General features: G+C 66.1%; 57 protein-coding genes, 1 rRNA gene and 1 other RNA gene (2 of these 59 only partly in view). 27 read left to right on the forward strand and 32 right to left on the reverse strand.

The features are described from left to right. A protein-coding gene (locus ABFG95_RS18560; protein WP_049071294.1) for a glycosyltransferase family 39 protein crosses the window boundary here: on the forward strand, window positions 1–1136 show its 3' portion. It extends 454 nt beyond the left edge of the window; only the last 1136 of its 1590 coding nucleotides appear in the window; its start codon lies beyond the left edge, outside the window; the stop codon is at window positions 1134–1136. Here the strand turns inward: ABFG95_RS18560 and ABFG95_RS18565 are convergent. Beyond that, window positions 1093–1488 (reverse strand): GtrA family protein, encoded by a 396-nt coding sequence (locus ABFG95_RS18565; RefSeq protein ID WP_175145883.1) that lies wholly within the window; start codon window positions 1486–1488, stop codon window positions 1093–1095. The genes ABFG95_RS18560 and ABFG95_RS18565 overlap by 44 nt on opposite strands. Window positions 1489–1524: 36 nt before the next feature. Here ABFG95_RS18565 and ABFG95_RS18570 point away from each other — a divergent pair, with 36 nt between their 5' ends. Further along, window positions 1525–2343: a ChbG/HpnK family deacetylase gene (locus ABFG95_RS18570; RefSeq protein WP_348994831.1), complete on the forward strand. Its 819-nt coding sequence runs from the start codon at window positions 1525–1527 to the stop codon at window positions 2341–2343. 38 nt (window positions 2344–2381) lie between these two features. On the opposite strand, the gene ABFG95_RS18575 is transcribed toward ABFG95_RS18570, so the two are convergent. Further along, entirely contained in the window at window positions 2382–3245 is an 864-nt protein-coding gene (locus ABFG95_RS18575; RefSeq protein ID WP_348994832.1) for a LysR family transcriptional regulator, read from the reverse strand. 105 nt (window positions 3246–3350) lie between these two features. Between ABFG95_RS18575 and ABFG95_RS18580 the strand changes: the two genes are divergently transcribed. Beyond that, window positions 3351–3842, forward strand: a complete 492-nt coding sequence (locus ABFG95_RS18580) for a multidrug/biocide efflux PACE transporter (RefSeq protein WP_047993461.1) — start codon at window positions 3351–3353, stop codon at window positions 3840–3842. Here ABFG95_RS18580 and ABFG95_RS18585 read toward each other — a convergent pair. From ABFG95_RS18585 to ABFG95_RS18625, 9 genes are all read right to left on the reverse strand, one after another. After that, window positions 3817–4467 carry a GntR family transcriptional regulator gene (locus ABFG95_RS18585; RefSeq protein WP_006392889.1) on the reverse strand — a complete coding sequence of 217 codons (651 nt, stop codon included), beginning with the start codon at window positions 4465–4467 and terminating at the stop codon, window positions 3817–3819. The genes ABFG95_RS18580 and ABFG95_RS18585 overlap by 26 nt on opposite strands. Continuing rightward, window positions 4467–5432 (reverse strand): branched-chain amino acid ABC transporter permease, encoded by a 966-nt coding sequence (locus ABFG95_RS18590; protein ID WP_049071298.1) that lies wholly within the window; start codon window positions 5430–5432, stop codon window positions 4467–4469. Before ABFG95_RS18590 ends, ABFG95_RS18585 begins: the two co-directional genes overlap by 1 nt. Before the next feature lies 1 nt (window position 5433). Next, on the reverse strand, window positions 5434–6336 hold the full coding sequence (locus tag ABFG95_RS18595; RefSeq protein ID WP_006388713.1) for a branched-chain amino acid ABC transporter permease: 903 nt from the start codon (window positions 6334–6336) through the stop codon (window positions 5434–5436). A 112-nt stretch (window positions 6337–6448) separates the two neighbouring features. Further along, window positions 6449–7654 carry an ABC transporter substrate-binding protein gene (locus tag ABFG95_RS18600; RefSeq protein WP_049071300.1) on the reverse strand — a complete coding sequence of 402 codons (1206 nt, stop codon included), beginning with the start codon at window positions 7652–7654 and terminating at the stop codon, window positions 6449–6451. A gap of 86 nt (window positions 7655–7740) precedes the next feature. Beyond that, on the reverse strand, window positions 7741–8460 hold the full coding sequence (locus ABFG95_RS18605; RefSeq protein ID WP_054503508.1) for an ABC transporter ATP-binding protein: 720 nt from the start codon (window positions 8458–8460) through the stop codon (window positions 7741–7743). Continuing rightward, complete coding sequence (locus tag ABFG95_RS18610; RefSeq protein ID WP_049077448.1) at window positions 8453–9208, reverse strand: ABC transporter ATP-binding protein; 756 nt, start codon at window positions 9206–9208, stop codon at window positions 8453–8455. Before ABFG95_RS18610 ends, ABFG95_RS18605 begins: the two co-directional genes overlap by 8 nt. Before the next feature lie 76 nt (window positions 9209–9284). Then, window positions 9285–10196, reverse strand: a complete 912-nt coding sequence (locus tag ABFG95_RS18615) for a dihydrodipicolinate synthase family protein (protein ID WP_348994833.1) — start codon at window positions 10194–10196, stop codon at window positions 9285–9287. A gap of 256 nt (window positions 10197–10452) precedes the next feature. Beyond that, window positions 10453–11340 (reverse strand): alpha/beta fold hydrolase, encoded by an 888-nt coding sequence (locus ABFG95_RS18620; protein WP_049077449.1) that lies wholly within the window; start codon window positions 11338–11340, stop codon window positions 10453–10455. A 71-nt stretch (window positions 11341–11411) separates the two neighbouring features. Further along, entirely contained in the window at window positions 11412–12299 is an 888-nt protein-coding gene (locus ABFG95_RS18625; RefSeq protein ID WP_175145885.1) for a LysR family transcriptional regulator, read from the reverse strand. Between the two features lie 94 nt (window positions 12300–12393). Between ABFG95_RS18625 and ABFG95_RS18630 the strand changes: the two genes are divergently transcribed. After that, complete coding sequence (locus ABFG95_RS18630; protein WP_063583247.1) at window positions 12394–12798, forward strand: CidA/LrgA family protein; 405 nt, start codon at window positions 12394–12396, stop codon at window positions 12796–12798. Continuing rightward, complete coding sequence (locus tag ABFG95_RS18635; protein WP_063583246.1) at window positions 12788–13480, forward strand: LrgB family protein; 693 nt, start codon at window positions 12788–12790, stop codon at window positions 13478–13480. Before ABFG95_RS18630 ends, ABFG95_RS18635 begins: the two co-directional genes overlap by 11 nt. Before the next feature lie 52 nt (window positions 13481–13532). Here the strand turns inward: ABFG95_RS18635 and ABFG95_RS18640 are convergent, their stop codons facing one another. Beyond that, entirely contained in the window at window positions 13533–14177 is a 645-nt protein-coding gene (locus tag ABFG95_RS18640) for a LysE family translocator (RefSeq protein WP_238909535.1), read from the reverse strand. Continuing rightward, the gene (locus tag ABFG95_RS18645) at window positions 14174–15100 is read right to left on the reverse strand and encodes a DMT family transporter (protein ID WP_100508681.1); all 927 of its coding nucleotides are present in this window, start codon (window positions 15098–15100) and stop codon (window positions 14174–14176) included. Before ABFG95_RS18645 ends, ABFG95_RS18640 begins: the two co-directional genes overlap by 4 nt. A gap of 137 nt (window positions 15101–15237) precedes the next feature. On the opposite strand from ABFG95_RS18645, the gene ABFG95_RS18650 reads away from it, so the two are divergent. From ABFG95_RS18650 to fusA, 4 genes are all read left to right on the forward strand, one after another. Continuing rightward, entirely contained in the window at window positions 15238–16677 is a 1440-nt protein-coding gene (locus tag ABFG95_RS18650) for a PLP-dependent aminotransferase family protein (protein WP_059269305.1), read from the forward strand. Between the two features lie 46 nt (window positions 16678–16723). Then, window positions 16724–17068 (forward strand): TIGR01244 family sulfur transferase, encoded by a 345-nt coding sequence (locus ABFG95_RS18655; RefSeq protein WP_025137488.1) that lies wholly within the window; start codon window positions 16724–16726, stop codon window positions 17066–17068. An 87-nt stretch (window positions 17069–17155) separates the two neighbouring features. Beyond that, window positions 17156–17620, forward strand: coding sequence for a universal stress protein (locus ABFG95_RS18660; protein ID WP_006388728.1), 465 nt, complete (start codon window positions 17156–17158; stop codon window positions 17618–17620). 280 nt (window positions 17621–17900) lie between these two features. After that, complete coding sequence (gene fusA / locus ABFG95_RS18665; protein WP_049071316.1) at window positions 17901–20012, forward strand: elongation factor G; 2112 nt, start codon at window positions 17901–17903, stop codon at window positions 20010–20012. Between the two features lie 70 nt (window positions 20013–20082). Here the strand turns inward: fusA and ABFG95_RS18670 are convergent, their stop codons facing one another. Continuing rightward, the gene (locus tag ABFG95_RS18670; protein ID WP_348994834.1) at window positions 20083–21039 is read right to left on the reverse strand and encodes a DMT family transporter; all 957 of its coding nucleotides are present in this window, start codon (window positions 21037–21039) and stop codon (window positions 20083–20085) included. Window positions 21040–21283: 244 nt separating this feature from the next. Here ABFG95_RS18670 and ABFG95_RS18675 point away from each other — a divergent pair, with 244 nt between their 5' ends. Continuing rightward, on the forward strand, window positions 21284–21754 hold the full coding sequence (locus tag ABFG95_RS18675) for an Lrp/AsnC family transcriptional regulator (protein ID WP_054416331.1): 471 nt from the start codon (window positions 21284–21286) through the stop codon (window positions 21752–21754). A gap of 13 nt (window positions 21755–21767) precedes the next feature. Here the strand turns inward: ABFG95_RS18675 and ABFG95_RS18680 are convergent, their stop codons facing one another. Further along, window positions 21768–22577 (reverse strand): alpha/beta hydrolase, encoded by an 810-nt coding sequence (locus ABFG95_RS18680; protein WP_049071321.1) that lies wholly within the window; start codon window positions 22575–22577, stop codon window positions 21768–21770. A gap of 141 nt (window positions 22578–22718) precedes the next feature. Between ABFG95_RS18680 and ABFG95_RS18685 the strand changes: the two genes are divergently transcribed. Further along, entirely contained in the window at window positions 22719–23216 is a 498-nt protein-coding gene (locus ABFG95_RS18685) for a YbaK/EbsC family protein (RefSeq protein WP_049071322.1), read from the forward strand. 54 nt (window positions 23217–23270) lie between these two features. Here ABFG95_RS18685 and ABFG95_RS18690 read toward each other — a convergent pair whose 3' ends face one another. The 10 genes from ABFG95_RS18690 to ABFG95_RS18735 all read right to left on the reverse strand — a co-directional run bounded on the left by ABFG95_RS18690 (window position 23271) and on the right by ABFG95_RS18735 (window position 32285). Beyond that, window positions 23271–24074 (reverse strand): ABC transporter ATP-binding protein, encoded by an 804-nt coding sequence (locus ABFG95_RS18690; protein WP_175147078.1) that lies wholly within the window; start codon window positions 24072–24074, stop codon window positions 23271–23273. Beyond that, window positions 24071–25114, reverse strand: a complete 1044-nt coding sequence (locus ABFG95_RS18695; RefSeq protein ID WP_238909540.1) for an iron ABC transporter permease — start codon at window positions 25112–25114, stop codon at window positions 24071–24073. The genes ABFG95_RS18690 and ABFG95_RS18695 overlap by 4 nt, the downstream gene beginning before the upstream one ends. Further along, complete coding sequence (gene ybgF, locus ABFG95_RS18700) at window positions 25114–25806, reverse strand: tol-pal system protein YbgF (protein WP_049071329.1); 693 nt, start codon at window positions 25804–25806, stop codon at window positions 25114–25116. The genes ABFG95_RS18695 and ybgF overlap by 1 nt, the downstream gene beginning before the upstream one ends. Window positions 25807–25892: 86 nt before the next feature. Next, window positions 25893–26393, reverse strand: a complete 501-nt coding sequence (gene pal / locus ABFG95_RS18705; protein ID WP_006388738.1) for a peptidoglycan-associated lipoprotein Pal — start codon at window positions 26391–26393, stop codon at window positions 25893–25895. A gap of 31 nt (window positions 26394–26424) precedes the next feature. Next, window positions 26425–27747 (reverse strand): Tol-Pal system beta propeller repeat protein TolB, encoded by a 1323-nt coding sequence (tolB, locus tag ABFG95_RS18710; protein WP_049071331.1) that lies wholly within the window; start codon window positions 27745–27747, stop codon window positions 26425–26427. Between the two features lie 16 nt (window positions 27748–27763). Beyond that, window positions 27764–28894: a cell envelope integrity protein TolA gene (gene tolA / locus ABFG95_RS18715; protein WP_348994835.1), complete on the reverse strand. Its 1131-nt coding sequence runs from the start codon at window positions 28892–28894 to the stop codon at window positions 27764–27766. A 39-nt stretch (window positions 28895–28933) separates the two neighbouring features. Next, window positions 28934–29392 (reverse strand): ExbD/TolR family protein, encoded by a 459-nt coding sequence (locus ABFG95_RS18720; RefSeq protein WP_006392914.1) that lies wholly within the window; start codon window positions 29390–29392, stop codon window positions 28934–28936. After that, window positions 29392–30072, reverse strand: coding sequence for a protein TolQ (tolQ, locus tag ABFG95_RS18725; RefSeq protein WP_049071335.1), 681 nt, complete (start codon window positions 30070–30072; stop codon window positions 29392–29394). Before tolQ ends, ABFG95_RS18720 begins: the two co-directional genes overlap by 1 nt. Window positions 30073–30074: 2 nt before the next feature. Next, window positions 30075–30497 carry a tol-pal system-associated acyl-CoA thioesterase gene (ybgC, locus tag ABFG95_RS18730; protein ID WP_049071336.1) on the reverse strand — a complete coding sequence of 141 codons (423 nt, stop codon included), beginning with the start codon at window positions 30495–30497 and terminating at the stop codon, window positions 30075–30077. Window positions 30498–30554: 57 nt separating this feature from the next. Beyond that, window positions 30555–32285: a proline--tRNA ligase gene (locus ABFG95_RS18735; RefSeq protein ID WP_049071338.1), complete on the reverse strand. Its 1731-nt coding sequence runs from the start codon at window positions 32283–32285 to the stop codon at window positions 30555–30557. Window positions 32286–32350: 65 nt separating this feature from the next. Between ABFG95_RS18735 and ABFG95_RS18740 the strand changes: the two genes are divergently transcribed. From ABFG95_RS18740 to ABFG95_RS18765, 6 genes are all read left to right on the forward strand, one after another. Continuing rightward, a complete protein-coding gene (locus tag ABFG95_RS18740; protein ID WP_049071340.1) occupies window positions 32351–32923 on the forward strand; it encodes an RNA pyrophosphohydrolase in 573 nt (190 codons plus the stop codon). Further along, a complete protein-coding gene (locus ABFG95_RS18745) occupies window positions 32904–33590 on the forward strand; it encodes a response regulator (protein WP_020925157.1) in 687 nt (228 codons plus the stop codon). Before ABFG95_RS18740 ends, ABFG95_RS18745 begins: the two co-directional genes overlap by 20 nt. Window positions 33591–33597: 7 nt before the next feature. Further along, window positions 33598–35130, forward strand: coding sequence for a sensor histidine kinase (locus ABFG95_RS18750; protein WP_278992734.1), 1533 nt, complete (start codon window positions 33598–33600; stop codon window positions 35128–35130). 212 nt (window positions 35131–35342) lie between these two features. Beyond that, window positions 35343–35822, forward strand: a complete 480-nt coding sequence (locus ABFG95_RS18755) for a tripartite tricarboxylate transporter TctB family protein (RefSeq protein WP_049071344.1) — start codon at window positions 35343–35345, stop codon at window positions 35820–35822. A 6-nt stretch (window positions 35823–35828) separates the two neighbouring features. Beyond that, window positions 35829–37352 carry a tripartite tricarboxylate transporter permease gene (locus ABFG95_RS18760; RefSeq protein WP_049071345.1) on the forward strand — a complete coding sequence of 508 codons (1524 nt, stop codon included), beginning with the start codon at window positions 35829–35831 and terminating at the stop codon, window positions 37350–37352. 111 nt (window positions 37353–37463) lie between these two features. Further along, window positions 37464–38393 (forward strand): glyoxylate/hydroxypyruvate reductase A, encoded by a 930-nt coding sequence (locus tag ABFG95_RS18765; protein WP_068953034.1) that lies wholly within the window; start codon window positions 37464–37466, stop codon window positions 38391–38393. Here ABFG95_RS18765 and ABFG95_RS18770 read toward each other — a convergent pair. After that, on the reverse strand, window positions 38387–39328 hold the full coding sequence (locus ABFG95_RS18770; RefSeq protein ID WP_054416338.1) for a LysR family transcriptional regulator: 942 nt from the start codon (window positions 39326–39328) through the stop codon (window positions 38387–38389). The genes ABFG95_RS18765 and ABFG95_RS18770 overlap by 7 nt on opposite strands. Before the next feature lie 124 nt (window positions 39329–39452). Here ABFG95_RS18770 and ABFG95_RS18775 point away from each other — a divergent pair, with 124 nt between their 5' ends. Further along, window positions 39453–40085: an NAD(P)H-dependent oxidoreductase gene (locus ABFG95_RS18775; RefSeq protein WP_278992735.1), complete on the forward strand. Its 633-nt coding sequence runs from the start codon at window positions 39453–39455 to the stop codon at window positions 40083–40085. A 51-nt stretch (window positions 40086–40136) separates the two neighbouring features. Here the strand turns inward: ABFG95_RS18775 and ABFG95_RS18780 are convergent, their stop codons facing one another. The 4 genes from ABFG95_RS18780 to ABFG95_RS18795 form a co-directional block, all read right to left on the reverse strand. Further along, the gene (locus tag ABFG95_RS18780; protein ID WP_049071353.1) at window positions 40137–41042 is read right to left on the reverse strand and encodes an NAD(P)-dependent oxidoreductase; all 906 of its coding nucleotides are present in this window, start codon (window positions 41040–41042) and stop codon (window positions 40137–40139) included. Between the two features lie 52 nt (window positions 41043–41094). Continuing rightward, on the reverse strand, window positions 41095–42699 hold the full coding sequence (locus tag ABFG95_RS18785) for a gamma-glutamyltransferase family protein (protein WP_059269315.1): 1605 nt from the start codon (window positions 42697–42699) through the stop codon (window positions 41095–41097). Window positions 42700–42901: 202 nt separating this feature from the next. Further along, window positions 42902–44407, reverse strand: coding sequence for a tripartite tricarboxylate transporter permease (locus ABFG95_RS18790; RefSeq protein WP_100504542.1), 1506 nt, complete (start codon window positions 44405–44407; stop codon window positions 42902–42904). A 13-nt stretch (window positions 44408–44420) separates the two neighbouring features. Continuing rightward, on the reverse strand, window positions 44421–44885 hold the full coding sequence (locus ABFG95_RS18795) for a tripartite tricarboxylate transporter TctB family protein (protein ID WP_049071356.1): 465 nt from the start codon (window positions 44883–44885) through the stop codon (window positions 44421–44423). A 398-nt stretch (window positions 44886–45283) separates the two neighbouring features. On the opposite strand from ABFG95_RS18795, the gene ABFG95_RS18800 reads away from it, so the two are divergent. From ABFG95_RS18800 to ABFG95_RS18815, 4 genes are all read left to right on the forward strand, one after another. Continuing rightward, window positions 45284–45814 (forward strand): hypothetical protein, encoded by a 531-nt coding sequence (locus ABFG95_RS18800; RefSeq protein WP_100504555.1) that lies wholly within the window; start codon window positions 45284–45286, stop codon window positions 45812–45814. Further along, window positions 45814–46125, forward strand: a complete 312-nt coding sequence (locus tag ABFG95_RS18805; RefSeq protein ID WP_006388757.1) for a cell division protein ZapA — start codon at window positions 45814–45816, stop codon at window positions 46123–46125. The genes ABFG95_RS18800 and ABFG95_RS18805 overlap by 1 nt, the downstream gene beginning before the upstream one ends. Window positions 46126–46169: 44 nt before the next feature. After that, a non-coding RNA gene (gene ssrS / locus ABFG95_RS18810) (6S RNA) lies at window positions 46170–46354 on the forward strand. 75 nt (window positions 46355–46429) lie between these two features. Beyond that, window positions 46430–47200: an SIMPL domain-containing protein gene (locus ABFG95_RS18815; protein WP_049071359.1), complete on the forward strand. Its 771-nt coding sequence runs from the start codon at window positions 46430–46432 to the stop codon at window positions 47198–47200. Here the strand turns inward: ABFG95_RS18815 and lgt are convergent. Next, window positions 47175–47963 carry a prolipoprotein diacylglyceryl transferase gene (lgt, locus tag ABFG95_RS18820; protein WP_049071361.1) on the reverse strand — a complete coding sequence of 263 codons (789 nt, stop codon included), beginning with the start codon at window positions 47961–47963 and terminating at the stop codon, window positions 47175–47177. The genes ABFG95_RS18815 and lgt overlap by 26 nt on opposite strands. Before the next feature lie 174 nt (window positions 47964–48137). On the opposite strand from lgt, the gene ilvD reads away from it, so the two are divergent. From ilvD to msrA, 3 genes are read left to right on the forward strand one after another with little or no spacing between them, the layout of a single operon-like run. After that, window positions 48138–49823 carry a dihydroxy-acid dehydratase gene (gene ilvD / locus ABFG95_RS18825; protein WP_049071362.1) on the forward strand — a complete coding sequence of 562 codons (1686 nt, stop codon included), beginning with the start codon at window positions 48138–48140 and terminating at the stop codon, window positions 49821–49823. Continuing rightward, window positions 49807–50142 carry a c-type cytochrome gene (locus tag ABFG95_RS18830; RefSeq protein WP_054503554.1) on the forward strand — a complete coding sequence of 112 codons (336 nt, stop codon included), beginning with the start codon at window positions 49807–49809 and terminating at the stop codon, window positions 50140–50142. The genes ilvD and ABFG95_RS18830 overlap by 17 nt, the downstream gene beginning before the upstream one ends. A 38-nt stretch (window positions 50143–50180) precedes the next feature. Continuing rightward, a complete protein-coding gene (gene msrA, locus ABFG95_RS18835; protein WP_059269319.1) occupies window positions 50181–50735 on the forward strand; it encodes a peptide-methionine (S)-S-oxide reductase MsrA in 555 nt (184 codons plus the stop codon). A gap of 84 nt (window positions 50736–50819) precedes the next feature. Here msrA and hppD read toward each other — a convergent pair whose 3' ends face one another. Next, window positions 50820–51932: a 4-hydroxyphenylpyruvate dioxygenase gene (gene hppD, locus ABFG95_RS18840; protein ID WP_049071368.1), complete on the reverse strand. Its 1113-nt coding sequence runs from the start codon at window positions 51930–51932 to the stop codon at window positions 50820–50822. Between the two features lie 156 nt (window positions 51933–52088). Here hppD and ABFG95_RS18845 point away from each other — a divergent pair, with 156 nt between their 5' ends. Beyond that, window positions 52089–52565, forward strand: a complete 477-nt coding sequence (locus ABFG95_RS18845) for an Lrp/AsnC family transcriptional regulator (RefSeq protein WP_006392938.1) — start codon at window positions 52089–52091, stop codon at window positions 52563–52565. Between the two features lie 1348 nt (window positions 52566–53913). After that, window positions 53914–55165, forward strand: a 16S ribosomal RNA gene (locus ABFG95_RS18850); it runs 279 nt beyond the window's last position.

Below are 55165 nucleotides of genomic sequence, written 5' to 3' on the forward strand. Positions count from 1 at the left end.
CGCTGTGCGTGCTGGCCGCGGCCGATACCGTGCTGCGCCTGGAGCGCGGCCAGGCCTATCGCTGGATGTCGCTGGCCGCCGCGGCGCTGGCGGGCCTGGCGGTGCTGGCCAAGGGGCTTATCGGGCTGGTGCTGCCCGGCGCCATCCTGTTCATCTGGCTGGTGTGGGGGCGCCGCTGGCGCGCGCTGGCCGCGTTGCTGTGGCCGCCGGCGCTGCTGGTGTTCGCGGCGGTCGCCGTGCCGTGGTTCGTGCTGATGCAGATCCGCTATCCCGGCTTTTACGACTATTTCTTCGTCTACCAGCACTTCCAGCGCTTTGCCGCCTCCGGCTTCAACAACGCCCAGCCGTTCTGGTTCTACCTGCCGGTGGTGGTGGGCCTGAGCCTGCCGTGGTCCCTGTGGGGCGGCGGCGTGCTGCGCAAGGCCTTCTGGGCCGACGGCCCGCAGCGCGACCTGCGGCGCCTGGCCTTGATCTGGTTCGTCGTGATCGTGGGCTTTTTCTCGCTGCCCAATTCCAAGCTGGTCGGCTACGTGCTGCCGGCGCTTGCGCCGCTGGCCTTCCTGCTGGCCGAAGTGATCGTCGCCGCGGGGCGCCAGAAGTCGGACGAGCTGACACCGCGCCTGGTGCGGATCTGCGTTGGCGTCGGCGCGGGCATCTGCGTGGTGGCCATCGGCATCGCCGCCCACAGTGCCCGGGGCAGCGCGGGACCGCTGGCCGCCGTGGTCCGGCCGCTGGCGCAGCCTGGCGATACCTATGTGTCGCTGCACACCTATCCGTTCGACCTGGCGTTGTACGCCCAGGCGCCCAAGCCGAGCTGGGTGGTGGACGACTGGCTCAATCCGGAAGTGCCGGTGCGCGACAACTGGCGCAAGGAACTCTACGACGCGGCCAAATTCGAACCCGAGGTGGGCAAGCAGGTGCTGATCAGTCCGCAGGAATTCCAGGCCCGCCTGTGCGCGGCGCCCGATGGGGCGCGCTACTGGGTCTGGGGCACCAAATCGGATTCGGGCGCTTACCCCGTGCTGGCGGGGCTGGAGCCGGTGGCGAACAGCGTGAAATACGTGATCTGGCAGGTGGTGTCGGACGCCGCCTTCAAGCAGCGGGTTTGTGGCGGAATGCCCAAAGCCGGCTCGTGATGAAGGTGGCGATCGCCAGGCCGATCAGGATGAACGCCAGCAGGATGTCGTAGCGGACGGCGGTTACCCGCAGCAACCAGGCGTAAGCGGATTCATTGATGACGAAGCCCGCGGCTGAAATGAAGAAGAAACGACGTACTGCTATGGTCCAGGGTGTTCTCGAATGTCTGAACGTGAGCCGATAGTGTCCGCTGAAGGACACCACGAACGCCACCAGCCAGCCGAGCAGGTTGGCCAGGAGCGGCGCGGCGCCCAGGCCTTCGACGCAGGCGACGGCGACGCCCCAGTGGGTGGCGGCCGCTGCGCATCCGACAATGATGAACAGGGTGACTTGCTGGACCAGGGCGCGCATGTGGGGCGTGTCGATGAAAAAAAGCGGGGTGAGAGCTTGACCAAACGCATAGTGGTTTGCGGTGATGATTTTGGCATGAATGCCGACATTGATGAAGGCATGATCACGCTGGCCGGCATGGGCCGGTTGAGCGCGGTCAGCTGCCTGTCGCTGGGCCCGACCTTCAACGCCAACGCCGCGCGGCTGGCCGCGCAGGATGCCGATCTCGGCCTGCATGTGAACTTCACCGAGCCCTTGGGCAATGCGTTCGATGCCGACCTGCCGTCGCTGTCGCAACTGATCCTGCGCGCCTACACCCGCCGCCTGGACATGGCCTGGATCGACCAGCATCTGGCGCGCCAGTTCGACGCTTTCGAGGCGGCCTTCGGCCGCGCGCCCGACTATGTCGACGGGCATCAGCACGTGCACCAACTGCCGATGATCCGCGAGCGCCTGCTGGCCATGCTCAAGCAGCGCTACGGCGCGCGCATGCCGTGGTTGCGCCAGACCGCGCCTGGCATGCTTTCCGGTATTCCGCTGAAGGAATCGATCAAGGCCCGCATCATCGGCGCGCTGGGCGCAGCCGAACTGGGCCGCCGCGCCAGCCGCGAAGGCCTGCGCACCAACCGGCGCCTGCTGGGCGTGTACGGTTTCGAAGGCGGCAAGCGGCGTTACGCCGACCTGCTGCAGAACTGGCTGTTCAATGCCCGGGATTGCGACCTTCTGATGTGCCACCCGGCCAAGGACTGCCAGGACGACAGCGCCATGGCGCGCCAGCGCCGCGCGGAATATGACGTGCTGGCCTGCCCCAAGCTCGGCGACTGGCTGGCCGCCAACGGCGTGCGCATTTCACGCCTGCCGCTCAACGCGCGCTAGGCGCGCCGGGGACGCCAGGGCGTCCGCGTTTTCCGTCATCAGGCCCGCGTCAGGCTCTGCAGCAGCCAGGCGCCGGCGGGCCCCAGCGGGCGGCGGGTCGACCACACCGCGTCCACCCGGATCTGGCGCGGCCAGCCCGGCACCGCCAGTTCCACCAGCTGCCCGCGGCCGAAGCGCTGCAACATCCAGCGCGGCAGTTCGGTCCAGCCGAATCCCAGCGTGGCCATTTCCAGCAGCATCAGGTAGCCCGGCGCCGACCAGGTCGACTGCGACGGCGCGGAGTCCTTGTCGTCCAGCTCATAGGTGCTCAGGCGCAGCTCGCGCTCGGTCTTCAGGTGGTCCCGGGTGACCCCCGACAGCGTCGCCAGCGGATGGCCGCGGCCCACGCACAGCACGATCTCCGACGCTTCGCGCAGCGTCGCGTGGGCCATGTCGGGCGGATAGCTTTCCTGCGCCGCCATCAGCCCCAGGTGGGCGCGGCCCTGCTGCACCAGCGCCACCACGTCCTCGTATTCCGCGATCAGGCATTCGAAGCGCAGCGCCGGATAGCGCTGGTCGATCTGGCTGAGCATGTTCTCAAAGGTTTCGGACTGAAACGTATCCGACAGCACCACGGTCAGGCGCGGCTCCAGGCCGGCCGACAGCTGGCTGGCGCTGCGGTTCAGGCGGTCGTTGGCCCCCAGCACCTGCAACGCCTGGCCCAGCAGCACCTGGCCGGCCTCGGTCAGGGATGGCTGGCGCTGGCTGCGGTCGAACAGCGTCACGTTCAGGTCGACCTCGAGGTTGGCGATGGTCTCGCTGACGGTGGACTGGCTCTTGCCCAGCTTGCGGGCCGCCGCTGAAAAGGTGCCCTCGGCGGCCACCTGGGCGAAGGTGGCCAGGGATTCCAGGGAATGGCGCATGGTGGGGTGTTGTATCGGAATTTCCGATGGATTCTATCTTTATCGTACCGGAAATATCGTCGAAAATCCTCCGGTCACTGAAACAAACGACCTCAGAGGTGGGTCATGACGCAAGCCAAGAAAACCATCAAAGAGCGCTTCATCCACGCTTTCCTGTTCGAAATCCTCGCCATCGGCCTGTGCGCGCCGGTGGCCGCCTGGGCCATGGGCAAGTCGCTGTTCGAAATGGGCGTGTTGACCGCCGTGATCGCCTGGATCGCGCTGGTCTGGAACATGATCTACAACGCCGGCTTCGACCGCCTCGAAAATCGCCTGGGCATCACCCGCAACCTGCGCGTGCGCGTGATCCACGCGTTCGGCTTCGAGCTCGGGCTGATCCTGATCGTGATCCCGCTGGCCGCCTGGTGGCTGAACATCAGCCTGTGGCAGGCCTTCGTGCTGGACATCGCGCTGGTGCTGTTCTACCTGCCGTACGCCTTCTTCTACAACCTGGGCTACGACCGCGCCCGCCCGCGCGTCATGGCCTGGCTGGCGCGCGGCGCCAAGGACGCCGCCGCCCCGGCCGCGAGCGCTACGCGTCAATCACCTTGCGCGTAAACATCTCCAGGTAGTCCATCAGCGAATCCGCGCCCTGGATGGCCGCCGCTTCGTCGCCCGTGGCGATGCCGGCGGCCATGGCCATGTGGCGGCGCGCGCCCTCGGCGATGTCGCCCTCGTGCTGGTAGGCGTACCAGAAGCGCCGGCACTGGATGATCAGCGGTTCCACCGCGTTCACCGCCGACACGTTGCGGCAGGCGCTGTGGCAGACGTGGTCGAGCAACTGGTCGGCCTGCATGTAGTCGTCCAGGTTGCCGCCCTCGGCCGCGCGCACCATCTGCGTCGCGCATTCGACGATCTGGGCGCGTTGCGCCGGCGTGGCGCGGCGCGCGGCGCTGGCGGCGATCAACTGCTCCAGCGCCCGGCGGGTCTGGATCAGGTCCATGTGGTCGGCCAGCTGGATCATCGAGACCCGCAGGCCGCGCCGCGGTTCCTGGCGGATCAGGCCGGCCGCCACCATGCGCAGCAAAGCTTCGCGCAGCGGGGTGCGGCCCAGGCCGGTCTTTTCGACCAGATCGGCTTCCACCACCGCGCTGCCCGGCTGCAATTGCAGGGTGGCGATCATGCTTTCGATCTGGTCATAGGCGACGTCTGCCGCGCGCCTTTTGGGTTCTGCTCCTGCCATCAACGGTTGTTTTCCTTCGTTTTGCGCCACTGCGTGTAGGCCAGCCATTCGCCGACGAACCCGCGCCGGAAGAACGACACGCACAACACGAAAATCAACCCGATGACGATGGTGACGACATCGCCCAGGGTGGCCAGGTAGTTCTGCAGGCTGACGACCAGCGTGGCGCCCACCACGGGGCCCCACACGGTGCCGATCCCGCCCAGCAGCGTCATCAGCAGGACTTCGGTGGAGGTGGCCAGCGACACGTCGTTCAGCGCCACCAGCTGCAGCACCAGCGCCTTGAGCGAACCCGCCAGGCCGGCCACCGAGGCCGACAGCACGAACGCCAGCAGCTTGCACCGATCCGTATCGTACCCCAGCGAAATCGCCCGCGGCGCGTTGTCGCGGATGGTCTTGAGCACCTGCCCGAAGGGCGAATGGATGACCCGGTAGACGAACAGGAACCCCAGCACGAACACGCCTAGCGTGAAGTAATACATGTTGGTGTCGGCGCTCAGGTCGACCAGGCCCAGGAACTTGCCGCGCGGAATGCCCTGCATGCCGTCCTCGCCGCGCGTCCAGCGCACCTGCACCGCCATGAAATAGGCCACCTGCGACAGCGCCAGCGTGATCATGGCGAAATAGATGCCGGTGCGGCGGATCGCCAGCCAGCCGATGGCATAGCCGATGGCGGCGGCCATGGCCACGCCGCACAGCATCGCCAGCTCGGGCGGCAGGCCGGCCGCTCCGTACAGGATCATCATTTCGCCGGCGGCATAGCCGGCCCAGCCGAAGAAGGCGGCATGGCCGAACGACACCAGGCCGGTGAAGCCGGTCAGCAGGTTGAAGGCCAGCGCGAACAGCGCGAAGCACAGCACCTTCATCACGAATACCGGATAGACCACTTGCGGGAACCACGGAACCAGCAGCGCGGGCACCAGCAGCAGCGCCAGGATGCGGAGGGAAAGAGGAAAGCGCGACACCTTATTTCTCCTTGCCGAACAGGCCCGCGGGGCGCGTCAGCAGCACCACCGCCATCACGATGAACACGACCACGGTGGACGCTTCGGGGTAGAACACCTTGGCCAGGCCCTCCAGCAGGCCCAGCGCCAGGCCGGTGACGATGGCGCCCATGATCGAGCCGAGGCCACCGATCACCACCACCGCGAACACGATATTGAGCAGGTTGGAGCCCATCAGCGGGTTGATCTGCATGACGGGCGCGGCCAGCACGCCCGCCACGCCGGCCAGCGCCACGCCGAAGCCGTAGGTCAGGGTGATCATCACCGGCACGTTGACGCCGAAGGCCTGCAGCAGCCGGGCGTTCTCGGTGCCGGCGCGCAGCAGCGCGCCCAGGCGGGTGCGCTCGAACAGGTACCAGGTCAGCAGGCACAGCAGCAGCGACGCCACCACCACGAAGGCGCGGTACGCCGGCAGGAACATGAAGCCCAGGTCGAAGCCGCCCTGCAGGATCTCGGGCGGCTCGTAGCCCACGCCGGAAATGCCGTAGAAGTAGCGGAACCCGCCTTCCATCATCAGCGCGATGCCGAAGGTCAGCAGCAGGCCGTACAGGTGGTCCAGATGGTAGAGTCGCTTGAGCAGCGTCTTCTCGATGACCACCCCGACCGCGCCGACAATCAGCGGCGCCAGCACCAGCGCCGCCCAGAAATTGATCTGCGCGCCCGGGCCCAGCAGCTGCGGCAGCTGGGTGAAGCCGATCCACGCCAGGAACGCCGCCATCATGAACTGGGCGCCGTGGGTGAAATTGACGATGTTGAGCAGGCCGAAGATGATGGCCAGTCCCATGCTGAGGATGGCGTAGAAGCAGCCGTTGATCAGCCCCACCAGCAGTTGGGCGAGCAGGGCGGGAAGCGAGATGTCGAACATAGTGGGCGGCGGTCGGACACGGGACGCGTCGGGTTGCGGGAGGCGCGCGCCAGCGCGCGCCACGGGCGGATCGCTCCGGCGCCGGGCGGGGGCCGCCCGGCGCCGGGCGCCGTCATGACTTGTTCAACGCGCAGGCGGCCTGCGGCTTGGGGAAGACCTCGTCGCCCTTGAGCACGGCCTTGACGTGGTAGTAGTCCCACGGCGCCTTGGACTCGGCCGGCGCCTTCACCTGCAACAGCAGCATGTCATGCACCAGCGCGCCGTCCGCGCGCAGCTTGCCGTTGCGGATCACGGCGTCGTTGATGGTCATCTCGCGCAGCTTGGCCATGACCGCCGGCGCCTCGTCGGTGCCGGCCGCCTCGATCGCCTTCAGGTACGACAGCGTGGCCGAGTAGACGCCGGCCTGCGAGGCCGTCGGCATTTTCTTGGCCTTCTCGAAGAACTTCCTGGCCCAGGCGCGCGAGGCGTCGTCGTAATCCCAATAGAACGCCTCGGTCAGGTACATGCCCTGCGCCTTGGCCAGGCCCATGCTGTGCACGTCCGAGATATAGGTCAGTAGCGGCGCCACGATCTGCTTCTTGGTGATGCCGAACTCGTTGGCCTGCTTGACCGCGTTGACGGTGTCGTTGCCGGCGTTGGCCAGGGCGATCACGTCGGCCTTGGAGGCCTGCGCCTTCAGCAGGAACGACGAGAAATCGTTGCCGGGGAAGGGATGGCGCGACACGCCGACGACGCTGCCGCCGTTCTCCTGGATGACTTCGGTCGCGTCCTTCTCCAGCGAGTGGCCGAAGGTATAGTCGGCGGTGATGAAGTACCAGGTCTTCTTGCCTTCCTTGACCAGCGCGCGCGCCGTGCCCGCCGCCAGCGCGTAGGTGTTGGTGGTCCACTGCGCGTTCAGCGGCGAGCATTTTTCGCCCAGGATCGCGGTCGACAGGCCCGCGGACGGCATGGTCACGCGGTTCTTCTGGCGCGCGATCTCCATCACGGCCAGCGCGGTCGAGGCGGTGGGAAAGTCGGTGATCATGTCGACCTTGCCCTGGTCGAACCATTCGCGCGCCAGGTTGGCGGCGACGTCGGGCTTGTTCTGGTGGTCGGCGGCCACCACTTCGACCGGCTTGCCCAGCACTTTGTTGCCCATCTCTTCGGCCGCCATGCGCGCCGCGATCACCGAGCCGTTGCCGGCCAGGTCGGAATAGACGCCGGACAGGTCGGTCAGCACGCCGACCTTGACGATGCCGTCGCTGATGCCGGCCTCGGCGTGGGCGACGCCCGCCAGGCCGATGGCGCACAGCGCCGCTGCGATTCGATTCAATTTCATCTGACTACGCTCCGTAGGGGAATGGGGGGACTGCGGTCGGAAGCACCACGGGAACTGCAACGACGGGGAACTGCGCGCGACGGCCTTCAGATGCCGAGCAGGGTGTTGAGCCGGTCCTGCGACCGCTCGACCTCGGCCCGCTCGATCACGGCGGCCACCTGGCCATGCTCGATGACGTAATGGCGGTCGGCCAGGTGCCGGGCGAAGCGGAAGTTCTGCTCGACCAGCACGGTGGTGTAGCCGCGCTCCTGCAATTGCCGGATCACCCGGCCCAGCGCCTGCACGATGACAGGCGCCAGCCCTTCGGTGATTTCATCGAGCAGCAGCAGGCGGGCGCCGGTGCGCAGGATGCGCGCCATCGCCAGCATCTGCTGCTCGCCGCCCGACAGCCGGGTGCCGGGGCTGTGGGCGCGTTCCTTCAGGTTGGGGAACATCGTGTAGATCTCTTCCACCGACATGCCGTCCGGCCCCACCGAGGGCAACAGCATGAGGTTCTCCTCGGCGGTCAGCGAGGCGTAGATGCCGCGCTCTTCGGGGCAATAGCCGATGCCCCGGCGCGCGATCTTGTGCGGCGGCAGGCCGATGGTTTCCTGGCCTTGCACCTTGATGGAGCCGCTGCGCCGGCCCACCAGGCCCAGCACCGACTTCAGGGTCGAACTGCGTCCGGCGCCGTTGCGGCCCAGCAGCGTGATGCACTCGCCCGCCTTCACGTCCAGGTCGATGCCGTGCAGGATGTGCGATTCGCCATACCAGGCGTGCAGATCGCGGATCTCCAGCATGGACCGCGCCGGGGTCTTGTCATTCATCTTCCGCTCCCATGTACGCTTCGCGCACCGCGGGGTTCGCGGACACCTCGGCGTACGGACCCTCGGCCAGGATCTCGCCGCGTTGCAGGACGGTGATGGTGTCGCAGATGTCGGCCACCACCTTCATGTTGTGTTCCACCATCAGGATGCTGCGGCCGGCCGAGACCTGCTTGATCAGGTGCTTGACGCGGTCCACGTCCTCGTGGCCCATGCCCTGCGTCGGCTCATCCAGCAACAGCAGCTCGGGCTCCAGCGCCAGCGTGGTGGCGATCTCCAGCGTGCGCTTGCGGCCGTAGGGCAGGTCGCCGGCGGCCACGTCCAGCTGCGCGCGCAGGCCGACCTGGTCGAGCAATTCCTCGACCCGCGCATGCAGCCGCTCCAGCGAGCGCTCCGAACGCCAGAAGCAGTAGTCCACGCCCAGCTTGCGCTGTAAGGCCACGCGCACGTTCTCGCGCACCGACAGCTGCGCAAACACCGCCGAGATCTGGAACGAGCGCACGATGCCGCGCCGCGCCGTCTGCGCCGGCCGTTCGCCGGTGATGTCGACGCCGTCGTAGACGATCTGGCCGCGGGTCGGGATGTGGAACTTGGTGAGCAGGTTGAAGACCGTGGTCTTGCCGGCCCCGTTGGGACCGATCAGCGCATGGATCGCGCCGCGCCTGACGCTCAGGTTGACGTCGTTGACCGCCACGAAGCCGCGGAATTCCTTGGTGAGGCCCCGGGTCTGAAGGATGATGTCGCTGTGCATGGTGTCCGAGAGGCTGGCGCAAGGACGGCGCGCCACGGCCATGCGGGCGCGCCGGTCCTGCTTCGGGCTGGGTCGTTTACTTCGACTGGTATTGCCGCGGCCGCTTGGCCAGCGCCGCTTCGATGATGCCGGCGCAGCGCTCGCGCTCGGCGCCCACCAGCGGCAGGCGCGGACGACGCACGTGCTCGTTGCCGACGCCGGCCAGGGTCTCGGCCAGCTTGATGTTCTGCACCAGCTTGGTCGACACATCCAGGTGCAGCAGCGGCGTGAACCACTGGTACAGCGCCAGCGCTTCCTGCCACTTGCCGGCCTTCATCAGGTCGTACAGCGCCACGGTCTCGCGCGGGAAGGCGGTCACCAGGCCGGCCAGCAGGCCGTCGGCGCCCAGCGCCAGGGCTTCGAACGACAGGTCGTCGACGCCGATGAACAGCTGATAGCGGTCGCCCAGCTTGTTGCGCAGGTCGGTCACGCGGCGGATGTCGTCGCTGCTTTCCTTGATCGCCACCAGCCAGGGGCAGTCGGCCAGCTCGACCATGTGCTCGGGCTTGAGGTCGACGCGGTAGGCGACCGGGTTGTTGTAGATCATGCAGGGCTTGGCGGCGGCCTCGGCCATGGTGCGGATGCTCTGCATCGCCTCGCGCGCATCGGCCACGTAGATGAGCGAGGGCATCAGCATGAAGCCGTCCACGCCCAGGTCCACCGCCGCCTTGATGAAGCGCAGCGCCTCGCGGGTGCTGGTCTCCGACACGTTGGCCAGCACCGGGATGCGGCCGCCGCTGACTTCCACGGCGCAACGCGTCACGGCCAGCTTTTCCTCCAGCGTCAGGGTGCTGGCTTCGCCCAGCGAACCGCAGGTGACGAGGCCATGCACGCCGTTGTCGATCAGGAAGCCGAAGTGCTTGCGCATCGCTTCGAAGTCGAGGGTTTCGTCGGCATGGAACTTACTGGTTACGGCAGGAAAGACGCCCTGCCAACGCACGTTACTCAACTGGATTCTCCTCGGATGGCCGGCGCCGCGAAGGAAGGGCGGCGGGTGGGAGAAAGTCTAATATCTGCTAAATATATTTAGAAGATATTTTGATATGGGAGTTTCCCGAGAGCGGGTTTCCCCGGGGAGGACGGCGCGGGCGCCTGATAAAAGGCGCAGGTAAATGGGCGGCAAGGGAGCCAGCGAATGCCGGGCGCGCACGCCCGATCTCGCCGGCGCAACGGATGGCTCGACCCGTGGTTGCGCGGCGCGAGGGTCAGCCGGCCTTGCGTTGATAGGCGCGGCTGGCGTCGCGCATGAAAGTCTTCACGGCGTCGTCGTATTGCTCGCCGCTGCGGAACGCGCCCGAATGCGTCGCGCCCTCGATCTTGACCAGCCGCTTCAGCTCGGGCGCCACGCCTCGGGCGGCGGCGTAGAGCTCATCGCTCATCGTGTGCGGCACCACCCGATCGGCGGTGCCATGCATGAACAGCATCGGGGTATGGAGCTGCGCCAGCGTCTGCACCGAGTCGAACGGTTGCGTGACCAGCAGGCTGGCGCCGGGCACGCGGCCCCACTTCATGGTGGCCAGCATCGCGCTGATGCTGGTGAAACTGGACTCCACGATCAGCCCGGCGAAGTCCGGTTGTTCCGGGCGCGCCGCCAGGTTGATGGCGATGGCGCCGCCCAGGCTGTGGCCATAGACGAAGCGGCGCGCCGGGTCCGGTTGCAACCGGGCCAGTTCCTTCAAGCCGGCCATGGCGTCCTCCAGCGCGCTGGCCTCGGACGGCAGGCGCGGCGTCGACGCGCCGAAGCCCCGGTAGTCGATGGCGAGCACGGAATAGCCCTTGCGGGTCCAGCCGTCGATGCGGAACGCGCTGCCGTTCAGGTTCCAGCGCGCGCCGTGCAGATACAGCACGGTGGGCGCGTCGGCTTGCGGGCTTTGCCAATACCAGGCCCGCACCTTGTCGCCATTGGCCAGCGCCAGGTCGTAGACCTGCGTGCCCTTGGCCGGCTCTCGCCACCAGGTCTGCGGCTCGGACTGCGGGGAGAAGATGGTCTGGCGTTGCCAGGAGTCGAGTTGCGAGCACCCGACCACGCTGGCGGCGGCGAGCACGGCGGCGCCGATCAGGCGGCGGACGGTGAATCGGGGCAGGGCGGGCATGATGGATGAGACCCACGCCGACGAGCGTGGTTGCGCCGCCAGCATACAACGCGGATCGTTGGCGGATCGCTTCAAGCCGTGTCCGGATGCATCTCGCGCGCCAGGGCCAGCCAGGCCTGCGCCGCCGGCGACAGATACCCGCCACGCCGCCACACCAGGCCCATCTCCCAGTCGGTCCGGGCATCGCGCAGCGGCACCAGCGCCACGCCCGCGTGCCGTTCTTCCTCGGCCTTCACGCGGGGCAGGAAGGCCACGCCCAGTCCGGCGCTGACCAGCGCCACGATGAAGTCGATCTGGCCGCTGCGCGCCGCGATGGCCGGCGCGAAACCGGCCCGTTGGCAGGCTTCCTGGATGATGCGGTTGAGGGCGAACCCGGTCTCGAACAGGATGAAAGGCGAATCGCGCAACTGTTCCAGGCCGACGGTGGCGGCGCGGGCACGCGCATGATCGGCTGGCAGCAGCGCCATCAGCGGCTCGCGCGCCACCGGCTGCCAGTCGAAATCCTCGGAGACCGGTCGCAGCGACGCCGCCAGCTCGATCTCGCCGGCCATGACCATTTCCTCCAGCCGGTGGCCGCCGTGTTCCAGCAGGCTGATCTCGACCTGCGGATAGCGGCTGCGAAAGCGCGCGAACATGGGCGCGAACAGTGTGCTGCTGCCCAGCGGCGGCAGGCCCAGCCGCAGCACGCCGCGCTTGAGGCCGCGCAACTCGTCCAGCTCGGCGTACAGATCGTCGCGTTCGGCCAACATCTTTACGGCCCGCCGGTACACGATTTCGCCGGCGTCTGTCAGCCGGGGCGGCTGCGCCTGGCGGTCCAGCAGCGGCATCCCGATTTCATCCTCCAGCTGGCGCACCGCCTTGCTGACCGTGGGCTGAGTGGCGAAAACGACTTTGGCGGCCTGGGAGAAGCCACCCTGGCGGACCACCTCCACCAGCGCGCGCAGCGGGCGCAGATCCATGGTTATGCCTGATTTGAATAGGGGGAATTCAACAAATTCATTTTATCTATGGCCATGCCCGGCGTAAAACGTTCCCTGTCCGCTGGAAATTTCCATGTCTCGCCCTCGCTACCCCATCGTCCTGCGCAGCCTGCTGCGCCGCAGCCGCGTGCTGCAGATCGTTCTCCTCATCCTGTTCTCCCTGCTGGGCCAGGCGCTGGCCAATGTCGCCGGCCTGCCGATCCCCGGCGGCGTCATCGGCATGGCGCTGGTGCTGGCGTTGCTGGCTTCGGGCCTGCTGCGGGTGCGCAACGTGCACCGGGGTGCGAGCTGGCTGCTGGGCGAGATGCTGTTGTTCTTCGTGCCCGCCGTGATGTCGCTGCTGGACCACCGTGAATTCCTGGGCGTGCTGGGCGCCAAGCTGCTGGCCGTGATCCTGCTGGGCACGGCCCTGGTCATGGTCGGCACGGCGCTGACGATCGACCTCTGCTACCGCTGGATGAACCGCCATGCGCGCTGAATTCAACCTGCTTTTCTGGCCGCTGGCCACGGTACTGGCCTATGCCTGCGCGCGCCTGTTCTACCGCCGCTATGCCTATTGGTGGACCTCCACGCTGGTGGTGGCTCCGGCTTTATTGCTGATGCTGGCGCTGCTGCTGCATACCGGCTACCGCGACTACATGTCGGGTTCGCACTGGCTGATGATGATGCTGGGCCCGGTGATCGTCGCGTTCGCGCTGCCGCTGTACGAGCAGCGCGCGTTGATCCGGCGCTACTGGCCGGTGCTGGTGGCGGGCGTGGCGGTCGGTAGCGCCATTGCCGGCGCCAGCGCCTGGCTGCTGGGCAGCCTGCTGGACCTGCCGCCAGACCTGCGGCTGAGCCTGCTGCCGCGTTCGGTGGCCACGCCGTTCGCGGTGGCGGTTTCCTCGCACGTCGGCGGCGCGCCGGACCTGACGGCGGTGTTCGTGATCGTCACCGGGGTGTTCGGCGCGGCCATCGGCCAGTTCATGCGGCGCTGGCTGCCGCTGCGCTCGGCCCTGGCGCGCGGCGCGCTGTTCGGCATGGGCGCGCATGGCGCCGGCACGGCCAAGGCGCGCGAACTGGCGGCCGAGGAGGGCGCGGTCGCAGGCCTGGTGATGGTGATGGCGGGCCTGTTCAACGTGCTCGTCACGCCGGCCGTGGTAGTGGCCCTGCTGGCCTGACGGCGTGGTGGACACGGCGGCCGGCCGACGCTTGCAGGCGCCGGCGGCGCGTTCAGCGCAGCGCTTCCAGCACCACCGGATACAGCGAGGCCACCAGCAACAGGGCCATGGTGATGTTGAAAGCCCGGATCGCCCACGGCTTGTGCAATACCCGGCGCAGCGCGGTGCCGAAGGTGACCCAGATGCCGATGCTGGGCAGGTTGACGAGGCCGCAGACCAGCGTGGCGATCACCAGGTTGGCGAAGAAACCCGCTTGCGGCGTGTAGGTCGCGATAATGCCCACCGCCATCACCCAGGCCTTGGGATTGACCCATTGGAAGGCTGCCGCCTGCAGGAAAGTCATCGGCTTGCCGCGGGCATGGCCTTCTTCCACCCCGCCCGAATTGGCGATCTTCCAGGCCAGGTACAGCAGGTAGGCGGCGCCGCCGTACTTCAGCACGGTGTACAGCACCGGCAACTCCTGGAACACGGAACCCAGGCCGATGCCCACCAGGAAGATCATCAGCGTGAAGCCCAGGTTCACGCCCAGCAGGTGCGGCATACTGCGGCGGAAGCCGAAGTTCAGGCCGGATGCGGCCAGCATGACGTTGTTGGGCCCGGGCGTGATCGAGCTGACCAGCGCGAACAGGGCCAGGGGCCCCAGCAAGGACAGGGAAGTGAGCGGCACGTCGGCCAGACTGGAAGGGAACAGCGTCATTTCTTGACTCCAACGATCGCGCGGCGGCCGCCGGCGATGACCACGATGACGGCGAGGGCGAACAGGAACGTGGTCAGGTCCACGGCCTCGCCGAAAAACAGGGCCGCGGCCAGGACCGTCAGGAACGGCTGCAGCAACTGGATCTGCCCGACGCGGGCAATGCCGCCCGCCGCCAGGCCGCGATACCAGGCAAAAAATCCCAGGAACATCGAGCCGAACGCCAGATAGGCGCAGGCCCAGATGACGTCGACGGCGGGCCAGCCGGCCTGCCGCGAGGCCATCCAGCCGACCGGCACCGCCAGCACCGGCGCGCTGATGGCCAGCGCCCAGCAGATGGTGCGCCAGCCCCCCAGCGTGCGCGAGGCGCGCGCACCCTCGGCATAGCCCATCCCGCCCAGCAGCACCGCCAGCAACAGCCAGAAATCGCCCATCGCCAGCGCGCCCTGCCCCTCGCGCAGCGCGAATGCGCACACCAGGGCGGCGCCCACCATGGCCCAGCCCCAGAATGCCGGCGAGGGACGTTCGCCGCTGCGCCAGGCCGCGAAGACGGCCGTGGACAGCGGCAGCAGGCCGTTGAACACCGCGCCGTGCGACGATGCGACGGTCTGCATCGCCAGCGTCGAGGCCAGCGGCCACCCCACCACGATGCCAAGCGCGGCCAGGATGACGCCGGGCCATTCGCGGCGATCGGGCCGCCGGCTGCGGGTCAGCCACAGCAGGGCCAGTGCCGGCACAGCCGCCAGCAAGGCCCGTCCCAGGCCCACCAGCAGCGGCGGCAATTCGGCCACCGCGAGCCGTGTCATCGGCAGTGTCAGCGAGAACACCAGCACGCCCAGCAGGCCGTAGCCATAGCCCTCCCAGGGCGAGGGGCGGGACGCAACGGGGGCGGCCTGGGGCGAGGGATACAACGCGGTGCGGCGCATCGGTGGGCGTCCAGAAAAAAGGGGCGGTCCACAGGGCTTGCGGGTTGACGCCATTGCTGTCACTCTACGCATAGTCATCGGTACAGTACCGGTACACCTTTGCATGTCACTTTAACCACTGGCCTGGTGAAATTCCCATGACAGTTGCTTCGCCTTCCATGCCCTGGCAGCCCGTGCGCCAGGCCGACGCCACGCTGGTGGCGCAACTGGCCGACGGCCTGGCCCGGCGCATCGACGAACAGGGCCTGCGGCCTGGCACCCGCCTGCCGTCGATCCGCAAGATGGCCGAGCAATCCGGCGTCAGCCGCTTCACGGTGGTGGAGGCCTATGACCGGCTGGTGGCGCGCGGCCTGGTGCAGTCGCGCCGTGGCGCCGGATTCTTCGTGCGCGCCCGCAGCGGTCCGCTGGCTCCCGCGGCCAGCGTGCCCGCGCCTGCCGGCCAGGCCTTTGTCCCGCCCGCGCGGGTCGACATCGCCTGGCTGTTGCGCAGCATGTTCCGCGAGGGGGGCGGTCCCGGCATGCCGGGCGGCGCCGGCCTGCTGCCGGCGGAATGGCTCGATCCGGAAATGGTGGCGGGCGCGGTGCGCGCCGTCGGCCGCTCGGTGCGCGGCCATCTGGTGTCCTATGGCCACCCGCAGGGGTTTTCGCCGCTGCGCCAGCAGATCGCGGCGTCGCTGCAGAGCGACGGCGTGCCGGCCCATCCCGAACGCAATCTGCTCACCACCAATGGCGTCACCCACGGGCTCGACCTGATCGCCCGCCTGCTGGTGCAGCCGGGCGATACCGTGCTGGTCGAGGACCCGGCCTGGTTCGTCATCTTCGGCCGCCTGGCGGCCTTCGGCGCGCGCCTGATCGGGGTGCCGCGCGGCCCCGACGGCCCCGATATCGCCCTGCTGGAGCAACTGGCGGCGCAGCACAAGCCCAAGCTGTTCATCATCAACAGCGCGGTGCACAACCCAACCGGCCATACCCTGTCGGCGGGCGCCGCCTACGACATCCTGCGCATCGCCGAGCGCCACGATTTCCTGGTGGTGGAAGACGACACCTACGGCGAGCTGCACCCCGGCGGCGCCATGAAGCTGGCGGTGCTGGACCGGCTCAACCGCGTTATCCTGGTCAGCGGTTATTCCAAGATGCTGGCGGCCAGCCTGCGGGTCGGCTACCTGGCCGCCAATCCCGATATCCTGCAGAAGCTGGCCGACCTGAAAATGCTGGCCGGGCTGACCTCGCCCGAACTGGGCGAGCGGGTGGTGCACCGGGTGCTGATGGAAGGCCAGTACCGACGCCACATCGAGCGTGTGCGCCAGCGCGTGGACGAGGCCCGCCAGCGCTGCCTGAAAGGGTTGCTCAAGCTGGGCTTGACCATCCGGCATGAGCCGCAGGCCGGCATGTTCGTCTGGGCCGATTGCGGCCGCGATAGCGAGGTGCTGGCTCGCGCCGCCGCCGACCGCGGCATGTTGCTGGCGCCCGGCACGCTGTTCTCGCCCTCGCAGGGGCCGTCGACGATGTTGCGCTTTTCCGTTTCCATGGCCGATGATCGCGGCGTCTGGAACGTGCTGGAAAAGCTTTTCGCCTGAAACGGCTCCTACAATAATACGCAGTCACCCCCATCAAGGAATCGCCATGTCCGCACCCATCAAGCCCCTCACCGAGAACTTCGCCGTCGCCCCGCAACTGGGTCCCGACGACATGGCCGACGTGGCCGCCGCCGGCTACAAGAGCGTCATCATCAACCGTCCCGACTTCGAGGGCGGCCCCGACCAGCCGACCGCCGCCGACGTGTCCAAGGCCGCCGCCGCCGCCGGCCTGAAAATCGAATACCAGCCGGTCGTCGGCAGCGCCATGACCGCGGCCGACGTGGTCCGCTTCGCCGAACTGCTGCGCACCCTGCCGGGCCCGGTGCTGGCGTACTGCCGTACCGGCACCCGCTGCACCAACCTGTTCGCCGCCGCCCAGCAACTGGGTTGATGCGTATCAATGGCGCCGGGTTCGCTTGATGTGAACCTGGCGGGTTTCCGGTAGCATGGAGCTTCCTCTCAAACAGGAGCAGGCAAGATGTTCAAGAAGATCCTGATTCCCACCGACGGCTCGCCGCTGTCGGCCCAAGCCGCCAACGCCGGCATTTCCTTCGCGCGCTCGGTGGGCGCTGACGTCGTCGCCCTCTACGTGACGCAGCCGTTCGCCGCCACCATCGGTTTCGACGGCATGGCCGCGGCCTACGCCATCACCGACGAAGACTACGAAAAGGCCTCGGCCGAGCAGGCCGACAAGTACCTCAAGCAGATCACCGACCGCGCCGACACCGCCGGCGTGAAGTCCGAGGCGCGCGCCGTGTCCAACTTCAACGTGGCCGACGGCATCGTCCAGGCCGCCGCCGACGCCGGTTGCGACCTGATCTTCATCGGCAGCCACGGCCGCAGCGGCCTGTCGCGCCTGCTGCTGGGCAGCGTCACCGCCAAGGTGCTGTCGCTGGCCAGCACCGCCGTGCTGGTGTATCGCGTCAAGGAAGAAAAGAAGTAATCCCGGCCCGCCTCGCCGGCGTCAGGCCGCTGTCAGGCCCGCCGGCGGCGCCGCCCGCCCAGCCCCTTCCCGCCGAGGGGCTTTTTCTTGCCCGCGCCATCCCCTATGGCGCTTATGGCTAAAGCTTGTAAACCGGCTCGCGGCGCGTAATATTCAAGGATAGTGCGGGCGCGGTTTCGCAACACCCGAGCACACCTCTCAACGCGGCATGGCGCCCGCCGCGGCAGTATCCGGTCGGACCTGCCGCCCATTCCTGGTGATTACTGCAAGGAACGAGGCCATGACTCGCAAGACGCCTATCGAGCTATACCGGAACATCGGCATCAGCGCCCACATCGACGCGGGCAAGACGACGACCACCGAGCGCATCCTCTTCTATACCGGTATCACCCACAAGATCGGCGAAGTGCATAACGGCGCCGCCGTGATGGACTGGATGGAGCAGGAACAGGAACGCGGCATCACCATCACGTCCGCCGCCACCACCGCCTTCTGGAAGGGCATGGGCGGCAATTACCCCGAACACCGCATCAACATCATCGACACGCCGGGCCACGTCGACTTCACCATCGAGGTCGAACGCTCCATGCGCGTGCTGGACGGCGCCGTCATGGTCTATGACGCGGTCGGCGGCGTGCAGCCGCAATCCGAGACCGTCTGGCGCCAGGCCAACAAGTACCGCGTGCCGCGGCTGGCCTTCGTCAACAAGATGGACCGCGTCGGCGCCGACTTCCTGCGCGTGCAGCGCCAGATCAGCGAACGCCTGAAGGGCGATGCCGTGCCGGTGCAACTGCCGGTGGGCGCCGAGGACGGCTTCGAGGGCGTCATCGACCTGGTCAAGATGAAGGCCATCATCTGGGACGACGCCAGCCAGGGCGTGCGTTTCGAGTACCGCGATATTCCGCCGGCGCTGCAGGCGCAGGCGCAGGAATGGCACGACAAGATGGTCGAGAAGGCCGCCGAGGCCAATGAAACGCTGCTGGAGAAATACCTGGGTGGCGAGGCGCTGACCGAGGCCGAGATCAAGCAGGGCCTGCGCCAGCGCACGGTCGCCAACGAGATCGTGCCCATGCTGTGCGGCAGCGCCTTCAAGAACAAGGGCGTGCAGGCCATGCTGGACGCGGTCATCGACTACCTGCCGTCGCCGGTCGACGTGCCCGCCATCAAGGGCCACGACGAGCGCGACCACGAAATCGAGCGCCATCCCACCGACAAGGAACCGTTCTCGGCGCTGGCCTTCAAGATCATGACCGACCCGTTCGTCGGCCAGCTGGTGTTCTTCCGCGTCTACTCCGGCGTGGTCAAGTCCGGCGACTCGGTCTACAACCCGGTCAAGGAAAAGAAGGAACGCCTGGGCCGCATCCTGCAGATGCACGCCAACGAGCGGCGCGAGATCACCGAGGTCTATGCCGGCGACATCGCCGCGGCGGTGGGCGTCAAGGATGTCACCACCGGCGACACGCTGACCGATCCGGCGCACGTCATCGTGCTCGAACGCATGGTGTTCCCCGAGCCGGTCATCTCGCAGGCGGTCGAGCCCAAGACCAAGGCCGACCAGGAAAAGATGGGCATCGCCCTGGGCCGGCTGGCGCAGGAAGATCCCTCGTTCCGCGTGCGCACCGACGAGGAATCCGGCCAGACCATCATCTCCGGCATGGGCGAGCTGCACCTGGAAATCCTGGTCGACCGCATGAAGCGCGAGTTCGGCGTCGAGGCCACGGTGGGCAAGCCGCAGGTGGCCTACCGCGAGACCATCCGCAAGACCTGTGACGAAGTCGAAGGCAAGTTCGTCAAGCAGTCGGGCGGCCGCGGCCAGTACGGCCACGTGGTGCTCAAGATCGAGCCGCAGGAACCGGGCAAGGGTTACGAGTTCGTCGACGCCATCAAGGGCGGCGTGGTGCCGCGCGAGTTCATCCCGGCGGTGGACAAGGGCATCCGCGAATCGCTCAACGCCGGCGTGCTGGCGGGCTATCCGGTGGTCGACGTCAAGGTGACGCTGTTCTTCGGTTCGTATCACGACGTGGACTCGAACGAAAACGCCTTCAAGATGGCCGGCTCGATGGCCTTCAAGGAAGGCATGCGGCGCGCCGATCCGGTGCTGCTGGAACCGATGATGCAGGTCGAGGTGGAAACGCCCGAGGACTTCACCGGCAACGTCATGGGCGACCTGTCGTCGCGTCGCGGCATGGTGCAGGGCATGGAAGACATCGCCGGGGGCGGCGGCAAGGTGGTGCGGGCCGAGGTGCCGCTGGCCGAGATGTTCGGCTACTCCACCTCGCTGCGCTCGCTGACGCAGGGCCGCGCCACTTACACAATGGAGTTCAAGCACTACGCCGAAGCGCCGCGCCAGGTGGCGCAGGAAGTGATCGCGGCCCAGGGTTCGGGCCGCTGAATTCCGATCGGCTCGGAACAAGGGCCACCCGTGCGGGTGGCCCTTTTTTCATGTCGGCGCTACGTGTGCCTCATGCCGGCGCGGCGGCCCCGGCCGTCGTCGCCCGCACGCGCGAGGACGCCAGCTTCACGCCCAGCAGGATCATCACGAAGCCGTAGGCATGGAACAGTTGCGGCGCCTCGCCCAGCAGCGGCCAGGCCAGCAGCGCGGCATACACCGGCACCAGGAACATCGACAGGCCCGCGGTGGCGGGGCCGGCGCGGCTGATCAGGCGGCCGTAGACGTAATACGCGCCCAGGCTGGGCACCACCGCCAGGAACAGCAGCACCGCCGCCAGCCGTGGATCGCTCCAGGGCGGGGTGGCGCCGGTGGCGGCTTCGATGCCGGCGAACGGCGCCAGCGCGATCGCGCCGCCCAGCATCATCGCCGCCAGCCGCGCGCCATCCGGCACCGCCGGCTGCGCCAGGCGCTTCTGCAGCACCGTATAGAGCGCCCAGCCGGTGGCGGCCAGCAGCACCCACAGGTCGCCCTGGCCGAACGCCAGCCGCGCCAGCGCCCAGGCGTCGCCGCGCGTCAGCACCACCAGCACGCCGCCCAGCGCCAGCGCCAGCCCGGCGGCGCGCAGGGGCGAAAGGGGCTTGCGCCAGATGACTGCCTCCAGCAGCGCCACCAGGATCGGGCTGCATGAGAAGATCAGGGCGATGTTGGTGGCGCTGGTGCTTTGGGCGCCGATGTACTGCGGCGCCACCGCCACGCCCATGCCCAGCACCGCCAGCGGCAGCAGCGTGGGCAGGCCGCGCCACAGCGCCCGGCGATGCCGCAGCAAGGTCGGCGCGGCCAGCGGCAACAGGATCAGGAAGGCGATCAGCCAGCGGCCGAAGGCCAGGAAAACGGGGGGAAGGGCGGCGTCGTGGGCCCAGCGGGCGGCCACCATGTTGGAGGCGAAGAGCGCCGGCGCGGCCAGGAGCATGGCGGTGCCGGACAGGCCCAGGCCGGTTCTTGCGGGGACTGCTGCTGCGTGAGACATGATTTCCCGCCGCGCGGATCGGCGCGCGGCACACTGCGGTGGACTACACCGGCGTCAGCGCCGGGTTGTGCCACGGCGCGGGCGCTGGATCCGACGGGCGGGGTAATGCCCGTCTTGATGGAGAGTCTACGGCCGGGTCGGGAAAATAGGTTTCCTGATTCCCGCCAATTTGTCGGTATTGAAGGAATATATATCCTCTAGAATCAGGTTTTGCAGGGATAGTCTCTTCTACGGATTTTCCGCCGTGTCCACCCCACCCAAAATCGACGAAACCGACCGCAAGATCCTGCGCGCCCTGCGCGCCGACGGCCGCCTCACCAACCTGAAACTGGCCGAGCAGGTCGGCCTGTCGCCCACGCCCTGCTGGAACCGGGTCAAGGCGCTGGAGGACGCGGGCGTCATCGAGGGCTACGCGGCCCTGTTGAACCAGAAGGCGCTGGGCCTGCCGGACACGGTCATGATCGAGGTCACGCTCGAGCACCACGACGACGACACGCTGGCGCGCTTCGGCGAGGCGATCACCCGCCTGCCGCAAGTGGTGGAAGCGTTCCTGGTGACGGGCGAATACGACTACCTGATCAAGGTCGCGGTGGCCGGCACCGAAGGTTATGAAGAGTTCCTGCGCAAGCGGCTCTACAAGCTGCCCGGTGTGCGGCACAGCCGCTCGACCTTCGTGCTCAAGCGCCTCAAGCACACGCCGTCGGTCGAGCCCTGACGGCGCGCGCCGCTCAACCGCGCAGGAACGATTCGATGGCGCCGTTGAAGGCGCGCGGATTGCCCAGGTTCATGCCGTGCGACGAGCCGGCAATGTCCACCCGCCGCGATTGCGGCAGCCAGCTCTCCAGCGCGTCGAGCACGGCGGGGTAGGGATCGGGGCTCAACGCGCCGCCGATGAGCAGCGTCGGGAGTGTCAGCGAGGCGATCTCCTGCGGACTCAGCGAGGCCGGCGTCTCGCGAGCCTGGCCGAACAGCGTGCCGGCGTTGTCGCGCACCATTTCCTTGAACCAGGGCACCATGCGTTGCCAGGTGTCCGGTCCGGTCACTGTGTCCACGAACAGCGCCAGGCCTTCTTCCACGGCGCCGTCGCGGATGAGTTCGAGCGCCCGCTGGCGAAAGCCGCCCCGGGCGTCGTCGCCGCCAGGCAGCGGCAGGCCGGGATCGGCCAGCGTCAGGCTGCGCAGTGCGTCGGGGCGGGTCAGCGCGGCTTCCAGGGCCACGCGGCCGCCGCGCGAATGGCCCACCAGATGGGCGGGACCGCCCGCCACCTTGTCGATGAACGCCAGCACGTCGGCGCCGTGCTGCGCCACCGAGAAACCGTCGCCTTCGCCATCCCAGCTTTCGGGCCAATAGCGGCGCAGGCACACCGCCAGCACCCGGAACGAACGGCCCAGCGGCGCCATCTGCGATTTCCAGTAGCGACAGTCCGACAGCGAGCCGTGCACCAGCACCAGGGGCGCCCCTTCGCCGTACTCGGTGTAGGACATGGCATAGCCGCCGATATCGGCGCTTTGCAGGGGCAGGACGGGTTCGGAACGCATCGGATCGGGGTCGGGAAAGCCAGCCGGGCATTCTAGCCGTTTCACTCCCGCGGCAGCGGCACGCCCGCGTCCGCGGCGGGGGCATTCGCCGGGCTGATAAACTCGATTCCCGATCTTTTTGTCCTGAACGGAGTTCGCCAGATGTCCCTCGCCACCCCCGCCGATCTTCCCGAGTCCGCCCAACGCGTCGCCCGCCTGCTGGCCGAGATGGGCCATGACAAGCCGGTGGTGGTGCTACCGCAGACGGGCAAGACCTCGGCCGAGGCGGCGGCGGGGCTGGGGTGCGAGGTGGCACAGATCGCCAAGTCGATCATCTTCCGCCGGGCCGCCGATGACGCGCCGGTGCTGGTCATCGCCAGCGGTATCAACCGCGTCGATGAGTCCAAGGTCGCCGAGCAGGTCGGCGCGCTGGCCAAGGCCGATGCCAAGTTCGTGCGCGAGATGACCGGTTACGCCATCGGCGGCGTCTGCCCGATCGGTCACGCGGTCAAGCCCGTGATGCTGCTCGACCAGGACCTGTTCCAGTACGACAGCCTGTGGGCGGCGGCGGGGCACCCGCACGCGGTCTTCAACCTGACGCCGCGGCAATTGGCCGCCATGACCGGCGCGCCGGTCGCCGACGTGGCGCAGCGCGCCTAGCGCAGCCTGGAAAGCCCCGCGCCATGGCGCGGGCAGGCGGACGCCGCCGCGGGGTCAGTGCGGATCGGCCTCCAGATCGTCGATCAGCACCTGCAGCCGTCCCCGCGAGCAGGCCTCGACCCGGCCTCGCACGCCATACACGGCGGCCAGCGAGGCCGGCGTGATGACGTCGGCCGGCGCGCCTGCGGCGACCAGCCTGCCGCCATGGATCATCACCGCCCGGTCGGCGTGCTGCAGCGCCACGTTCAGGTCATGCAGCACGATCACCGTGATCAGCCCGTGGTCGGCGGTTTCCTGTTTCAGCAGCCGCATCACATGGAACTGGTAATTCAGGTCCAGCGCCGACAGCGGTTCGTCCAGCAGCAGCACGCGCGGCCGCCGCACCAGCGCCTGCGCCAGCCCCACCAGCTGCTTCTGGCCGCCGGACAGCGCGTCCAGGTAGGACAGCGCCAGATGGCCGATGCCCAGCCTTTCCAGCAGCCGGTCGATCCCGTGCAGGTCCGTCGGCGGACCCTCGGCCTCACTGGCGCGGGCCGCCACCAGCACCGATTCGAACACGCGCAGGTGCACGGCGGCTGGCAGGCTTTGCGGCAGATAGACCAGATGGCGCGCGCGGGTGGCGAAATCCATCCGCGCCAGCTCCAGGTCGTTTAGTCGCGCCTGTCCGGCGCGCACCTTCACCAGTCCCGCCAGCGCCTTGAGCAGCGTCGATTTGCCGCTGCCATTCGGGCCCAGCAGGGCCGTGACCTCGCCAGCGCCCAGGCGCGGCAAGGACAGGTCGTGCAGCACGTCCGTGCCGCCATAGCCGGCGCTGATGCCGTCGATCGCCAGCGCCGGCGCACGCGTGGCGCCCGTCATGGCAGCCTCCGGCGCAGCACCACCGCGACGAAGAATGGAATGCCGATCAGCGAGGTAACGATCCCGACCGGCACGATGACGCCAGGCGCGAGGTTCTTGGACGCCACCGAGGCCAGCGACAGGATGACGCCGCCGACCAACGCGCTGCCCGGCAGGAAAAAGCGGTGATCCTCGCCCACCAGCCGGCGGGCGATATGGGGCGCGATCAGGCCGATGAAACCGATGGTGCCGACGAACGCCACCGCCAGCGCCGACAGCAGGCTGACGCGCGCCAGCGCCGTCACGCGCACACGGCGCACGTCCACGCCGAAACTGGCGGCGCGTTCCTCGCCCAGCCGCAGCGCGGTCAGTTTCCAGGACTGGCGCATGGCCAGCGGCAGCGCCAGCGCGAACGCCAGCCCAAGGGCGGCCACGGTGGTCCAGCTCGAGCGCGCCAGGCTGCCCATGGTCCAGAACACCAGGCTCTGCAGCGCCTCGGCGCTGGCGGTGAACTGCACCAGCGATACCAGCGCGTTGAAGGTGAACACCATGGCGATGCCGAACAGCACCACGCCCGAGGTGTTGATGCCGCCCCGGCGCGCCACGCCGTCCAGCAGCAGGGCCGCCAGCATGGCGAACAGGAAGGCGTTGCCGGCGATCAGCCAGCCGTCGGGGATGCCGGGCAGCCCCAGGTGCAGCACGATAGCCAGCGACGCGCCGAAGGCGGCCGCCGACGACACGCCCAGCGTGAACGGGCTGGCCAGGGGATTGTTCAGGATGGTCTGCATTTCCGCCCCGGCCAGGCCCAGCGCCATGCCGACCAGCGCGGCCATCAGGGCGTAGGGCAGCCGGATGTCCCAGACGATCACGCGCAGCGTCGGATCGGCCGACGCCGGCGCGCTCAGCGTGCGCCACAGCTCGCTCCAACCCAGGCCCGAGGGGCCGAGCGTGAAGTCGAGCAGCAGCCCAATGCAAATCGCCGCCAGCAGCAGGGCGATGAGCCCCGCGCGGCGGCGCAGGATGTGCCGGTAAGCGGCGACCGCGGAAGCGGCTTCCGCCATTACTGCAACAGTTGCAGGCGGCTCTTGGCCGTGTTGGCGGCCGGCGTGGTCGGGTAGTCGCGCACGATGCGCTGCAGCGTGGTCTTGGCGCCGGCGCGGTTGTTCATCTCGATCTGGCTGCCGGCGATGACCAGCAGCGCGTCGGGGGCGCGGGCGTTGTCGGGCGCCTTCTGCACCATGGCGTTCAATTGCTCGATGGCGCCCTTGAAGTCCTTCAGGGCGTAGCGGCTGCTGCCCAGGTAGAACTGGGCGCTGGGCGCCAGTTGGCTGGCGGGGTAGAGCGCGGTGAAGGCGGCCAGCGATTCGGACGCCTCCTTGTACTGACCCTTGCGGAACAGGTCGATGGCGCCGTCGTAGGCGGCCTGCTCCTGCGGGTCGCCGGCCGTGGCGCCCGGCGGGTTGGCGCCGCCTGGCGCGCCGCCCGGCTTATTGGCGCTGGGCTGCTGGCGCGACACCAGTTCGAGCTGGTCGCGCAATTGGGCGATTTCCTGCTGCAGCGCCTGGATCTGGTCGGCCAATTGCAGTTTGGCCCGTTGGCTCTGCTCGTTCTGTTGCTGCACCTGCTGGCGCAAATCCAGGATGGCCTTGCGGGCCTCATCATCGGAGAAAGCGTGGGCGGGCGCCGTCAGGGCGGCCAGCACCAGGCCAGTGGCCGCCATCAGGGGACGCAGGGACAGAACGTTATCGCGCATGAAAATTCCCGGGGGATAAAAGCAAACGTCGGGACGGCCGGTTGACCGTCCCGACGCGTGGTGGGGCACTTAACTATACGGAAAGCTTAGCGCTGATAAACGATATCGGCGCGGCGGTTTTCCGCAAAGTCGGCTTCCGACGAGCCAGTCGCCTTCGGCTTTTCTTTGCCGAAGCTGATGGTTTCGATCTGGTTGTCGCTGACGCCCAGCAGGGTCATCATGCGACGCACGGCGTCGGCACGGCGCTGGCCCAGGGCCAGGTTGTATTCGGCGCCGCCGCGTTCGTCGGTGTTGCCTTCGATCTTGATTTTCTGCTGCTGGTGCGAGGCCAGGTAACGGGCGTGGGTTTCCACCAAGCCGCGGTACTGGTCGGACACCGTGTAGCTGTCGAAGTCAAAGTATACCGAGCGCTGTTGCGCCAGGATGCTTTGGGGGTTGAAGGGATCAAGGATCTGGCCGGAGGCCGAGGATCCTTGGCCAGCGCCTCCGCCCTGACCCGCTTTATCGTCGAGAGGGACGGAGCTGCAAGCTGCCAGGGTGGCGGCCAGAGCGGCGATGGTTAGGCTTTTGGCAATGCGCGACTTCATGATAGTTCCTTTGCAAAGAGAGTCACACGTGTTATCGGGTAAATGGGCCCCAAGTCGGTTCACGTATTTCCCCGTTCAGTACCGAAAGCGTCTGCCGTACGCGACCATCGCTCGAAACACCTGCAAGCACGCTACGTCCGTTTTGGATCGCGGCGTAGAGGACTTGCATGCCGTTCGGCGCGAAGCTTGGCGACTGATCGTCACGACCATCGGTCAACAAGTTCTCCGAGCCGGAGGACAGGTTCAACGATGCGATACGGAACGCGCCATCGCGTCTGGCAACGTACAGCAGCGTCGATCCATCGGGGGAAATTCGGGGTGAGATGTTGTAACCACCATTAAACGTGAGGCGGCGAGCATCGCCACCGTCCAGGCCGGTTTGGTAAATCTGCGGCCCGCCGCTGCGGTCACTGGTAAAGATAATGGAACGGCCGTCCGGCGTAAAGCTCGGCTCGGTGTCAATCCCGGGAGAACGCGTAACTCGCTTCATATTCGAGCCACCGGCCGCGCTAACGATGTAAATTTGCGACAGACCGTCACGCGTCAGGGCCACGGCCAGCTGGGTGCCGTCGGGCGACCAGCCGGGGGCGCTGTTGTTGCCCTTGAAGTTGGCGACCGGCACGCGGGCGCTGGTGGCCAGCGTGTGCACGTACACCACCGGCTTGCCGGATTCGAAGCTCACGTACGCCAGCTTGGAGCCATCGGGCGACCAGGACGGCGAAATGATCGGCTCGCGCGAGCGCAGGGCGACCTGCGGATTCTGGCCATCGGCGTCCGCCACCTGCAGTTCATAGGTGGCGCCTTGCTTGAGCACGTAGGCGATGCGGGTCGAGAACACGCCGCGCACGCCGGTGATCTTTTCATAGATGCGGTCGGCGATCTGGTGGGCGACGCGGCGCAGTTCCTGCTCGGTGCCGGAGAATGCGACGCCATCCAGCTGGCCCTTCTTGACCGTGTCCGCCAGGCGGTAGCGCACGTCGTAGCGGCCGTCGTTGCCGCGCACGATGCTGCCATAGGCGATGAAGTCGGCGCCCTTGGCGCGCCAGTCGTCATGGGCGATGGGCGAATCGACGTTCAGGCCAGACCCGGCGGCGTTGATGAGGCGGAACTGGCCGGTACGGGTCAGGTCGGCGCGGATCACGTCGGCCAGGGCGCGGCCATGGGTGTCGTCCACCGCGAAATCGGCGATGGCGACGGGATATTGGGTGGCGCCGGTGCCGGAGATATCGACACGCAGCTGGGCCTGGGCGGGCTTGATGGCCATCAGGCAGGCAAGCGCCAGCAGCAACAGGCCGAATCCATACGATCGCCAGAGAACGAGGGGGGAAGCTCGTCGGCTATGGGCGGGAGTCATAATCAGCAATCTCCTGTCAATCATACATTCTGTACACAACGTCAATGATGGGCTCGTAGCGGCCGGTCGAAGGCTTGGGGAAGGGGTTGCAACGGCGGATGCCGGTCTCGACCGCGCGGTCGAAGCCCGGGTTGCCGGAAGAACTGGTCAACGTGACCCCGTTAACCTTCCCGTCAGAACCTAACTGTACCCGGTATTGGGCCGTCGGATTGTCCGATCCGCTGCGCGGCGGCGGCGGGTAGGCCACGCCGGGCTGCACGCAGGCGCGCACCTTGGCGCCATAGCCGCTGTCGCGCCCGCCACCGGCCTGGTTGCGGTCGGCGGTGCCGCCGGGGATGCCGGCCGCGCCCAGGGCGTCGTTGCGGAACGCATCCTTGAGGGCCTTGTCGGCGGCGGCCTTCTTGGCGGCCTCTTCCTTGGCCTTCTTTTCGGCCGCGGCCTTTTCAGCGGCGGCTTTCTCGGCAGCCGCCTTTTCCGCCGCGGCCTTGTCGGCGGCAGCCTTGTCAGCGGCAGCCTTTTTGGCGGCGTCTTCCTTGGCCTTCTTCTCGGCGGCCGCCTTCTCGGCAGCGGCCTTCTCGGCAGCGGCCTTCTCGGCAGCGGCCTTTTCCGCCGCCGCCTTGTCGGCCGCGGCTTTCTCGGCCGCCTGGCGTTCCTGTTCGAGGCGCTTCTTTTCCTTCAGTTCGGCCTGCTTGCGCTCTTCTTCCAGGCGCGCCTTCTCCTTGGCCGCTTCGGCGGCCTGGCGGGCCTTTTCTTCCTGCTCGCGCTTTTTCTTGGCTTCCTGCAGGGCGATCTCAGGGTCGACTTCGTCGGGCTTGGGCTGGACCTGGGCTTCCGGCTTGGGCGGCGGCGGAGGAGGAGGCGGCTCGGGCTTCTTTTCCGGTTCCGGCTCGGGTTGCGGCTTGGGCTGGGGCTGGGGCTTGGGAGGCTCGGGCTGGGGTTGCGGCGGGGGCGAGACGGGCGAATTGCCGTCGGCCCACAGTTGCACTTCCACCGGGCCGGGGTTTTCGGTGCGCCAGTTCAGGTTGAAGATCAACACGGCCAGCAGCAGCGCGTGCACCAGCAACGCCAGGATCAGGGCGATCCGGTTGTCGTTGTTGGGCGGCGTGGCCGGGGGGCCGCTGTGGTGTCGAATGATGGGTGGCGTCATGAGCGTTGCAAGCCGGCGGCGCCGGCGGAGGGCGTCGCGTTAGCGTTTCTTCGCGGGAGCGGGCTGGTTGCCGCCGGCGGACTGGTCCACCAGCAGGCCCAGGCGGGTGATGCCATTGGTACGCAGCTCGTCCATGACCTTCACGACCGTCTCGTAGGGCACCTTGCCGTCGGCCGCGATCACCACCGGGGTTTCCGCGGTGATGCGCGAACGCACCTGCGCCACCAGTTCGGGGCGGGCGATGTCCTGCAGGGTGGCGCCCGGTTCGCGCATGCGCAGCGCGATCTTGCCGTCTTCCGAAATCTGGACTTCAAGCGGCTTGACCGGGACATCGGACGCCGCGCCCACCGAGGGCAACTGGATCAGGCCCGGCGTGATCAGCGGCGCGGTCACCATGAAGATGACCAGCAGCACCAGCATCACGTCGATGTAGGGCACCACGTTGATGTCGGCCTTCATGCGGCGGCCGGATCTGCCGCGCGAGCTTACCGAGGGCATTAGCGCACCTGCCGTTGCAGAATGTTCAGGAACTCATCGACGAAACTGTCGAAGCGGATCGAGATGCGGTCGATGTCGTTGGTGAAGCGGTTGTAGGCGACCACCGCGGGAATGGCGGCGAACAGGCCGATGGCGGTGGCGATCAGCGCTTCGGCGATACCCGGAGCCACCGAGGCCAGCGTGGCCTGCTGCATGTTCGACAGGCCGATGAAGGCGTGCATGATGCCCCAGACCGTGCCCAGCAGGCCGATGTAGGGCGAAACGGAGCCGGCCGAAGCCAGGAAGTTCAGGTGCGATTCCAGCGCATCCATTTCGCGCTGGTAGGCGGCGCGCATGGCGCGGCGCGGGCCGTCGAGCAGGGCGGTGGCGTCCGTGCTGGCGCTGCCGCGGCGGGCTTTCAGGAATTCGGTCATGCCGGCGTCGAAGATGCGGGCCAGGGCGCCTTGCTCGTCGCGGCGCGAGGCCACGGCCTGCTGCAGCATGGACAGGTCGCCGCCCGACCAGAAATCATCCTCGAAGCGGCGGGTCTGGGCGTGGGCGCGCTTGATGGCCAGCCGCTTGGCGAAGATGTAGGTCCAGGACATGATCGAGATGCCCAGGAGCATCAGCATGATCAGCTGGACCGGCACGCTGGCGTGCGAAATCAACGAAAGCAACGACATGTCGTTGGTGGCTTGCATGGTTATTCCTGAATTGATTCCAGTTTGGCGCGGACGTCGGCCGGCAGTTCCACCGGCCGCATGTTGACGGCATCGACGCAGCAGACTTGGATATTGCCTTCGGCAAGCAGTTCCCCGTCCCGTTCTGCGCGCTGCGCGAAGTGTATCGAAGCGCGGCCCAGTCGTGTGACCCGGCTGCGTATGGTAAGCAAATCGTCCAGTCTGGCCGGCTTGCGATAGGACATGTCCAGCGAGCGGACGACGAACAGCCGTTGCTCGCTGGCGGCCAGGCCGGATTGGTTGACTCCCAGGTCGCGCAGCCACTCGGTGCGGGCGCGTTCCAGGAATTTCAAGTAGTTGGCGTAGAAAACCACCCCGCCCGCGTCCGTGTCTTCATAGTAGACACGGACCTGCAGGCGGGATTCGGGGGACTTCGGATCGGTCACGATGCGGGTTTCGATGATGCGGGTCGGGACGCGAAAAGTCCGTAGTTGCTATAAGGTTTACAGCGTGTCGAGTTTCGTCAGCACGGCTTCAAGCGCGGACTCTACCGGAATCTTGGCCGCTTCGGTTTCCCGACGGGCCTGCAATTCCACCACACCGTCGTTCAGACCGCGTTCTCCAACTGTTACACGGAGCGGCGCGCCGATCAATTCCCACTCGGCGAACATCACGCCGGGGCGGGCATCGCGGTCGTCCAGGATGACGTCCACGCCGCGCGCCAGCAGCGATTCGTACAGCTTCAAGGAGGTGTTACGCACGGTTTCGCTTTTGCCCCAGCCCACCGGGCAGATCACCACTTCGAACGGCGCGATGGCGCGCGGCCAGATGATGCCGCGGTCGTCGTGGTTCTGTTCGATGGCCGCGCCGACGATCCGGGTGATGCCGATGCCGTAGCAGCCCATCTCCAGGACGGCCGGCTTGCCGGTCTCGTCCAGGAAGGTGGCCTTGAGGGCTTCGGAGTACTTTTTACCCAGGTAGAAAACGTGTCCGACCTCGATGCCGCGCTGGATCGACAGCGTGCCCTTGCCGTCCGGCGAGGGGTCGCCGGCCACCACGTTGCGCAGGTCGGCCACTTGCTCGGGCTCGGGCAGGTCGCGGCCCCAGTTCACCCCCTGGATGTGGAAGTCTTCGCGGTTGGCGCCGCAGACGAAATCGGCCATGTTGGCCACGGTGCGGTCGGCGATGACGTGCACCGGGCGCGCGGTGCGCACCGGGCCCAGGTAGCCGGGCTTGCAGCCGAAATGCTCGACGATTTCGCTTTCGGTGGCGAAGCGGAAGCCTGCCAGGCCGGGCAGCTTGCTGGCCTTGATCTCGTTCAGTTCGTGGTCGCCGCGCAGCAGCAGCAGCCAGATATCGACCTTGCCCTTGTCGCCGTCGGTGGCCAGGACGATCGACTTCACCGTGCGTTCCAGCGGCAGGTCCAACAGGCGGGCCACGTCTTCGCACTTGGCGGCGCCCGGGGTGGCCACGTCGGCCATGGGCTGGGTGGCCGCGCCGCGTTCGGCGTACAGGCTGGGGGCCTCGGCCAGCTCGATGTTGGCGGCGTAGTCGGAATCGGCGTTGTAGACCAGCAGGTCTTCGCCGGTGTCGGCGATCACCTGGAATTCATGACTGCGGGTGCCGCCGATGGAGCCCGTGTCGGCCGCCACGGCGCGGAATTCCAGGCCCAGGCGGCCGAAGATGCGCATGTAGGCGGCGTACATGGTGTCGTAGCTCTTCTGGGCGCCGGCTTCGTCGCGGTCGAAGGAGTAGGCGTCCTTCATGGTGAATTCACGGCCGCGCATCAGGCCGAAGCGGGGGCGGCGCTCGTCCCGGAACTTGGTCTGGATGTGATAGAAATTCAGCGGCAGCTGACGATAGCTGTGGATCTCGTTGCGGGCGATGTCGGTGATCACCTCTTCCGAGGTCGGCTGCAGCACGAAATCGCGCTGGTGCCGGTCCTTGATGCGCAGGAGTTCCGCGCCGTATTGCTCCCAGCGGCCCGATTCCATCCAGAGCTCGGCCGGCTGAACCACCGGCATCAGCAGCTCGATCGCGCCCGAGGCGTTCATTTCCTCGCGGACGATGGCCTCGACCTTGCGGATGATCTTCAGGCCCAGGGGCATGTAGGTGTAGATGCCGCCCGCGAGCTTGCGGATCATGCCGGCCCGGGTCATCAGCTGGTGGCTGGCGACTTCGGCTTCGGAAGGGGCTTCTTTGAGGGTGTTGATGTGGTAGTTGGATGCGCGCATGTTTAAAGGTGGCAGCAGATACGTATAATCGACTGTAATTGTATTGAATTCGGTGGGGGTGGCCCATGCTTGACCGCGAAGGCTACCGCCCCAATGTCGGCATCATTCTCGTCAACGGTCGAAACGAGGTCTTTTGGGGCAAGCGTATCAGGGAACATGCCTGGCAGTTCCCGCAGGGCGGCATCAAGTACGGCGAAAGCCCGGTGCAGGCCATGTATCGCGAGCTCCATGAAGAGGTGGGCCTGAAGCCCGAGCATGTCCGTATTTTGGGGCGTACACGCGATTGGTTACGTTATAACGTGCCCGATCACTTCGTCCGGCGTGAGTGGCGTGGCCACTATAAAGGACAAAAACAGATTTGGTTCTTGTTGCGCCTGGTGGGACGTGACAGCGACGTTTGCCTGCGCGCGACGCAGCATCCGGAATTCGACGCCTGGCGCTGGAGCCAGTACTGGGTGCCGCTGGATGCCGTGATCGAGTTCAAGCGGGACGTCTATACCCAGGCGTTGAACGAGTTGTCGGCAATCCTCTTTCGGCGTCATCACGAAACCCGCTACCTGCGTCAGCGCGTGCATGGGCAGCGGACGGCAGAGAACTTGCCCGAAGGAACGGACGGTCATGCGCATATTGTTGGTTGAAGATGAACGGGACATGGCGTCCTGGCTGATGCGCGCGCTCGCGCAGAGCGGGTTCGTGCCGGATCACGCGGCCGATGCCCGCACGGCCGAAGCCTTCATGGCGGGCACCGAATACGATGCCATCGTCATGGACCTGCGCCTGCCCGACAAGCATGGCCTGGTGGTGCTGCGCGAGATGCGCAACCGCGACGACCGCACCCCGGTGCTGCTGCTGACCGCCCAGGGCGCGCTGCAGGACCGCGTGCGCGGCCTGAACCTGGGCGCCGACGACTTCCTCACCAAGCCGTTCGCGCTGGAAGAACTGGAAGCCCGCCTGACCGCGCTGGTGCGCCGCAGCCGCGGCCGCCAGCACCCGCGCCTGCAGTGCGGCTCGCTGTCCTACGACAGCGAGAGCCGCGCCTTCACGCTCGACGGCTCGCTGTTGTTCCTGACCCCGCGCGAGCACGCCGCCCTGGCGGCGCTGCTGACCCGCAGCGGCTATCCGGTGGACAAGTCGCAGCTGTTCGGCAAGGTCTTCACCCACGACAGCGAGGCCAACCCCGACGCCATCGAGGTGGTGCTGCACCGCCTGCGCAAGAAGCTCGCCGGCAGCGACGTGCGCATCGTCACCGTGCGCGGGCTCGGCTACATGCTGGAAAGCGTCGCCAGCGAAGCCGCCGACTCCTGACACCCTCGTGAGCCTCCGGATCCCTGGGTTGCCGCGGGTCGGCATTCGCGCCCTGTTGATCATCCTGCTGCTGCCCGGCGTGGTGGCGCTGCTGGTCATCGACAGCCTGAACGACTACCGCACCCTGTCCGAGATCACCAACGAGGCCTACGACAGCGCCCTGGTCGAGCCCGCCCGCGTGCTCGAAAGCAGCCTGGAATTCACGCCCGACGGCGCGTTGCAGGTGGCCACGCCGCTGTACGCCCAGGTCATGCTGGAGTCGCGCGCCGGGCTGCGCAAGTATTTCCGCATCGAGCAGATCGATCCGCCGCTGCCGGACGATTCCCCGGTTCCGGCCGAACAGGGCAAGACGCTGCTGGGCATGCCGGACCTGCCGCGCCCGCCGACCTGGCCCCGTTCCAATGGCCTGCCGGTGTTCTATGACGGGGTCTATCGCAACGACCCGGTGCGGGTAGTGTCGCTGGTGCGCGACCTGTATTACCAGGGCGCGCACCGTCAGGTGCTGGTGCTGGTCGCCGAAAGCACCGGCAAGCGCATCGAGGCCGAGAACAACGCCCGGCGCCAGGAAATCCTGCGTGATGCGCGCATGCTGGCGCTGGTCGTGCTGCTGGTCTGGTGGGGCGTGTCCTGGGCCTTGAAGCCGCTGCGCCGCCTGCGCGCCGACATCCGCAACCGCCGGCCCGATGACCTGACGCCGCTCGACGCCTCGCGCGTGCCCAGCGAAGTGGCGCCGCTGGTCGATGCCGTCAATCACCACATCGCCCGCTATCGCCGCGTCCTCGAAGAACAATCGCATTTCCTGGCGGATGCCTCGCACCAGTTGCGTACGCCGCTGGCCATCATGCTGACCCAGGCGCAATACGCCCTGCGCGAACGCGATCCGGCGCGCGCCCAGGAAGGCTTGCGCGCCATCGTCGATCAGCTGGGGCGCACCCGCCGCCTGACCGAGCAATTGCTGTCGCTGGCGCACGCCAACCAGGCGGACCCGTTGCCGCGCCAGTTGCTCGACATGAACGCGGTCTCGCGCGAAGTGGTGTTGCAATACCTGCCGCTGGCGCACGAAAAACAGCAGGACCTTGGCTGGGTGCAGGCCGCCAACGGACAAGGCCAGGAAATCGACGCTCCGGTGTCCGGCAACGAGGCCGAGCTGCACGAGGCGCTGTCCAACCTGGTGCACAACGCCATCCACTACGCGTCGGTCGGCGCCCGCATCACCGTCTCGGTCAGCCGGCTCGGCGACCGGGTCGAGGTCGCCGTGTCCGACAACGGCCCCGGCCTGGAACCGATGCTGCGCGCCCGCGCCTTCGCCCGCTTCGAGCGCGTCGGCACCGACAAGCCGGTGGCCTCATCGGGGTCGGGCCTGGGGCTGGCCATCGCCCGCGCCTATACGCGGCGCAACGACGGCGATATCGAACTGCGCGACGGCGAACCCAATGCGCAGGGGGGCGTGGGCCTGGCCTCGGTGCTGTGGTTGCCGCTGGCGACGACCGTGTCGCAGTATCCGCGGCCCGCCGACGTCGAGTTCACCGGCGAACAATAATTCCGCGAAGCTTTCATTCCTTCCTCCTAGTCCGCATTGCGCATCACACCGTTTTCCATCAGGGATAACCCCCGGATTCAGGATTGCGACAGCGCATAGAAAGCGGATTAGCAGCTTCCTTCCGTAATCTGCCAGCCGGCTTGTTGTAAAGAGCCGGATGGCGCACGCTCTTGGCGCCATCCCGAGGGCCGGCACGGCCCTGCTTCAGGAGGATGGAAGTGCAAAAAACAATTAATAGAAAGGACTATTACGGCGGCGCGCTGATGGTCCTTATCGGATTGGGGGCGATCTACGGTGGTACGGACTATCACATCGGAACGCTCAGCCACATGGGTCCGGGGTTCTTCCCCGCGGCATTGGGCGGCCTGCTGGCGTTGACGGGAATCCTGATCGCCATCTCGGCGCGTTCCGGCGAATCCACGCCGCCCGCCCCGGGTGACGGCCATGCGCATGGCCTGCCCGATCTGCGCGGCAGCGTCTGCATCCTGCTGGGTACGCTCGCGTTCCTGCTGCTGGGCCACTATGGCGGCCTGCTGCCCGCCACGTTTGCCATTGTCTTCATCTCCGCCCTGGGCGACCGCAAGAACACGGTCAAGCAGGCTTTCGTGCTGTCGGTCGGCATGTCCGTGATCGCGGTGGTGGTTTTCTGGTGGGCGCTGCAACTGCAGCTGCCGCTGTTTCGCTGGGGTTGATGCGCCATGATTTCTCAAGCTCTAACCGACCTCTGGTACGGCTTCGGCGTCGCCTTCCAGCTCCACAACCTGATGTGGTCGTTCTTCGGCGTGCTGGTGGGCAACCTCATCGGCGTGCTGCCCGGCATGGGCGCGCTGTCGGCCATCTCGATCCTGCTGCCGCTGACCTACGTGATGCAGCCGGTGCCTGCCATCCTGATGCTGGCCGGTATTTTCTACGGCTCGCAATACGGCGGCGCCATCGGCGCCATCCTGCTCAACCTGCCTTCGCACCCGCCGCACGCGGTGACGTGCCTTGACGGGTATCCATTGACCAAACAGGGCAAGGGAGGAACGGCGCTCGGCATTACGATGATCTGCTCGTTCTTCGCGGCCTCGGTCGGCATCATCGTCATGATCTTCGCCTCGCCGCTGCTGGTCGAAGTCGCCTTCAAGTTCGGCCCGACCGAGATCTTCTCGATCATGCTGCTGGGCCTGCTGGCCGGCGCCACCATGTCGCGCGGTTCGCCGCTCAAGGGCGTGGCCATGACGCTGTTCGGCCTGATGTGCGGCGTGGTCGGCACCGACGTGAACACCGGCACCATCCGCTTCTCGTTCGGCCTGCTCGACCTGTCCGACGGCCTGGAACTGGTGGCGATCTCGATGGGCCTGTTCGGCGTGGCCGACTTCCTGATGAGCGTCAACCGCATGACCATCATCGGCAGCGGCGCCAAGCTGCGCCTGCGCGACATGCGTCCCAGCAAGCAGGAATTGAAGACGGCCTTCTGGCCAATGGTGCGCGGCACCGCCGTGGGCACGCTGTTCGGCGCCATGCCCGGCACCGGCCCGACCATCACCACCTTCGTGGCCTACGCGCTGGAACGCAAGATTTCCAAGACGCCCGAGAAGTTCGGCACCGGCATGATCGCCGGCGTGGCCTCGCCCGAAGCCTCGTCGCACTCGAAGACGCAGGTCGACTTCATCCCCACGATGAGCCTGGGCATCCCCGGCGACGCGGTGATGGCGCTGATCCTGGGCGCGCTGCTGATCCAGGGCATCCAGCCCGGCCCGCAGCTGATCACCGAGCATCCGGACATCTTCTGGGGCCTGATCGCCAGCTTCTGGGTTGGCAACGTGCTGCTGATGGTGCTCAACGTGCCGCTGATCGGCGTCTGGGTCAAGCTGCTGCAGGTGCCTTACCGCTACCTGTTCCCGTCGGCGCTGTTCTTCATCGCGGTGGGCGTGTTCAGCACCCAGAACAGCCTCTTCCAGATCTGGGAAGTGCTGGCTTTCGGCGTGATCGGCGCCGTCCTGATGACGCTGGAATTCTCGGTCGCGCCGATCCTGCTCGGCTTCGTGCTGGGGCCCATGGTCGAAGAGAACTTCCGTCGCGCCTTGCTGTTGTCGCGCGGTGACCTGGCGGTGTTCGTCGAACGTCCGATCAGCGCCTGGTTCATCGGCGCCAGCGCGCTGCTGATCCTGCTGCAGGTGTGGGCTTTCCTGCGCCGCGGCAAGAACAAGAACAAGCCGCAAGTGACGCAAGCCGCCTGACCGGCCTCGCGTTCCGCGTGCAGACACGGCCCGGCTTTCATGCCGGGCCGTTTGATTTGTGCGCCGTCTTCCCCCATGCTTGCGATTTCCCGAGCCCGTCCGGATCTAGCCATGCATATCCTTTTCGCCTGCCCCCTGCACGACCCCGACGTCTGGGTTCCGCGCCTGCAAGCCGCCATGCCCGGCTGTCGCATCTCCGTCTGGAATCCCGATGGCCCGCCCTCCGGCGCCGAGGTCGCCCTGGTGTGGAAACCCCCTGTGGAACTGTTCCGGCACGAGACCCGCATCGAGACGCTGTTCAATCTGGGCGCGGGCGTGGATGCCTTGCTCAAGATGAAGGAAATCCCGCCGCACGTGCGCATCGTCCGCCTCGAGGACGCGGGCATGTCGGTGCAGATGGCCGAGTACGCCCTGTACGCGCTGCTGCGCGTGTCGCGCGACTTCCAGGCCTTCGACGAATCACAGGCGCGTCAGCACTGGGATACCCGCGAAGGCACGCGCCAGGCCGATTGGCCGGTGGGCGTGCTGGGCCTGGGCCAGGTGGGCGCGCGCGTGGCGCAGACGCTGGCCGAGTTCGGTTATCCGGTGGCGGGCTGGTCGCGCACGCCGCGCGATATCCCCGGCGTGGAGTCCTTCTTCGGGCAGGACGCGTTGCCGGCCTTCCTGGCACGCACTCGCTTCCTGGTGAACGTGCTGCCGCTCACGCCCGACACCCGTGGCATCCTCAACCGCGACACGCTCGGCCAACTGCTGCCCGAGGCGCACCTGGTCAACGTCGGCCGTGGTGAACACCTGGTCGAGGAAGACCTGGTGCGGATGCTGGAAGAGGGCGAGATCGCCGGCGCGACGCTCGACGTGTTCCATACCGAGCCGCTGCCCAAGGACCATCCGTTCTGGCGCGATCCGCGCGTGCATGTCACGCCGCACATCGCCGCCCGCACGCTGCGCGACGAAAGCATCGAGCAGATTGCCGGCAAGGTCGCCCGGCTGATGCGCGGCGAGCCCATCACCGGCGTGGTCGAGCGCGAGCGCGGCTACTGAGCGGCAGGCGCCGTGGCGCCTTGCTTCTCCAGCCGCTGGTAGGTGGGAGGCAGGCGCTGCGACAGAAAATCCAGCAAGGTGCGCACCGCCGGCATCATGCCGCGCCGCGACGGATAGATGCAGTGGACGATGCCTTCCGGCGACTGCCACTGCGGCAGGACCGGCACAAGTTGGCCGCGGCGCAGTTCCTCCTGGGTCGCGATCGACGGCAGCAACGCGATGCCGCGGCCGCGCACGGCGGCCTCCACCAGCACGATGAAGTCGTTGCACGACAACTGCGGCTTGAGTTCGATATGCACCTCTTCGCCCTTGTCGTTGCGCAGCGGCCAACGCACTTCGTTTTGCGGGTCGCTGAAGCTCAGGGTGGTGTGCGAGGCCAGGTCCTGCGGCGTGTCGGGCGCGCCGTGGCGCTGGATGTAGGCCGGGCTGGCCACGAGCGTGCCGCGCGCCGTGCCCAGGTGGCGCACCACCAGTTCGGCGTCGGTATCGAGCTTGGTGCGCACCCGCAGCGCCAGGTCGACCCCTTCGCGGATCAGGTCCACCCGGCGGTTGGTCACCAGCAGCTGGACCGAAATGGCCGGCCAGGCGTCCAGGAATTCCGGCAGCAGCGGCGCCAGCACGTCCTGCGCGATCGAGACCGGACAGCTCACCACCACCGGCCCGGTGGGTTCGGCCTGCAACTGGCGCATTGCGTCGTCGGCCGCGCGGGCCGAGGCAGCCATCTCGCGGCAGTAGTGCAGATAGCGTTCCCCGGCGGCGGTCAGGCGCAGGCGCCGCGTGGTGCGGTGCAGGAGCCGCACGCCCAGGCTTTCCTCCAGGTGGGAAATACGGCGCGACAGGCGGGATTTGGGGATATCCAGGGCCCGCGCCGCCGCGCTGAAGCCGCCTTGCTCTACGACTTGGGAAAAATAATAGAGGTCATTTAGATCTTGCATGATTGTTCTATGCTTGGAACGAACAGTTCATCATACCCGGGTTTATGTGATCAATTAAGCGATCTACAGTGAAGCCATGCACTCAAGACCCGCGCTTTTCGCGGTCCGCACTGGAGATCACGTTATGAAGACCCTCGTCATCCTGTCCTCGATTCTCGGCAACCGCTCGCACAGCAAGGAGCTGGCCGATCACATGGTGGCCCGCATCAAGCAGGCCGACCCCGCCGCTGTTATCACCACCCGTGATATCGGCGCCGAGCCGCTGCCGTACTTTGACGGCGCCACCGCCGGCGCGCTGTTCACGCCCGCCGATGCGCGCACCCTGGAGCAGCAGCGCATCGTCGAACGCAGTGACGCCCTGATCGCGGAACTGCTGCAGGCCGACCGCATCGTGTTCGCGGTGCCGGTATACAACTTCACCCTGCCGGCCCAGCTCAAGAGCTATCTGGATCACGTGGCCCGGGCCGGCGTCACGTTCCGTTATACGCCGGAAGGCGTGGCGGAGGGGTTGGTGAAGGGTAAGCAGGTGTTCGTGCTGACGGCGCGTGGCGGCAAGGCCGAAGGCACCCCCAACGACACCATGACGCCGTACCTGCGGCAGATGCTCGGCTTCCTGGGCATGAACGAGGTCACCTTCATCGCCGCCGAAGGCATGGCCATGGGCGAAGTCGCGGCGCTCGAAGGCGTGGCGCTGGCGCGCCAGCGTATCGACGCCCTCGACCTGGCCCCGGCGCGGGGTGCGCTGCAGGCCGCATGACGCAATGAAAAGCGGCCCCTCGGGGCCGCTTTTTTTTTGTCAGACGGTCGGTCAATCGCGCAGGCGCTTGATCAGGCTGGACGTATCCCAGCGGCCGCCGCCCATTTTCTGCACGTCGCCATAGAACTGATCCACCAGCGCCGTCAGTGGCAGCCGGGCGCCGTTGTGGCGCGCCTCGGCCAGCACCAGGCCGAGATCCTTGCGCATCCAGTCCACCGCGAAGCCGAAGTCGAACTTGTCGTCGACCATGGTGCCGCCGCGGTTCTCCATCTGCCAGCTCTGCGCCGCGCCCTTGCTGATCACATCCAGCACCAGTTTCATGTCGAGGTCGGCCGCCTGGCCGAACGCCACGGCTTCGGACAAGCCCTGCACGATGCCGGCGATACAGATCTGGTTGACCATCTTGGCCAGTTGTCCGGCGCCCGGCGGGCCCACGCGCGTGACGGCGCGGCCGAAGGCCTGCGCCACCGGCTTGACCGCATCGAACACCGCCTGCTCGCCGCCGCACATGACCGTCAGCACGCCGTTGACCGCGCCGGCCTGGCCGCCGGATACCGGCGCATCGATGAAATTCAGGCCCAGGTCCTTGGCTTGCGCGTACAGCTCGCGCGCCACGTCGGCCGAGGCGGTGGTGTGGTCCACGAACACCGCGCCCGGCGCCATGCCCGCGAACGCGCCATCGGGGCCCAGCGTCACGCTGCGCAGGTCGTCGTCATTGCCGACGCAGGCAAACACGATCTGCGCGCCGGCCACGGCCTCGCGCGGCGTCACGGCGCTGCGGCCCCCGAACTCGGCGGCCCAGGCCTGCGCCTTGGACGGCGTGCGGTTGTAGACGGTGACGTCGTGCCCGGCGCGGGCCAGGTGGCCGGCCATGGGCAGGCCCATCACGCCCAATCCGAGGAATGCGACTTTCTGGGCCACGACTGCGTCGTAGCTCTTGGTACCGATCGATGCCATGCAGGGGACTCCGCTGTGGAAAGGAAAACCTGAGGCAGTAACCTTAACGCAATCAAAAGCCGGCGGCGAGTCCGTCGCGACGGCTGTCGCTGGCGCTGACGTAGCCATCCACCGCCGGGTCGCCCAGGCGCCAGATGAACTGGCCGGAACCGAAATCCATGTACGGGTCGTCGATGCCTTCGAGCACGTGGCCGCGGGCGCGCAGGCCTTGCGCCACGGCGGCGGATATCGAGGGCTCCACATCCACCGCCAGCCCCTGGTTCCATTTCCAGCGCGGCGCGTCGCAAGCGGCCTGCGGCTGCTGGCCGTAGTCGAGCATGCGCACCAGCGTCTGCACCTGGCCTTGCGGCTGCATGTTGCCGCCCATCACGCCGAAACTCATGACCGGCGCGCCGTCGCGCATCAGGAAGCCCGGGATGATGGTGTGGAAGGGGCGCTTGCCACCCGCCACCGCGTTGGGGTGGTCGGCTTCGGTGCTAAAGCAATGGCCGCGGTTCTGCAGGCTGACGCCGGTGCCCGGCACCACCACGCCCGAACCGAACCCCATGTAGTTCGATTGGATGAAGCTGACCATCATGCCGCTGCGGTCGGCGGCAGTCAGGTAGACCGTGCCGCCCTGCGGCGCATGACCGCAGGCGAATGCCTGGGCGACATTCGGATCGATCAGCCGCGCGCGTTCGGCCAGGTAGTCGGCGCGCAGCATCTGTTCGGGCGTCACGCGCATGTGGCGCGCGTCCGCGACGTGCGCATAGACATCGGCGAAGGCCAGCTTCATGGCCTCGAGCAGCAGGTGCTGGGTGTCGGGATGATCGATCGGCCGCGCCGCCAGGTCGAAGTTCTGCAGGATCCCGAGCGCGATGAGGGCGGCGATGCCCTGGCCGTTGGGCGGAATCTGGTGCAGCGTATGGCCGCGATACGCCTGGCTGACGGGCGTCACCCATTCCGGCGCGTAGTCGCGCAGGTCGGCCAGCGTCATGGCGGCCTCGTGGGCCTGCGCATGGGCCACCAGCTTGTGGGCCGTTTCGCCTTCGTAGAAATCGCGGCCGCCGCTGGCGGCGATGCGCTTGAGCGTCGCCGCGGCGCCTTTCAGCGTGAAGTGCTCGCCGATGTGCGGCGCCCGGCCCCGCGGCAGGAAGTGTTCGGCGAAACCGGGTTGCGGCTGCAGCACGTCGGCCTGTGCGGCCCACTTCTGATGCACCATCGGGCTGATGGCGAAGCCGCGCTCGGCATAGTCGATGGCGGGCGCCAGCACGTCGGCGAACGACAGCCGGCCCAGTTTTTCATGCAGCGCGGCCCAGCCGGCCACGCAGCCCGGCACCGTGACGCTGTCCCAACCGCGGGTCGGAATCGCGCCCTGGTGCCGGCGGCGGAAATAGTCCGGACTCCAGGCGGCGGGCGCCGGCCCCGAGGCGTTCAGGCCATGCAGCTTGGAGCCGTCCCAGACGATGGCGAAGCAATCCGATCCCAGGCCATTGCTGACGGGTTCGGTCAGCGTCAGCGTCGCGGCCGCGGCGATGGCCGCATCCACCGCGTTGCCGCCACCGGCCAATACGCGCAGCCCGGCCTGCGCCGCCAGCGGCTGCGAAGTGGCCACGATGTTGCGGGCGAAGACCGGCGTGCGCGTTGTGGGATAGGGGTTGTTCCAGTCGAAATTCATCTCGAATCATCGCGTGGGGGTAAACCCGTAGCTTAACGTAGATGCCGGCGTTTGCATCCACACTCTGTATTGAGTTGTAGCAACTGGTTTCGAGCGCGGCACGCGCTCGGCGCAGGCGCAACCGCGCGGCCAAAGAAAAACCCCCGGCAAGCCGGGGGTTTGGGCGGGAGCGAAACCGCCGCGCAATGCGGCGGCGCCGTCCTCAGTCTTCTTCGACGAAAGTCTCTTCGCGCTTCTTGCGGATCGCCGGCAGGGCCACCAGGATCACCAGGAACACCGCCACGGCCAGCAGCGAGGCCGACAGCGGACGCGTCACGAAGGTGCTGAAGTCGCCGCGCGACAGCAGCAGGGCGCGACGGAAGTTCTCTTCCATCATGGGGCCGAGCACCAGGCCCAGCAGCAGCGGCGCGCCTTCGCACTTCAGCTTCGACCAGACATAGCCCACGACGCCGAACATGGCCGTCGTGAAGATGTCGAACGAGTTGTAGTTGAGCGAGTACACACCGATCGTGCAGAACACCAGGATCGCCGGGAACAGGATGCGGTAGGGAACCTTGAGCAGCTTGACCCACAGGCCGATCAGCGGCAGGTTCAGCACCACCAGCATCAGGTTGCCGATCCACATCGAGGCGATCAGGCCCCAGAACAGCTCGGGGTGGCTCGTCATCACTTGCGGGCCGGGCTGGATGTTGTGGATCGTCATCGCGCCGACCATCAGCGCCATCACGGCGTTGCCCGGGATACCCAGGGTCAGCAGCGGGATGAACGAGGTCTGCGCGGCCGCGTTGTTGGCCGATTCGGGGCCCGCCAGGCCGGCCGGGTGGCCCTTGCCGAAGCGTTCCGGATTCTTCGAGATCTTCTTTTCCAGCGTGTACGACGCGAACGAGGACAGCACCGCGCCGCCGCCCGGCAGGATGCCCAGGGCCGAACCCAGGGCCGTGCCACGCAGCACGGCGGGCGCGGATTCCTTGAATTCCTGCTTGTTCGGGTACAGCGAGCCGATCTTGTCGGTGATGTCGACGCGGTTTTCCTTCTGCTCCAGGTTGGTCATGATTTCGGCGAAGCCGAACACGCCCATGGCCACGATGGCGAAGTCGATGCCGTCCTGCAGTTCCGGCACGCCGAAGTCGAAGCGGGCCACGCCCGAGTTGACGTCGGTGCCGACCATGCCCAGCAGCAGACCCAGGATGATCATCGCGATCGCCTTGGGCAGCGAACCCGAGGCCAGCACCACGGCGCCGACCAGGCCCAGGCACATCAGCGAGAAGTACTCGGCGGGGCCGAACTTGAAAGCGACTTCAGCCAGCGGGGGCGCGAAGGCGGCCAGCAGCAGCGTGGCCACGCAACCGGCGAAGAACGAACCCAGGGCGGCGATGGCCAGCGCGGCGCCAGCACGGCCGTTACGGGCCATCTGGTGACCGTCCAGCACGGTCACCACCGCGGACGTTTCCCCTGGCAATGCCACCAGGATGGCCGTGGTCGAACCACCGTACTGGGCGCCGTAGTAGATACCCGCCAGCATGATCAGGCCGGCCACCGGCGGCAGCACGTACGTGATCGGCAGCAGCATCGCAATGGTCGGGACCGGGCCGATGCCCGGCAGCACGCCGATCAGCGTACCCAGAACGCAGCCCAGCAGCGCGTACAACAGGTTCTCGGGCGTGAACGCCACCGAGAAACCCAACATCAGGTTGTCAAACAATTCCATGACCGGTAGCTCCTCAGTTCATGCCCAGAAACGACGGCCACAGCGGGAAAATCAGCCCCAGCCCCTTGACGAACGCCAGATACGAGAACACCACCAGGAAGATGCCGTTGGCGACGGCGACCTTGAGGCTGAACTCGTGGCTGGCCAGGCTGCTGAGCACCACCAGCAGGAACACCGAGATATAGATACCCAGCAGTTTCAGGACCAGGCCGTAGACGACCACGGATCCGACCACGAGGAACACGATGCGCCAGTCGAACTTGTCGACGTGGGTTTCCTGGGCCTTCTTCGACATCGAGCCAAGCAGCACGATGGCACCCAGCAATGCGAGGACAATGCCCAGCCAGAAAGGAAAATACCCGGGGCCCATACGGGCGGCAGTACCCATTTGGTAGCTGCTGGCTTGCCAGGCGAATCCCAGTCCAAGGGCGATGAACATCACCCCCGACCAGAAGTCCTGTCGATTGCGTAGCTGCATGATTGGTTGGCTCCTGTTTACAGCATGTAGATAAAAAGAGGTTTGTGATCTGCCCCGGCTGCCGGAAAGCCATGTGACAGGCACAAAAAAGGCACGACTCGGTGCCCGGTGTTCTTCTGAAAGCTTCGGCGTGGCTTCTTGAAAGGGCGAATGGTAATGGACGCCTGCAGCGATGCAAACCCTGTAAGCTAGGTGAAAGCCTGGGGTTTTCCCTAAAATTGGGGAACTCCCGATCCCCAGATGTAACGGGGCGGTCAGATTGAGGGTTGTTTGAAAGCTAAGTGAAAGTTGATAGAAAGAAATGCGAAAGCAGGTTCGCGTGACCTGCCGCTTGCCGGACGCGCGGGACTTTTCTAGTTGTGCCTGATCAGGTATGTTGCCCGCCGCCGGCCATGCCGCTGCATTTCCTACTGAATATTGCCGTGTTTCTCACCTTGCGTGAAGCGGCCCGATTCCCACCTGGATGGTTTACGATAGCGCCCATGCTGCAAGACCTAGACCAACTCGCCGCCCGTATCGGGCAACTGGTGCAACGCACCCGGCAACTTCATGCCGAGCGTGACGCATTGCGCGCCCGCCTGAACGAAACCGAAGCGGAGACGCGCGCGCTCAAGCAACGCGCCGCCGACCGCGACGCCGATATTGCCGCCCTGCAGGCCAAATTGCAGGACAACGACGGCGCCGTCACCGCGATGCTGGAGCAGGCGCAGAAGGCCGAAGTGGCCTTGCGCGAACAGCTCGCTCGCGAAGCCGCCGAACGCCAGTCGCTCGAGGCGCGGTTCTCCGCCCGCGAAACCGAACTGCAGGGCAACCTGCAAAGCCGCGACACCGAACTACAGCGCCTGCGCGTGGCCGCCGCCGCGGCCCGCGAGCGCATCGACGCCGTCCTGGCCCGTCTGCCGGGTGCGCCGTCCGGAGAGCAACACTGATGGAACGCGTAGATGTAACGATACTCGGGCGCGACTACTCGCTGGCGTGCTCGGCCGAAGAAAAGCCCACGCTGCTGGCTGCCGTGCGCCACGTCGACCAGCTCATGCTGCGCATCCAGGGCACCGGCAAGGTTTCCAGCAACGAACGCATCGCGGTGATGGCCGCGTTGCAGGTGGCGGGCGAGCTGCTCGCCATGAAGGCGCCCGATGGTCCGCTGGGCGGTTTGGCGGTCGGCGACTTCAAGCGTAGAATCGAGGACATGAACGCAGTCCTAGACGACGCGCTGTCAGGGCAAGAAAAGCTGCTCTGACGTTCATAAGCGGTTTTCACCCAGGTTTTTTCAAGTTTTTCAGTTTGTCCCTGCCGTGTCCGTGACCTGGCCATACATTCTCTGAACCTATGTCTTATGGCATATTGGTTGCGGGAGTGCAGAGCTGGAGCGATTGTCTCTCGTAGACGAACCCGACGCTCTTCGGAACGCGACCACCTTGAACCTCAGGGTTCGAGATGCCGGCCTTGACGGCACAGGCGGGGCATCTATCCCAGCGGACCTGCCACGAGCGCAGGTCCGCGTCGGGCGCCTCCCCCATCGTCCTCCCTCATAGGACCAGTCCATGTCGAAATCCCCCGTTTTTTCGCTGACCAAACTTGGCGCGGCGTGCGCGGCCGTGGCCGCTCTCTCGCTGGCGCAGCCTGTTTTTGCGCAGGCACCGACGACGGCTCCCGCCACGGCGGAATCCGCCGCCAACCGGTCGCCGGAACTGACGTTGCAGGCCACCGCCTCCTCCGAGGTCAAGCAGGACACGGTGCGCATCTCGCTGTCGGCCGAGACCGAAGCGGCGGATCAGCCCACCGCCGGCAAGAAGCTGACCGAGATGCTGGACGACGTGGCCAAGCGCGCGCGCGACACCAAGGGCGTCGACGTGCGCACCGGCAGCTTCAACGTCTGGCCCAATTCCACCAGCAGCAGCAAGGGCAAGACCAGCACCACCTGGCGTGGCCAGGGTGAGATCATCCTGGAATCGAAGGATTTTGCCGCCGCCGCCGCGCTGGCCTCGAAGCTGTCGGACAAGACCGCCATTTCCAACATCAGCTTCTCGCTGTCGCGCGAGGTGCGCGAGGCCGAGGAGCGCAAGCTGCTCAAGGAAGCCGCGCAGGCCTTCAAGGATCGCGCGCTGGCCGCGGCCAACGCCTTCGGCTTCTCGGGCTACCGCCTGAGCAAGCTCGAACTCGGCGGCGCCGGCGGCGTCACGCCGATGCCGCGCATGATGGGCGCCATGGCCAAGGACGCTTCCGGTGGCGCCGGCTACAGCGCGGACGTCCCCCTGGAAGCAGGGGACGTCACGGTCAGCATTTCGGTCAACGGGACGATCGTTTTGCAGTAAGCACGAACATGATGGCGCCCAGGGCGACCATCGGCAGGGACAGCCACTGTCCCATGCTCAACCCGCCCGCGAGCAGGCCCAGGAAGTTGTCCGGCTCGCGGGTGAATTCCACCAGGAAACGGAACGTTCCGTAGCCCATCAGGAATACCGCGCTCACCTGGCCCAGGGGGCGCGGTTTGCTCGAAAACCACCACATCAGCGCGAACAGCACGATGCCTTCCAGCCCCAGCTCATACAGTTGGGACGGATGGCGCGCGATGCCGTCGCCGCTGCTCGGGAACACCATCGCCCACGGCACGTCGGTGGGGCGGCCCCACAACTCGCCATTGATGAAATTGCCCAGTCGGCCAAAGCCCAGCCCCAGCGGGATCAGCGGCGCGATGAAATCGCTGACGGCGAAGAAGGGCAAGCCCTTCTTGCGGGCGAACAGCAGCATCACCAGGATCACGCCGATCAGCCCGCCGTGGAACGACATGCCGCCTTCCCACAGGTAGGCCACTTCCAGCGGATGCGCCAGGTAATAGCTCGGCTTGTAGAACAGCACATAGCCCAGCCGTCCGCCCAGCACCACGCCCAGCACGCTGTAGAAGATCAGGTCCTCCAGGTCGCGCACGTTCAGGGAGGTGGTATGGCCGCGCGTGATGCGGCGCCGGCCCAGCACGTATACCAGCGCGAAGCCCACCAGGTACATCAGCCCGTACCAATGGATGGACAGGGGCCCGATCTGCAGGGCAACGGGGTCGAATTTTGGATATTGCAGCATGTTCCGCCCGACACAATGAAGTTGAATGATAATAACCGGCGAGCCCCGCGGTAGATCGACATGCAAGCCCCAGCATGCCGGTGTATCCCGAGACTCGCCCGCGAGCGAGCTGGCTACCCACCCGGGCGCGATCGCCATGTCCGCGCCCTGACGGCCGACAGGAGACAACAGACCATGTCGCACAATGAACGTTCCCGCCACATCACGCACGGCGTCGCCCGGGCTCCCAATCGCGCCATGTATTACGCGCTGGGCTACCAGGAAGCCGATTTCGAGAATCCCATGATCGGCGTGGCCAATGGCCATTCGACCATCACGCCGTGCAACAGCGGCCTGCAGCGCCTGGCCGATGCCGCCATCGAGGCCATCCGCGGCGCCAAGGCCAATCCGCAGGTGTTCGGCACGCCCACCATTTCCGATGGCATGTCCATGGGCACCGAGGGCATGAAGTACTCGCTGGTGTCGCGCGAGGTCATCGCCGACTGTATCGAGACCGCCGCGCAGGGCCAGTGGATGGACGGCGTGGTGGTCATCGGCGGCTGCGACAAGAACATGCCGGGCGGCATGATCGCCCTGGCGCGCATGAACGTGCCGGGCATCTACGTCTATGGCGGCACCATCAAGCCGGGCCGCTACCAGGGCAAGGACCTGACCATCGTCTCGGTGTTCGAGGCGGTCGGCGAATACACCATGGGCCGCATGGAAGAGGCCGACTTCAAGCAGATCGAGAAATGCGCCATCCCCGGTTCGGGCTCCTGTGGTGGCATGTACACCGCCAACACCATGAGCTCTGCCTTCGAAGCCATGGGCATGAGCCTGCCGTACTCCAGCACCATGGCCAACGAGGACGACGAAAAGGTCGTGTCGGCGGCGGAATCGGCCCGGGTGCTGGTGCAGGCCGTCAGGCGGGGGCTGCGTCCGCGCGACATCATCACGCGCGAGTCCATCGAGAACGCCGTTTCCGTCATCATGGCAACGGGCGGCTCGACCAATGCCGTGCTGCATTTCCTGGCCATCGCCCACGCCGCCGAGGTGCCCTGGACCATCGACGACTTCGAACGCATTCGCCAGCGCGTGCCGGTGCTGTGCGACCTCAAGCCATCCGGCAGATACGTGGCGACCGACCTGCATCGTGCCGGCGGCATTCCGCAGGTCATGAAGCTGTTGCTCAACGCCGGCCTGCTGCACGGGGATTGCATCACCATCACCGGCCAGACCGTGGCGCAATCGCTGGCCGACGTGCCCGATACGCCGCGCGCCGACCAGGACGTGATCATGCCGCTGGACCGCGCCCTCTATCCCCAGGGCCACCTGGCGATCCTCAAGGGCAACCTGTCGCCGGAAGGCTGCGTGGCCAAGATCACCGGCCTGAAGAACCCGGTCATCACCGGACCGGCGCGGGTCTTCGATTCCGAGGATGACGCCATGGCCGCCATCATGGCGCGCCAGATCCGCGACGGCGACGTGGTGGTGATCCGCTACGAAGGCCCCAAGGGCGGGCCAGGCATGCGCGAAATGCTGGCGCCGACCTCCGCGTTGGTCGGACAGGGGCTGGGCGAAACCGTGGGCCTCATCACCGATGGCCGCTTCTCCGGCGGCACCTGGGGTATGGTGGTCGGCCACGTCGCGCCCGAGGCCTTCGTGGGCGGGCCCATCGCGCTGATCCGGGAGGGAGATTCGGTTACCATCGATGCCCACCAGCTGCTGTTGCAGCTCAATATCAGCGACGAAGAAATGGCGGCTCGTCGCCAGGCCTGGGTCCAGCCCAAGCCGCGTTATACACGCGGTGTGCTTGCCAAGTTCGGCAAGCTCGCCAGCACCGCGAGCCGTGGGGCGGTAACCGATGCATTTGATACGTAGTCTGTTGGCGGTCGCCGCCGGCCTGCTGGCCGCCGGCGCGGCCCAGGGGCAAACCACCGGCCTGGATCTGGCCAAGAGCAAGGCCTGCATGGCCTGTCACCAGGTCGACGTCAAGCGCGTCGGACCGCCGCTGGCCAGCGTGGCCGAGCGCTACGCCGGGCAGGGAGATGCCATGGTGGATTACCTGGCGGGCAAGATCCGCGGGGGCGGCCGCGGCGCCTGGGGCGCCGTGCCGATGCCGGCGCAAACCCACGTCAGCCAGGAAGACGCCCGCCTGCTGGCCGAATGGATCCTGACGCTGGCGCCGGCCAAGAAGTAGTCGTATCGTCTCTGGAAAGTTTCAGCAAAGGAATCGTCATGGCAGAACAACCCTCCCCGGGCAATGAGGTCGCCGTTCTCGGCGGCGGCTGTTTCTGGTGCGTCGAGGCGGTCTTCACCGACCTGCGCGGCGTCAAGAGCGTGCTGCCCGGCTACAGCGGCGGGCACGTCGACAATCCCACCTACGAACAGGTCTGCGGCAAAGACACCGGCCACATCGAGGTGGCGCGCGTCGAATTCGATCCCGCCGAGCTGTCGTACAGCGACCTGCTGCGCGTCTTCTTCGCCACCCACGACCCGACCACCCCGGGCCGCCAGGGCAACGACATCGGCCCGCAGTACGAGTCGGCCATCTTCTGGCAGAACGACGCGCAGCGCGAGCAGGCCGAGGCCGTCATCGCCGAGGTCGAGGCGCAGAAAGTCTACGACGCGCCCATCGTGACCAAGCTGCTGGCGCCTGCGCGCTTCTGGCAGGCCGAGGACTATCACCGCGATTATTTCGCGCTGCATCCCGAGCAGGGCTATTGCCAGTTCGTGATCGCGCCCAAGGTCGCCAAGTTCCGCAAGCAGTTCCAGGATCGCCTGAAGAAGTAGGACAGGCGAAAAAAAACCTCGCGCAAGGCGAGGTTTCAAGGCCGGCGCCGGGCACATGGGTACCGGCGCTGGCGGGGGAAGCGGTCAGTCGACGGCCTTCACCACGCCGCGGCGCATCTGGTCCAGCTCGATGGACTCGAACAGCGCCTTGAAATTGCCTTCGCCGAAACCGTCGTTGCCCTTGCGCTGGATGATCTCGAAGAAGATCGGGCCGATCTGGTTCTCGGTGAAGATCTGCAGCAGCAGGCCGCCGTCGGGGGCGCCGTCCAGCAGGATGCGGTTCTTCTGCAGGCGCGCCACGTCCTCGCCATGGTTGGGCAGGCGGCGATCCAGCAGCTCGTAGTAGGTTTCCGGCGTATCCAGGAACACCACGCCGTTGGCGCGCAGCGCCTCGATCGTGCCGTAGATGTCCTCGGTGGCCATGGCGATGTGCTGGATGCCCTCGCCGCGGTACAGGTCCAGGTACTCCTGGATCTGGCCTTTCTCCTCGGTGCCTTCCTCGTTGATGGGAATGCGGATGTTGCCGCACGGCGAGGTCATGGCCTTGGACTTCACGCCCGTCACCTTGCCCTCGATGTCGAAGTAGCGCACCTCGCGGAAGTTGAACAGGCGCTCGTAGAACTCCGACCACTCGGCCATGCGGCCCTTGTGCACGTTGTGCGTCAGGTGGTCCACCAGCGTCAGCCCGGCGCCGCGGTGGTTCAGGTCGGCCTGCGCGTTCTGCGGATCCACCGGCACGAAGTCGACGTCATAGATGCTGATGTCGCCGATGCCGCCATGGCCTTCCTTGCCATTCCAGCGGTCCACCAGGTAGATCAGCGAATCGCCAATGCCCTTGATGGCGGGAATGTTCAGTTCCATCGGGCCGCTGTGCGAGTCGAAACCCCACGCGCCCAGTTCCAGCGCGCGCTTGTACGCGGCGGCCGCGTCCTGCACACGGAAACCGATCGCACAGATCGACGGACCGTGCAGGCGGGCAAAGCGCTGCGCAAAGGAATCGGGTTCGGCGTTGATCAGGAAATTCACGCCGCCCTGGCGGTACAGCGTCACGTCCTTGTGGCGATGCTTGGCGATCGCCTTGAAGCCCAGCAGTTCGAACACCTTGCGCAGCGCGGCGGGGTCCGGCGCGGCATATTCGATGAATTCGAACCCGGCGGTGCCCATCGGGTTGTCCCAGGGTTGGAAAGCGCTGCTCATGAGTCTGCTCCCTTGAGTCGTTATAGAGGCGACTTGTCGTTCAAGTCTAGGATGAAGATTGTAGGGAGGAAAGGCAGGCAGACAATTGCAAACATGTCGCGAAAGGGGCGATGTTGAGCAATAATATTGCCCAGGATAAAAAATATGGGGCTAAAAATGTCTGACATAGAGCTGGATAGGACAGATATAAGGATCCTGGCCGAATTGCAGCGCGACGGCCGCCTGAGCAACCAGGAGTTGGCCGACCGCGTTTCCCTGTCGCCCAGCCCCTGCCTGCGCCGGGTGCGACGGCTGGAAGAGAAGGGCTTCATCAAGAAATACGTGGCGCTGATCGACGCTGAAAAGGTCGGGCTGGGCCTGCTGGCCTACGTCAACATCCGCCTGAACAAGCACAGCGGCTCCAGCCATGCGCCCATGAGCGACTTCGCTCGCGACGTCCAGCTCTGGCCCGAGGTGGTCGAGTGCTACGCCATGTCCGGCGACATGGACTACCTGCTGCGCATTCAAGTCGCCGACCTGGCGCATTTCTCCAAGTTCGCCATGGACACCCTGATGCGACATCCCGCCGTGGTGGACATGCGCTCGTTCTTTGCGCTCCAGCAGATCAAGGAAACGACAGAGTTGCGGCTGTAGCGGAGCGGGATGCGTCCCTTCGTGTCTATCAGGCCTTCTATATCGGCCCCCCCATAGAGGATGTCTATATAGAGAGACCAGAGCGCGTGGCAGTGGGCGGATGTTCCCCGCCACGGCGCCTTCTTATATATAGGCCGCTATCAGGCGAGACCGTCTGCCAGGTCCACTGCACCTGGGCGTAAGGGTGAAAACGGATATGGCCCTATGGAAAACGGAGACACCTCTATATATAGAGTGGAGATGTATATCCATCTCGGCGCGCTACAGGTGTGCCGTCAGCCGCGGGGTGCTTCGCGCAAGGCTCGGTCCTGGTGATACGCATTCCATGTAGAGCAGATGGCGCAGAACGGATGACTTTTCCATGGCAAATGCGGGGTGCGTCCCCCGAAATCATCATCTTTCTGCAAAATGGCTGTCATGCCGGCGTGACAAGCCAAAAATCTGTGCTATAGTCTCGCTCCTTCGCAGTTCACGCAGTTTTGTGAGCCGCGAAGCCAGGCAAGTGCAACGGATTTGGCGCCACGGCGACGAATCTGCCGCAGGGCAGCAAGGCGGTGAGTCAGCGATGATTCTCTCGAACCGGCGGTCAGCGAATTTTGCGTAAGTCGGTGCAAATCAGGCAGAAGCCAGTTGCACGATCTGCAAAAATTGTGCTATAGTCTTGGGCTTGGCTGGTGACGGCGAATCAGGGTTTACCCGATAGGGTGGTCTGAATGGCGTTGCAAGCCGACTGGGCGGTAACCAACCTCTGGAGCTATCCGGGGCTGCTGCGAAGTGAAGCGATTCACGAGGTGGCGGGGTTGCAAGATAGGATGCAAATTAGGCAAAAGCCGGTTGCATAATCTGCAAAAGTTGTGTTATAGTTTCAGGCTTGGCAGTTACCGAAAACTTAGGGTTAACCCTGATATTTCGATAGCTGCTAAAGAGAAAGCCAGGCGCGAGCCTGGTGAGACCTGAAGAGGTCGTAGGCAAGGCAGCGAAGTGAAGCAAGCAACGCTGACTTGACAAACGATAAAAACTTCTTCATAATCTCGTTTCTCTGCTGCTGACACAGCGATCGACGCGAAAGCGAAATCGCCGAAGAAAGCAGAAGATGCAGCAAGTAGTTTGGTAGTACAGAATTTAGCAGTGCCGCTCTTTAACAATTAAACAACCGATAAGTGTGGGCGCTTGATGCGAGTGCACAGTGACTGGTTTTTAAAACCTGTCACAAGCACAATGAAATCAAGTGCTCACTAGAAGTGAAGTACCTTAGATGTCAAGTCTAAGCACATACCTCACTTCCTTTGAGTAGCGACGTATGACTCGGTTCTTCGGAACTAAGAAATACGAAACAAATACAGAGATTAAACTGAAGAGTTTGATCCTGGCTCAGATTGAACGCTAGCGGGATGCCTTACACATGCAAGTCGAACGGCAGCACGGACTTCGGTCTGGTGGCGAGTGGCGAACGGGTGAGTAATGTATCGGAACGTGCCCAGTAGCGGGGGATAACTACGCGAAAGCGTAGCTAATACCGCATACGCCCTACGGGGGAAAGCAGGGGATCGCAAGACCTTGCACTATTGGAGCGGCCGATATCGGATTAGCTAGTTGGTGGGGTAACGGCTCACCAAGGCGACGATCCGTAGCTGGTTTGAGAGGACGACCAGCCACACTGGGACTGAGACACGGCCCAGACTCCTACGGGAGGCAGCAGTGGGGAATTTTGGACAATGGGGGAAACCCTGATCCAGCCATCCCGCGTGTGCGATGAAGGCCTTCGGGTTGTAAAGCACTTTTGGCAGGAAAGAAACGTCGTGGGTTAATACCCCGCGAAACTGACGGTACCTGCAGAATAAGCACCGGCTAACTACGTGCCAGCAGCCGCGGTAATACGTAGGGTGCAAGCGTTAATCGGAATTACTGGGCGTAAAGCGTGCGCAGGCGGTTCGGAAAGAAAGATGTGAAATCCCAGAGCTTAACTTTGGAACTGCATTTTTAACTACCGGGCTAGAGTGTGTCAGAGGGAGGTGGAATTCCGCGTGTAGCAGTGAAATGCGTAGATATGCGGAGGAACACCGATGGCGAAGGCAGCCTCCTGGGATAACACTGACGCTCATGCACGAAAGCGTGGGGAGCAAACAGGATTAGATACCCTGGTAGTCCACGCCCTAAACGATGTCAACTAGCTGTTGGGGCCTTCGGGCCTTGGTAGCGCAGCTAACGCGTGAAGTTGACCGCCTGGGGAGTACGGTCGCAAGATTAAAACTCAAAGGAATTGACGGGGACCCGCACAAGCGGTGGATGATGTGGATTAATTCGATGCAACGCGAAAAACCTTACCTACCCTTGACATGTCTGGAATGCCGAAGAGATTTGGCAGTGCTCGCAAGAGAACCGGAACACAGGTGCTGCATGGCTGTCGTCAGCTCGTGTCGTGAGATGTTGGGTTAAGTCCCGCAACGAGCGCAACCCTTGTCATTAGTTGCTACGAAAGGGCACTCTAATGAGACTGCCGGTGACAAACCGGAGGAAGGTGGGGATGACGTCAAGTCCTCATGGCCCTTATGGGTAGGGCTTCACACGTCATACAATGGTCGGGACAGAGGGTCGCCAAC

This window comes from Achromobacter sp. HNDS-1 (genome assembly GCF_040084795.1).
GTDB classification, from domain to species: Bacteria; Pseudomonadota; Gammaproteobacteria; order Burkholderiales; family Burkholderiaceae_B; genus Achromobacter; species Achromobacter ruhlandii.

Coding starts and splice junctions, on each gene's coding strand:
- ABFG95_RS18650 (WP_059269305.1), top strand. CDS start 15,238: ATGACAGTTGCTTCGCCTTCCATGCCCTGGCAGCCCGTGCGCCAGGCC.
- ABFG95_RS18775 (WP_278992735.1), top strand. CDS start 39,453: ATGAAGACCCTCGTCATCCTGTCCTCGATTCTCGGCAACCGCTCGCAC.
- ABFG95_RS18690 (WP_175147078.1), bottom strand. CDS start 24,074: ATGACGGGCGCCACGCGTGCGCCGGCGCTGGCGATCGACGGCATCAGC.
- ABFG95_RS18580 (WP_047993461.1), top strand. CDS start 3,351: ATGACGCAAGCCAAGAAAACCATCAAAGAGCGCTTCATCCACGCTTTC.
- ABFG95_RS18785 (WP_059269315.1), bottom strand. CDS start 42,699: ATGAATTTCGACTGGAACAACCCCTATCCCACAACGCGCACGCCGGTC.
- ABFG95_RS18720 (WP_006392914.1), bottom strand. CDS start 29,392: ATGCCCTCGGTAAGCTCGCGCGGCAGATCCGGCCGCCGCATGAAGGCC.
- ABFG95_RS18595 (WP_006388713.1), bottom strand. CDS start 6,336: ATGTTCGACATCTCGCTTCCCGCCCTGCTCGCCCAACTGCTGGTGGGG.
- ABFG95_RS18575 (WP_348994832.1), bottom strand. CDS start 3,245: ATGCGCCATTCCCTGGAATCCCTGGCCACCTTCGCCCAGGTGGCCGCC.
- ABFG95_RS18745 (WP_020925157.1), top strand. CDS start 32,904: ATGCGCATATTGTTGGTTGAAGATGAACGGGACATGGCGTCCTGGCTG.
- ABFG95_RS18755 (WP_049071344.1), top strand. CDS start 35,343: ATGGAAGTGCAAAAAACAATTAATAGAAAGGACTATTACGGCGGCGCG.
- ABFG95_RS18695 (WP_238909540.1), bottom strand. CDS start 25,114: ATGGCGGAAGCCGCTTCCGCGGTCGCCGCTTACCGGCACATCCTGCGC.
- tolB (WP_049071331.1), bottom strand. CDS start 27,747: ATGACTCCCGCCCATAGCCGACGAGCTTCCCCCCTCGTTCTCTGGCGA.
- ABFG95_RS18780 (WP_049071353.1), bottom strand. CDS start 41,042: ATGGCATCGATCGGTACCAAGAGCTACGACGCAGTCGTGGCCCAGAAA.
- tolQ (WP_049071335.1), bottom strand. CDS start 30,072: ATGCAAGCCACCAACGACATGTCGTTGCTTTCGTTGATTTCGCACGCC.
- ABFG95_RS18600 (WP_049071300.1), bottom strand. CDS start 7,654: ATGAAATTGAATCGAATCGCAGCGGCGCTGTGCGCCATCGGCCTGGCG.
- ABFG95_RS18645 (WP_100508681.1), bottom strand. CDS start 15,100: ATGCGCCGCACCGCGTTGTATCCCTCGCCCCAGGCCGCCCCCGTTGCG.
- ABFG95_RS18760 (WP_049071345.1), top strand. CDS start 35,829: ATGATTTCTCAAGCTCTAACCGACCTCTGGTACGGCTTCGGCGTCGCC.
- ABFG95_RS18805 (WP_006388757.1), top strand. CDS start 45,814: ATGGAACGCGTAGATGTAACGATACTCGGGCGCGACTACTCGCTGGCG.
- ABFG95_RS18655 (WP_025137488.1), top strand. CDS start 16,724: ATGTCCGCACCCATCAAGCCCCTCACCGAGAACTTCGCCGTCGCCCCG.
- ABFG95_RS18815 (WP_049071359.1), top strand. CDS start 46,430: ATGTCGAAATCCCCCGTTTTTTCGCTGACCAAACTTGGCGCGGCGTGC.
- ABFG95_RS18620 (WP_049077449.1), bottom strand. CDS start 11,340: ATGCCCGCCCTGCCCCGATTCACCGTCCGCCGCCTGATCGGCGCCGCC.
- ABFG95_RS18635 (WP_063583246.1), top strand. CDS start 12,788: ATGCGCGCTGAATTCAACCTGCTTTTCTGGCCGCTGGCCACGGTACTG.
- ABFG95_RS18830 (WP_054503554.1), top strand. CDS start 49,807: ATGCATTTGATACGTAGTCTGTTGGCGGTCGCCGCCGGCCTGCTGGCC.
- ABFG95_RS18610 (WP_049077448.1), bottom strand. CDS start 9,208: ATGCACAGCGACATCATCCTTCAGACCCGGGGCCTCACCAAGGAATTC.
- ABFG95_RS18585 (WP_006392889.1), bottom strand. CDS start 4,467: ATGGCAGGAGCAGAACCCAAAAGGCGCGCGGCAGACGTCGCCTATGAC.
- ABFG95_RS18740 (WP_049071340.1), top strand. CDS start 32,351: ATGCTTGACCGCGAAGGCTACCGCCCCAATGTCGGCATCATTCTCGTC.
- tolA (WP_348994835.1), bottom strand. CDS start 28,894: ATGACGCCACCCATCATTCGACACCACAGCGGCCCCCCGGCCACGCCG.
- fusA (WP_049071316.1), top strand. CDS start 17,901: ATGACTCGCAAGACGCCTATCGAGCTATACCGGAACATCGGCATCAGC.
- ABFG95_RS18680 (WP_049071321.1), bottom strand. CDS start 22,577: ATGCGTTCCGAACCCGTCCTGCCCCTGCAAAGCGCCGATATCGGCGGC.
- ybgF (WP_049071329.1), bottom strand. CDS start 25,806: ATGCGCGATAACGTTCTGTCCCTGCGTCCCCTGATGGCGGCCACTGGC.
- ABFG95_RS18790 (WP_100504542.1), bottom strand. CDS start 44,407: ATGGAATTGTTTGACAACCTGATGTTGGGTTTCTCGGTGGCGTTCACG.
- msrA (WP_059269319.1), top strand. CDS start 50,181: ATGGCAGAACAACCCTCCCCGGGCAATGAGGTCGCCGTTCTCGGCGGC.
- ABFG95_RS18625 (WP_175145885.1), bottom strand. CDS start 12,299: ATGGATCTGCGCCCGCTGCGCGCGCTGGTGGAGGTGGTCCGCCAGGGT.
- ABFG95_RS18770 (WP_054416338.1), bottom strand. CDS start 39,328: ATGCAAGATCTAAATGACCTCTATTATTTTTCCCAAGTCGTAGAGCAA.
- ABFG95_RS18670 (WP_348994834.1), bottom strand. CDS start 21,039: ATGTCTCACGCAGCAGCAGTCCCCGCAAGAACCGGCCTGGGCCTGTCC.
- lgt (WP_049071361.1), bottom strand. CDS start 47,963: ATGCTGCAATATCCAAAATTCGACCCCGTTGCCCTGCAGATCGGGCCC.
- ABFG95_RS18685 (WP_049071322.1), top strand. CDS start 22,719: ATGTCCCTCGCCACCCCCGCCGATCTTCCCGAGTCCGCCCAACGCGTC.
- ABFG95_RS18565 (WP_175145883.1), bottom strand. CDS start 1,488: ATGCGCGCCCTGGTCCAGCAAGTCACCCTGTTCATCATTGTCGGATGC.
- ABFG95_RS18660 (WP_006388728.1), top strand. CDS start 17,156: ATGTTCAAGAAGATCCTGATTCCCACCGACGGCTCGCCGCTGTCGGCC.
- ABFG95_RS18605 (WP_054503508.1), bottom strand. CDS start 8,460: ATGAATGACAAGACCCCGGCGCGGTCCATGCTGGAGATCCGCGATCTG.
- ilvD (WP_049071362.1), top strand. CDS start 48,138: ATGTCGCACAATGAACGTTCCCGCCACATCACGCACGGCGTCGCCCGG.
- ABFG95_RS18735 (WP_049071338.1), bottom strand. CDS start 32,285: ATGCGCGCATCCAACTACCACATCAACACCCTCAAAGAAGCCCCTTCC.
- ABFG95_RS18845 (WP_006392938.1), top strand. CDS start 52,089: ATGTCTGACATAGAGCTGGATAGGACAGATATAAGGATCCTGGCCGAA.
- ABFG95_RS18640 (WP_238909535.1), bottom strand. CDS start 14,177: ATGACGCTGTTCCCTTCCAGTCTGGCCGACGTGCCGCTCACTTCCCTG.
- hppD (WP_049071368.1), bottom strand. CDS start 51,932: ATGAGCAGCGCTTTCCAACCCTGGGACAACCCGATGGGCACCGCCGGG.
- ABFG95_RS18795 (WP_049071356.1), bottom strand. CDS start 44,885: ATGCAGCTACGCAATCGACAGGACTTCTGGTCGGGGGTGATGTTCATC.
- ABFG95_RS18765 (WP_068953034.1), top strand. CDS start 37,464: ATGCATATCCTTTTCGCCTGCCCCCTGCACGACCCCGACGTCTGGGTT.
- ABFG95_RS18630 (WP_063583247.1), top strand. CDS start 12,394: ATGTCTCGCCCTCGCTACCCCATCGTCCTGCGCAGCCTGCTGCGCCGC.
- pal (WP_006388738.1), bottom strand. CDS start 26,393: ATGAAGTCGCGCATTGCCAAAAGCCTAACCATCGCCGCTCTGGCCGCC.